This window comes from Arthrobacter sp. 10N418, assembly GCF_056394725.1.
This window is the reverse complement of sequence record NZ_JBFTIK010000014.1, coordinates 1-57,394: the sequence shown is the minus strand read 5'-3', so window position 1 is coordinate 57,394 and position 57,394 is coordinate 1. Positions and strand designations below refer to the sequence as shown.

General features: G+C 67.1%; 50 protein-coding genes and 1 pseudogene (1 of these 51 cut by a window edge). 14 read left to right on the top strand and 37 right to left on the bottom strand.

All coding sequences use genetic code 11. The annotated features are described in order from the left end of the window. A protein-coding gene (locus tag AC1DCZ_RS12860) for a TIGR01777 family oxidoreductase (protein WP_476974930.1) crosses the window boundary here: on the top strand, positions 1-895 show its 3' portion. It extends 8 nt beyond the left edge of the window; the window shows 895 of its 903 coding nt (coding positions 9-903); the start codon falls outside the window, past its left edge; the stop codon is at positions 893-895. Between the two features lie 86 nt (positions 896-981). On the opposite strand, the gene AC1DCZ_RS12855 is transcribed toward AC1DCZ_RS12860, so the two are convergent. Next, positions 982-2,580 carry a serine/threonine-protein kinase gene (locus tag AC1DCZ_RS12855; RefSeq protein WP_476974929.1) on the bottom strand — a complete coding sequence of 533 codons (1,599 nt, stop codon included), beginning with the start codon at positions 2,578-2,580 and terminating at the stop codon, positions 982-984. 114 nt (positions 2,581-2,694) lie between these two features. Here AC1DCZ_RS12855 and lipB point away from each other — a divergent pair. The 3 genes and pseudogenes from lipB to AC1DCZ_RS12840 form a co-directional block, all read left to right on the top strand. Then, a pseudogene (gene lipB, locus AC1DCZ_RS12850) lies at positions 2,695-3,384 on the top strand (lipoyl(octanoyl) transferase LipB); the annotation flags it as partial. Then, positions 3,381-4,388 (top strand): lipoyl synthase, encoded by a 1,008-nt coding sequence (gene lipA, locus AC1DCZ_RS12845; RefSeq protein ID WP_476896102.1) that lies wholly within the window; start codon positions 3,381-3,383, stop codon positions 4,386-4,388. The pseudogene lipB and the gene lipA, both read left to right, overlap by 4 nt. 91 nt (positions 4,389-4,479) lie before the next feature. Next, a complete protein-coding gene (locus AC1DCZ_RS12840) occupies positions 4,480-5,229 on the top strand; it encodes a DUF4191 domain-containing protein (RefSeq protein ID WP_476974928.1) in 750 nt (249 codons plus the stop codon). 181 nt (positions 5,230-5,410) lie between these two features. Here AC1DCZ_RS12840 and AC1DCZ_RS12835 read toward each other — a convergent pair whose 3' ends face one another. Further along, positions 5,411-5,848 carry an RDD family protein gene (locus tag AC1DCZ_RS12835; protein WP_476974927.1) on the bottom strand — a complete coding sequence of 146 codons (438 nt, stop codon included), beginning with the start codon at positions 5,846-5,848 and terminating at the stop codon, positions 5,411-5,413. 283 nt (positions 5,849-6,131) lie between these two features. On the opposite strand from AC1DCZ_RS12835, the gene glnA (AC1DCZ_RS12830) reads away from it, so the two are divergent. Further along, a complete protein-coding gene (glnA, locus tag AC1DCZ_RS12830; protein ID WP_476974926.1) occupies positions 6,132-7,556 on the top strand; it encodes a type I glutamate--ammonia ligase in 1,425 nt (474 codons plus the stop codon). A gap of 270 nt (positions 7,557-7,826) precedes the next feature. Then, positions 7,827-8,039 (top strand): hypothetical protein, encoded by a 213-nt coding sequence (locus AC1DCZ_RS12825; RefSeq protein ID WP_476974925.1) that lies wholly within the window; start codon positions 7,827-7,829, stop codon positions 8,037-8,039. Positions 8,040-8,782: 743 nt separating this feature from the next. On the opposite strand, the gene AC1DCZ_RS12820 is transcribed toward AC1DCZ_RS12825, so the two are convergent. The 5 genes from AC1DCZ_RS12820 to glnA (AC1DCZ_RS12800) all read right to left on the bottom strand — a co-directional run bounded on the left by AC1DCZ_RS12820 (position 8,783) and on the right by glnA (AC1DCZ_RS12800) (position 14,737). Further along, the gene (locus AC1DCZ_RS12820; protein ID WP_476974924.1) at positions 8,783-8,947 is read right to left on the bottom strand and encodes a DUF4236 domain-containing protein; all 165 of its coding nucleotides are present in this window, start codon (positions 8,945-8,947) and stop codon (positions 8,783-8,785) included. Between the two features lie 275 nt (positions 8,948-9,222). Beyond that, positions 9,223-9,738, bottom strand: coding sequence for a GNAT family N-acetyltransferase (locus AC1DCZ_RS12815; protein ID WP_476974923.1), 516 nt, complete (start codon positions 9,736-9,738; stop codon positions 9,223-9,225). Positions 9,739-9,846: 108 nt separating this feature from the next. Beyond that, complete coding sequence (locus tag AC1DCZ_RS12810; protein ID WP_476896095.1) at positions 9,847-10,263, bottom strand: VOC family protein; 417 nt, start codon at positions 10,261-10,263, stop codon at positions 9,847-9,849. 112 nt (positions 10,264-10,375) lie between these two features. Then, the gene (locus AC1DCZ_RS12805; protein WP_476974922.1) at positions 10,376-13,387 is read right to left on the bottom strand and encodes a bifunctional [glutamine synthetase] adenylyltransferase/[glutamine synthetase]-adenylyl-L-tyrosine phosphorylase; all 3,012 of its coding nucleotides are present in this window, start codon (positions 13,385-13,387) and stop codon (positions 10,376-10,378) included. A gap of 9 nt (positions 13,388-13,396) precedes the next feature. Next, positions 13,397-14,737, bottom strand: a complete 1,341-nt coding sequence (glnA, locus tag AC1DCZ_RS12800; protein WP_476974921.1) for a type I glutamate--ammonia ligase — start codon at positions 14,735-14,737, stop codon at positions 13,397-13,399. A 261-nt stretch (positions 14,738-14,998) separates the two neighbouring features. On the opposite strand from glnA (AC1DCZ_RS12800), the gene panB reads away from it, so the two are divergent. Then, the gene (gene panB, locus AC1DCZ_RS12795; protein WP_476974920.1) at positions 14,999-15,916 is read left to right on the top strand and encodes a 3-methyl-2-oxobutanoate hydroxymethyltransferase; all 918 of its coding nucleotides are present in this window, start codon (positions 14,999-15,001) and stop codon (positions 15,914-15,916) included. A gap of 84 nt (positions 15,917-16,000) precedes the next feature. On the opposite strand, the gene AC1DCZ_RS12790 is transcribed toward panB, so the two are convergent. Next, positions 16,001-16,165: an SPOR domain-containing protein gene (locus tag AC1DCZ_RS12790; RefSeq protein ID WP_476974919.1), complete on the bottom strand. Its 165-nt coding sequence runs from the start codon at positions 16,163-16,165 to the stop codon at positions 16,001-16,003. Positions 16,166-16,281: 116 nt separating this feature from the next. Between AC1DCZ_RS12790 and map the strand changes: the two genes are divergently transcribed. Next, positions 16,282-17,160, top strand: coding sequence for a type I methionyl aminopeptidase (gene map, locus AC1DCZ_RS12785; protein ID WP_476974918.1), 879 nt, complete (start codon positions 16,282-16,284; stop codon positions 17,158-17,160). Between the two features lie 63 nt (positions 17,161-17,223). Further along, on the top strand, positions 17,224-18,027 hold the full coding sequence (gene ppgK / locus AC1DCZ_RS12780; RefSeq protein ID WP_476974917.1) for a polyphosphate--glucose phosphotransferase: 804 nt from the start codon (positions 17,224-17,226) through the stop codon (positions 18,025-18,027). Positions 18,028-18,129: 102 nt separating this feature from the next. On the opposite strand, the gene nrdR is transcribed toward ppgK, so the two are convergent. The 3 genes from nrdR to AC1DCZ_RS12765 form a co-directional block, all read right to left on the bottom strand. Beyond that, positions 18,130-18,621, bottom strand: a complete 492-nt coding sequence (nrdR, locus tag AC1DCZ_RS12775; protein ID WP_476896088.1) for a transcriptional regulator NrdR — start codon at positions 18,619-18,621, stop codon at positions 18,130-18,132. Positions 18,622-18,724: 103 nt separating this feature from the next. Continuing rightward, on the bottom strand, positions 18,725-20,101 hold the full coding sequence (gene hisD / locus AC1DCZ_RS12770; RefSeq protein ID WP_476974916.1) for a histidinol dehydrogenase: 1,377 nt from the start codon (positions 20,099-20,101) through the stop codon (positions 18,725-18,727). A gap of 61 nt (positions 20,102-20,162) precedes the next feature. After that, complete coding sequence (locus AC1DCZ_RS12765) at positions 20,163-20,717, bottom strand: hypothetical protein (RefSeq protein WP_476974915.1); 555 nt, start codon at positions 20,715-20,717, stop codon at positions 20,163-20,165. Positions 20,718-20,915: 198 nt separating this feature from the next. On the opposite strand from AC1DCZ_RS12765, the gene AC1DCZ_RS12760 reads away from it, so the two are divergent. Then, positions 20,916-21,374, top strand: a complete 459-nt coding sequence (locus tag AC1DCZ_RS12760; protein WP_476974968.1) for a flavin reductase family protein — start codon at positions 20,916-20,918, stop codon at positions 21,372-21,374. A gap of 26 nt (positions 21,375-21,400) precedes the next feature. Here the strand turns inward: AC1DCZ_RS12760 and dnaE are convergent, their stop codons facing one another. The 23 genes from dnaE to dinB all read right to left on the bottom strand — a co-directional run bounded on the left by dnaE (position 21,401) and on the right by dinB (position 48,973). After that, on the bottom strand, positions 21,401-24,958 hold the full coding sequence (gene dnaE, locus AC1DCZ_RS12755) for a DNA polymerase III subunit alpha (protein WP_476974914.1): 3,558 nt from the start codon (positions 24,956-24,958) through the stop codon (positions 21,401-21,403). Positions 24,959-25,006: 48 nt separating this feature from the next. Continuing rightward, entirely contained in the window at positions 25,007-25,948 is a 942-nt protein-coding gene (locus tag AC1DCZ_RS12750; RefSeq protein WP_476974913.1) for an RluA family pseudouridine synthase, read from the bottom strand. Continuing rightward, complete coding sequence (gene lspA, locus AC1DCZ_RS12745) at positions 25,941-26,585, bottom strand: signal peptidase II (protein WP_476974912.1); 645 nt, start codon at positions 26,583-26,585, stop codon at positions 25,941-25,943. Before lspA ends, AC1DCZ_RS12750 begins: the two co-directional genes overlap by 8 nt. Positions 26,586-26,740: 155 nt before the next feature. After that, positions 26,741-27,421, bottom strand: a complete 681-nt coding sequence (locus tag AC1DCZ_RS12740; protein ID WP_476974911.1) for a DivIVA domain-containing protein — start codon at positions 27,419-27,421, stop codon at positions 26,741-26,743. Positions 27,422-27,581: 160 nt separating this feature from the next. Then, positions 27,582-27,869: a YggT family protein gene (locus AC1DCZ_RS12735; protein ID WP_476896080.1), complete on the bottom strand. Its 288-nt coding sequence runs from the start codon at positions 27,867-27,869 to the stop codon at positions 27,582-27,584. A 135-nt stretch (positions 27,870-28,004) separates the two neighbouring features. Continuing rightward, entirely contained in the window at positions 28,005-28,535 is a 531-nt protein-coding gene (locus AC1DCZ_RS12730; protein ID WP_476896079.1) for a cell division protein SepF, read from the bottom strand. An 88-nt stretch (positions 28,536-28,623) separates the two neighbouring features. After that, positions 28,624-29,367 (bottom strand): YggS family pyridoxal phosphate-dependent enzyme, encoded by a 744-nt coding sequence (locus AC1DCZ_RS12725; RefSeq protein WP_476974910.1) that lies wholly within the window; start codon positions 29,365-29,367, stop codon positions 28,624-28,626. Continuing rightward, a complete protein-coding gene (locus AC1DCZ_RS12720) occupies positions 29,360-30,118 on the bottom strand; it encodes a purine nucleoside phosphorylase YfiH/LACC1 family protein (RefSeq protein WP_476974909.1) in 759 nt (252 codons plus the stop codon). The genes AC1DCZ_RS12725 and AC1DCZ_RS12720 overlap by 8 nt, the downstream gene beginning before the upstream one ends. Positions 30,119-30,210: 92 nt before the next feature. Continuing rightward, positions 30,211-31,431, bottom strand: coding sequence for a cell division protein FtsZ (gene ftsZ, locus AC1DCZ_RS12715; protein WP_427132599.1), 1,221 nt, complete (start codon positions 31,429-31,431; stop codon positions 30,211-30,213). A gap of 264 nt (positions 31,432-31,695) precedes the next feature. Beyond that, a complete protein-coding gene (locus AC1DCZ_RS12710) occupies positions 31,696-32,568 on the bottom strand; it encodes a cell division protein FtsQ/DivIB (RefSeq protein WP_476974908.1) in 873 nt (290 codons plus the stop codon). Continuing rightward, positions 32,561-33,961, bottom strand: coding sequence for a UDP-N-acetylmuramate--L-alanine ligase (gene murC, locus AC1DCZ_RS12705; RefSeq protein WP_476974907.1), 1,401 nt, complete (start codon positions 33,959-33,961; stop codon positions 32,561-32,563). Before murC ends, AC1DCZ_RS12710 begins: the two co-directional genes overlap by 8 nt. Before the next feature lie 4 nt (positions 33,962-33,965). Further along, complete coding sequence (locus AC1DCZ_RS12700) at positions 33,966-35,093, bottom strand: UDP-N-acetylglucosamine--N-acetylmuramyl-(pentapeptide) pyrophosphoryl-undecaprenol N-acetylglucosamine transferase (protein WP_476974906.1); 1,128 nt, start codon at positions 35,091-35,093, stop codon at positions 33,966-33,968. After that, a complete protein-coding gene (gene ftsW / locus AC1DCZ_RS12695; protein WP_476974905.1) occupies positions 35,083-36,597 on the bottom strand; it encodes a putative lipid II flippase FtsW in 1,515 nt (504 codons plus the stop codon). The genes AC1DCZ_RS12700 and ftsW overlap by 11 nt, the downstream gene beginning before the upstream one ends. Positions 36,598-36,599: 2 nt before the next feature. Then, on the bottom strand, positions 36,600-38,201 hold the full coding sequence (gene murD, locus AC1DCZ_RS12690; protein ID WP_476974904.1) for a UDP-N-acetylmuramoyl-L-alanine--D-glutamate ligase: 1,602 nt from the start codon (positions 38,199-38,201) through the stop codon (positions 36,600-36,602). Further along, positions 38,183-39,292 (bottom strand): phospho-N-acetylmuramoyl-pentapeptide-transferase, encoded by a 1,110-nt coding sequence (gene mraY, locus AC1DCZ_RS12685; protein ID WP_476896071.1) that lies wholly within the window; start codon positions 39,290-39,292, stop codon positions 38,183-38,185. The genes murD and mraY overlap by 19 nt, the downstream gene beginning before the upstream one ends. Beyond that, entirely contained in the window at positions 39,289-40,776 is a 1,488-nt protein-coding gene (locus AC1DCZ_RS12680; RefSeq protein WP_476974903.1) for a UDP-N-acetylmuramoyl-tripeptide--D-alanyl-D-alanine ligase, read from the bottom strand. Before AC1DCZ_RS12680 ends, mraY begins: the two co-directional genes overlap by 4 nt. 6 nt (positions 40,777-40,782) lie before the next feature. Then, on the bottom strand, positions 40,783-42,441 hold the full coding sequence (locus AC1DCZ_RS12675) for a UDP-N-acetylmuramoyl-L-alanyl-D-glutamate--2,6-diaminopimelate ligase (RefSeq protein ID WP_476974902.1): 1,659 nt from the start codon (positions 42,439-42,441) through the stop codon (positions 40,783-40,785). 116 nt (positions 42,442-42,557) lie between these two features. Continuing rightward, positions 42,558-44,360, bottom strand: coding sequence for a peptidoglycan D,D-transpeptidase FtsI family protein (locus tag AC1DCZ_RS12670; RefSeq protein WP_476974901.1), 1,803 nt, complete (start codon positions 44,358-44,360; stop codon positions 42,558-42,560). Between the two features lie 42 nt (positions 44,361-44,402). Continuing rightward, entirely contained in the window at positions 44,403-45,056 is a 654-nt protein-coding gene (gene ftsL / locus AC1DCZ_RS12665) for a cell division protein FtsL (RefSeq protein ID WP_476896067.1), read from the bottom strand. Beyond that, complete coding sequence (gene rsmH, locus AC1DCZ_RS12660) at positions 45,053-46,051, bottom strand: 16S rRNA (cytosine(1402)-N(4))-methyltransferase RsmH (RefSeq protein ID WP_476974900.1); 999 nt, start codon at positions 46,049-46,051, stop codon at positions 45,053-45,055. Before rsmH ends, ftsL begins: the two co-directional genes overlap by 4 nt. Positions 46,052-46,250: 199 nt before the next feature. After that, entirely contained in the window at positions 46,251-46,679 is a 429-nt protein-coding gene (mraZ, locus tag AC1DCZ_RS12655; RefSeq protein ID WP_116767521.1) for a division/cell wall cluster transcriptional repressor MraZ, read from the bottom strand. 459 nt (positions 46,680-47,138) lie between these two features. After that, positions 47,139-47,513 (bottom strand): DUF3040 domain-containing protein, encoded by a 375-nt coding sequence (locus AC1DCZ_RS12650; protein ID WP_476974899.1) that lies wholly within the window; start codon positions 47,511-47,513, stop codon positions 47,139-47,141. 299 nt (positions 47,514-47,812) lie between these two features. Next, positions 47,813-48,973 (bottom strand): DNA polymerase IV, encoded by a 1,161-nt coding sequence (dinB, locus tag AC1DCZ_RS12645; RefSeq protein WP_476974967.1) that lies wholly within the window; start codon positions 48,971-48,973, stop codon positions 47,813-47,815. Between the two features lie 200 nt (positions 48,974-49,173). Between dinB and AC1DCZ_RS12640 the strand changes: the two genes are divergently transcribed. Together AC1DCZ_RS12640 and AC1DCZ_RS12635 are read left to right on the top strand one after the other, a co-directional pair. Then, positions 49,174-49,710, top strand: coding sequence for a hypothetical protein (locus tag AC1DCZ_RS12640; RefSeq protein ID WP_476974898.1), 537 nt, complete (start codon positions 49,174-49,176; stop codon positions 49,708-49,710). Further along, complete coding sequence (locus tag AC1DCZ_RS12635; protein WP_476896063.1) at positions 49,707-50,801, top strand: polyprenyl synthetase family protein; 1,095 nt, start codon at positions 49,707-49,709, stop codon at positions 50,799-50,801. Before AC1DCZ_RS12640 ends, AC1DCZ_RS12635 begins: the two co-directional genes overlap by 4 nt. Positions 50,802-50,892: 91 nt before the next feature. On the opposite strand, the gene AC1DCZ_RS12630 is transcribed toward AC1DCZ_RS12635, so the two are convergent. Continuing rightward, a complete protein-coding gene (locus tag AC1DCZ_RS12630) occupies positions 50,893-51,246 on the bottom strand; it encodes an Rv2175c family DNA-binding protein (RefSeq protein WP_476896062.1) in 354 nt (117 codons plus the stop codon). A 319-nt stretch (positions 51,247-51,565) separates the two neighbouring features. Between AC1DCZ_RS12630 and AC1DCZ_RS12625 the strand changes: the two genes are divergently transcribed. Beyond that, positions 51,566-52,984: a lytic transglycosylase gene (locus AC1DCZ_RS12625; RefSeq protein ID WP_476974897.1), complete on the top strand. Its 1,419-nt coding sequence runs from the start codon at positions 51,566-51,568 to the stop codon at positions 52,982-52,984. A 134-nt stretch (positions 52,985-53,118) separates the two neighbouring features. Beyond that, positions 53,119-55,206, top strand: coding sequence for a Stk1 family PASTA domain-containing Ser/Thr kinase (locus AC1DCZ_RS12620; RefSeq protein WP_476974896.1), 2,088 nt, complete (start codon positions 53,119-53,121; stop codon positions 55,204-55,206). Between the two features lie 89 nt (positions 55,207-55,295). Here AC1DCZ_RS12620 and AC1DCZ_RS12615 read toward each other — a convergent pair whose 3' ends face one another. Together AC1DCZ_RS12615 and AC1DCZ_RS12610 are read right to left on the bottom strand one after the other, a co-directional pair. Further along, the gene (locus AC1DCZ_RS12615; protein WP_476974895.1) at positions 55,296-56,687 is read right to left on the bottom strand and encodes a class II 3-deoxy-7-phosphoheptulonate synthase; all 1,392 of its coding nucleotides are present in this window, start codon (positions 56,685-56,687) and stop codon (positions 55,296-55,298) included. 95 nt (positions 56,688-56,782) lie between these two features. Beyond that, a partial coding sequence (locus tag AC1DCZ_RS12610; protein ID WP_476974894.1) for an integrase core domain-containing protein occupies positions 56,783-57,394 on the bottom strand: 612 nt, incomplete at its 5' end.

The following is a 57,394-nucleotide window of genomic DNA, read 5'->3' as shown; positions in this document are numbered from 1 at the left end:
CCTTGTTGCCGGCGCCTCCGGGCTGATCGGAACCGCCGTTTCCCGCACCCTGCGCAGTGGAGGCCACGACGTCGCCACGCTGGTCAGGCGGGCCCCTGCCTCCCCTGCCGAGTTCCGGTGGGACCCTGCCGAGGGCCGTATCGATGACTCCGCCCTCCAGGGAGCGGACGCCGTCATCAATCTCTCCGGCGCCGGGATCGGCGACCGGCCCTGGACACGTGGGCGGATTGCTGAACTGCGTGCCTCGCGGCTGGGGCCCACGCGGACCCTGGCGGCCGCCATGGGCCGCATGGACACCCCGCCGGCCGTGTTCCTCAGCCAGTCCGCCTCCGGCTACTACGGGAATGCCGGCCCGGTGGTCCTTCGCGAAAATGCGCCTGCCGGTGCCGGCACCCTGGCCCGGATCTGCGTCGACTGGGAAGCCGCGGCACATGAGGCGCCGGCCGGAGTCCGCGTTGTGACACCCCGCACGGGCGTCGTCCTGAGCCGTTCCGGCGGAGCCCTCGGCCGGCTGATGCCGCTGTTGCGCCTCGGGGTGGGCGGCCCGCTCGGCAACGGGCGGCAGTACTGGCCGTGGATCACGCTCCCGGACGTCGCCGGCGCCTTCTCGTTCCTGCTTACGGCCCCCGTCTCCGGACCGGTGAACGTCTGTGCCCCCGAAAGCGCCGATGTGAACTCGCTTATCGCCCAGCTGGCCGGGGCCTTGCACAGGCCCGCGCTGCTGCGCGTCCCGGCACCTGTGCTCCGCCTCGTGATGGGACAGCTCGCCGAGGAACTGCTGCTTGCGAGCCAGCGCCTGGAGCCGGCAGCCCTTAGCGACGCCGGCTTTCAGTGGCTGCACCCGTCCCTTGCGCAGGCCGCCGTGTGGGTGGCCCAGCGGGACGCGGACTCCTGACCGCGGATTCCTGACCGCCGGCCCGGGGAGGCCGCCCGAGGGCTGACTTTCCCGGGGCTGACGTTCCCGGAGCGGGCCTTCCCGCGCTAACCCGCAGCGGGATCCCAGGGGAGGATGTCCTGGATCCGCCACCGCCCGTCAACGGGGACCAGCACCAGCTGCAGCCGGACTTCGCTTCCGGCTGCGGCTTCGGCGACGACCGTCCCGGCCGCGTCCCGCTCCTGGTACGCGGAGGGCACGGCAGTGATCGCCACGACGGCCCGCGTCGGGCTGCCCTCCGGGGAGGCCTTCACCTGCGTCAGCGCCGTCGTGAAGTCTGCCAGGACGTGCCCGGACTCCGACAGCCGGGAGCTGATCGCGCCGTCGGCCTGGGCGGCGGGCGAGGACGGGACGTTGACCTCCTGGAGCAGCCCGAAATCCCCTGAGCTGAGCGCCAGCGCCCGGAGCCGCGCCAGGCCGCGGACGGCGTCCTCGGGGTCCTTTGAATCCAACAGGGCACGGAGGTCGGGATGGACGGCCGCCGCTTCCCGTTCCGGAGCCTCGCCCGACGGCGGAGCCGCCGGCACGGCCCCGGCGCCGTCCGCCACGGAGGTCTGGCCGAAGGCAGGAAAGGACACCGGGGCGCGCACGCCGCCAAGCAGCCATGCCGCGGCGAGCACGCCACCGGCCGCCAGGACAAGCGCCAGCCCGGCGGGCATCCCCATGGGCCGGCGGCGGCGTCCTGCGCGGCGGCGTCGCCTGATCCCGCTCAGCCCGCTCCGGAGCCGGCCGGCCCTGCGTTCCTTGGCGTTCCGGGGCAACGAGCGTCGGGTCAGCAGTTGCGGAATGACCGTGGGGTGGACGGAAACGGAGAGGTCCACCGGAACCGGCTCGGCGCTGCGGTAGACCGCGGCCGCCAGCTCGGCCGCCGGGGGCCGCAGCCGGCGGTCCTCGTTGAGTCCTGCCTCCAGCGCTGCCGCCAGCGCCGCCGGAACGCCGGGCACCAGCAGGGGCAGCGGCGGGCGCTCGGCGCTGGGGCCGGGGACGCGGCCGGTGAGGCAGTACCAGCCGACCGCCGCCAGGGAGTAGACATCGCTCTCCGGCTGCATTCCCGCCCGGACGGCGTCCACGGGAGCAGGATCGCGGAAGCCGTCCGTCCCGGCAGCCGATGCCTCCGCGGGGTCGGCCACCATCCGCGCGACTCCCAGATCCGACAGGAGCGGCTTGCCCTGGGCCGTCAACAGCACATTTCCGGGCGAGACATCGCCGTGGGTGAACCCGTGCGCGTGCAGGTACGCCAGGGCCCGGGCGATGGGGGTCAGGACTGTCACCGTCTCCCCCGGACCCAGCCTGCCGTGGCCGGCCACGAGGTCCGTGACGGATCCCCCGGCAGCGTAGTCGAGCAGGAGCCCGGGCCCGGCACCTACACCCTGCACGCGCACCACTCTGTGGACCCTCACGAGGTGGTCGTGGTCCAGGGCGGACAGGACCTGGACTTCACGCCGCAGTCCCGCTTCCGGAGGCCCTGCGGCTCCGCCGTCCCCGGACTGGAAGCACTTCAGGGCGAATTCGCGGCCCGTCGACTGCTCGGTGACGAGCCACACCACTGCGGTGCCCCCGCGGCCCAGCAAGCGGCCGACGTCGTAGCCCGGAACGACGGGGGCGGGGTGGCCTGCCCGACCGGAATCTTCCCTACCTACTTCCATACCCTAAGGAATAGCCGATCCCGCCGGATCCTGCAGAAGTTATCCACAGATCTCCCACGCAGGCGGGGACCGGGCATCCTGAGAGCTTAAGCACACAATCGGTTACGGCCCACGGCGGGGACTAAGCTTGATGCCATGACTCTTGAGTTCTCCCAGCTGGGTCTCGCCCCGGACTTCATCGATTACACGCACGGCTGGGATATCCAGCGCGAACTCCACGGAAAAGTCGTTGCCGGCGCGGCGCCCAGCAGCGTGCTGCTGCTCGAACATTCCGCCGTCTATACCGCCGGCAAACGTACCGAAGACCACGAACGTCCCTTCGACGGAACTCCCGTGGTCGCGGTGGACCGCGGCGGCAAGCTCACATGGCACGGTCCCGGGCAGCTGGTGGGCTACCCCATCATCAAACTGAAGAACCCGGCCGGCATCCGCGACTACGTGGAACGCCTCGAAGCGGTCATCATCGCCGTCCTGGCCGACTACGGCATCGACGCCGTGCGCATCAAGGGCCGGGCCGGGGTGTGGATCGACGAGGACAGCAGGGGCCCCGCCCGGAAGATTGCCGCCATCGGCATTCGCGTCCATGAGGGCGTCACCATGCACGGCTTCGCAATCAACTGCAACAACGACCTCGCCCCGTACGGCCAGATCATCGCCTGCGGCATCACCGACGCCGGCGTCACCACCATCGCCCAGGAGACCGGCCGGGACGTCACCCCGGCCGACCTCGTGTCGCGGATCACCGAAGAACTGCGCAACAATGAAGAAGCCCTAGTTGCGACCCACGAAGGAGCTCTACTGTGACACTGGCACCAGAAGGCCGGAAAATGCTGCGCATTGAACAGCGCAATGCGGCCACCCCGGTGGAACGTAAGCCGGAATGGATCAAAGCCAAGGTCCAGATGGGCCCCGAGTTCGTCCAGCTCAAGAACCTCGTGAAGAAGGAAGGCCTCCACACCGTGTGTGAGGAGGCCGGCTGCCCCAACATTTTCGAATGCTGGGAAGACAAGGAAGCGACCTTCCTGATCGGCGGCTCCGAATGCACCCGGCGCTGCGACTTCTGCCAGATCGACACCGGCAAGCCCTCCCCGGTGGACATGTTCGAGCCCACCAAGGTGGCCCGCTCCGTCCAGGCCATGCAGCTGCGCTACGCGACCGTCACGGGCGTGGCCCGCGACGACCTCGCCGACGAGGGTGTGTGGCTCTACGCCGAGACGGTCCGCAAGATCCACGAGCTGAACCCGGGCACCGGCGTCGAGCTCCTGATCCCCGACTTCTCCGGCAAGCCCGAGCACATCGAGGCCATCTGCGACTCCAAGCCCGAGGTGTTCGCCCACAACGTGGAGACCGTCCCGCGGATCTTCAAGCGCATCCGCCCCGCGTTCCGCTACGACCGTTCGCTGGATGTCATTACGCAGGGACGCAAGCTGGGCATGGTGACTAAGTCCAACCTGATCCTGGGCATGGGCGAGACCCGCGAGGAGATCTCCGAGGCGCTGCGCGACCTGCACGACGCCGGCTGCGACCTGATCACCATCACCCAGTACCTGCGCCCGTCCGAACGGCACCTGCCGGTGGACCGCTGGGTCAAGCCGCAGGAGTTCGTGGACCTGCAGCAGGAGGCCGACGAGATCGGTTTCCTCGGCGTGATGAGCGGTCCGCTGGTGCGTTCCTCCTACCGCGCCGGCCGGCTCTGGGCCACGGCAATGCGCAAGAAGGGCTGGGAAATCCCGGCCGAGCTCGCGCACATCGAATCCTCGGGCAGCACCCGGCAGGAAGCCAGTTCGCTGCTCGCCGCACACTCCTGAATCATTTTGTAAAAATCTGTGGCCAAGGGCCGGACTGCGGACATTTCCGCCGTCCGGCCCTTGGCCGTGAATCACGTAGAATTAAGGCACTATGGCGAATTCCTCTGATTCCAGCACGTCCGGCCCGGCTTCTGATGCTTCGAAGCGTGGCCTTTTTTCCCGCAAGCCCAAGGAAGCAAAGGCCAAGAAGCCGAGCCGGCTGAAGCAGATCGGCGAGGTCTTCCAGATGACCCGCCGCCACGATCCCATGGTCCAGTGGCTCATGCTGCTGGCATTCCTGGGCGTCGTGGCCGTCAGCCTCCTGGTTGGCTTCCTGCTGGACAACTGGATCACCGGACTGATCATCGGCATTGCACTGGGCACTCTCGCCGCAACCCTGATCCTGTCACGCCGGGCAGAGCGCGCCGCCTTCGCACAGATCGAAAACCAGCCCGGCGCATCCGGAGCTGCGCTCGGCACGCTCAAGCGCGGCTGGATCACCGAGGACCTGCCCGTCGCCGTGAATCCCCGGACTCAGGACGCCGTCTTCCGCGCTGTTGGCCGTCCCGGCGTCGTGCTCGTCAGCGAAGGTCCCAGCCACCGGGTCAAGCCGCTCGTCGACGCCGAGCGCAAGCGCCTGGCCCGCATCCTGCCCAACGTCACCATCCATGTGATTGAGAGCGGCCGCGGCGAGGGCCAGGTGCCCATTAGCCAGATCGCCAGGAAGATGAACAAGCTGAACAACGAACTGACCAAGATCGAGGTCAGCGCCGTGTCCAAGCGCATTTCATCGCTCGGCGGCCGCCTGCCCATCCCCAAGGGCATCGATCCCTACAAGGCGCGTCCGAGCCGCGGACGCTAGGCCCACAACGCTTGAGAGGAACGCCCCGGTTCACGGCCATATCAGGCCAGGAACCGGGGCGTTTTCGTATGACGTGCCCGGCTGTTCCGGACGAACGGCCGGTCCGGACGAACGGCGGGGCGTCCGCGGGCGTCACTCACGTTTGCCGCGTCCGGCGTGGCCTCTGACGTTACATTCGCCGCTACAGGCGGACGAGGAGCGTATTGACTGCCTTGTCGTGGAGGCCGCGGTGGTCCGGGTCGAAGACGACGGCGGGGATCACAAGGCACAGCAGCAGGCTGCGGACCAGGGCCGCCAGCGGCCCGGCGGGTCCGCCGCCCAGCCGCACCACATGGATGCCCACGACCCGGTGCCCGATGCTGTACCCGAGCGTGCCGATCAGCAGCGCCTGTTCGATCGCGAACACGGCCAGGGTGGCCCAGGGGTTACCGGCGAACGCGAAGTTGCTGATCAGCAGCGCAATGCCCCAGTCGATGCAGATCGCGATGATCCGGCGTCCTGCGCGGGCGATAGAGCCGGGCCCCGATTCGGGAAGTCCCAGCCGCTCCCCCGGGTACTTGGAGATGCCGGACGTGTCCGGTCCGCTGAGCCACGAGCCTATGTCTTTACGATCAACCACCCACCAAGACTAGCGGTTCAGGAGTGGTCACACTGTGGACTTTCCGGGCTCACACTGTGGAACCGAATAGGTCACGCCATGGACACGGACTACGGTTTACCTCCTAGGGCATTCTGTAACGTGCCCGAAACAATGCGGACACTACGGGGAAATCCCGTGTCCCTAGGGTGGTAACAGTTGCTAGCGACTGCGAAGCGGGGATGCTTTTTGCTTTCCCGCTGTCGGACGGCGCTGGACCATAGTGCCTGACGGCCAGTTATTCTCATATGCGTAAGGAGCATAGATGTTCAAGACTGCGGACGAAGTCCTCAAGTTCATCAAAGACGAAGACATCAAATTCGTCGATATCCGCTTCACCGACCTCCCTGGCGTTCAGCAGCACTTCAACGTGCCCGCCAAAAGCGTCGACGCGGACTTCTTCGTCAACGGCCAACTGTTCGACGGATCTTCGATCCGTGGCTTCCAGGGCATCGCCGAGTCTGACATGCAGCTCATCCCGGACGTCACGACGGCGTTCCTCGACACGTTCCGCATGGAGAAGACCCTCGCGCTGAACTTCTCCATCGTGAACCCCCGCACCGGTGACCCGTACCACCGCGACCCCCGCGGCGTGGCCGAGAAGGCAGAGGCCTACCTCGCATCCACCGGCATTGCCGACACCGCATTCTTCGCACCCGAGGCCGAGTTCTTCGTCTTCGACAACGTCCAGTACCAGTCCTCCCCGCAGGGCAGCTTCTACAAGATCGACTCCGAAGAAGCCCACTGGAACACCGGCCGTGAAGAAGAAGGCGGAAACCTCGGTTACAAGACCCCCGTCAAGGGCGGCTACTTCCCTGTTTCCCCGACCGACAAGCAGGCCGACCTGCGCGACGCCATGTGTGTCGCCTTGGACGAAGCCGGCCTTGAAGTCGAGCGCAGCCACCACGAAGTCGGCTCCGCCGGCCAGGCCGAGATCAACTACAAGTTCACCACCCTGACCCACGCGGCTGATGACCTGCAGAAATTCAAGTACGTCATCAAGAACACCGCCGACGCCTGGGGCAAGTCGGTCACCTTCATGCCGAAGCCGGTCTTCGGCGACAACGGCTCGGGCATGCACTGCCACCAGTCGCTGTGGACCGGCGGCCAGCCGCTGTTCTACGACGAGAAGGGCTACGCCGGCCTGTCCGACACCGCACGCTGGTACATCGGCGGCCTGCTGAAGCACTCCTCCGCCGTCCTGGCCTTCACCAACCCGACGGTCAACTCCTACCGCCGCCTGGTCAAGGGCTTCGAAGCCCCGGTCAACATGGTCTACTCGCAGGGCAACCGCTCCGCCGGTATCCGTATCCCGATCACGGGTTCCAACCCGAAGGCCAAGCGCATCGAGTTCCGCGCACCGGACCCCTCCTCCAACCCGTACCTGGCGTTCGCCGCCCAGCTGATGGCCGGCATCGACGGCATCCGCAACCGCATCGAACCGCCGGCTCCCATCGACAAGGACCTCTACGAGCTCCCCGCCGAGGAAGCCAAGGACATCCCCAAGGCTCCGGGCACCCTCGAAGAGGCCCTGGACGCCCTGGCTGAGGACAACGAGTTCCTGCAGGCCGGCGGCGTCTTCACCCAGGACCTGATCGACACCTGGATCGAATACAAGTACGAGAACGAGATCCGTCCGCTCTCACTGCGCCCGAACCCGTACGAGTTCGAGCTCTACTACGGGGTCTAGCCAGATCATAGGGCTAAACAGGGTTTAGTCCACGGGGAGTCCGCAGAACGTGGATTCCGAGGATCAACAAAGGGAGGTTGCCGCCGGCGTCGTGCCGGTGGCCGCCTCCCTTTTCTTCTGCCCGCACACGGCGCGTGGGCCGGCGGCAATCGTCCGTGATCCACGACGCGCATACCGGCCCGGAAACAACCCGCGGACGGTTTCCCGGCCTCCCCGATCGCGTCGGACACTACTATAATTTTGTTCACACCCCGCGGCGGGAGATGAGCGATGATACGCGGATTTGGCAGACGTCAAACGGGCAGACAGGGAATTGGCCTGATCGGGTTCGTGTACCTGGCCATCGGCCTGATCGTGGCCGCCACCCACGGCTACCTCGTGGCATGGAATATTCCCGGTAACATCCTCGAAGGCCTGGTCGCGATCGTGCTCTGGCCGCTCGTGGCCATCTTCGGAGTTGATCTGCACACACTGATCGCCTAGAGCCGGCAGACCCCCGCTGCAGCCGCGGCATCGCGTGCGGCACGCCGCGCGGTGCCGGAATGCTCGAGCCCTCGGGGCGTTTACCGGGCGGGGCGCTCCCCCTCCGGTGAGTCGCGGCGATACCATTCGCGGGCGCGCATCGCGAGCTTGGCGCTGTTACGGCAATTGAGATTGCTGCAGTGCGAGGGGGTTTCGGACTGCGGCCCATTGGTGTTTGGCCCGCCATAATTCAGCCGGGCAAAAGCAACGGCTGATCCGCACGCAGAACAAACGAGGACTGGCCGCATCGTCAGTCGCCCGCCCCGGGACGTGTCCGCGCCAGGGCGCCGGCCGGCTCGATGATGCCCCTGCTGCCGCCGGGTTCGCGAGTGCGACTATGACGTCCGGCTTCCATACATCCCCCTGTTTCGGCGTGCGATCAGCCTACAGCGCCAGGGCGAATCGCAGAAGGGGGCAGGGAGGCAAAATCCCACTTCAACCCCGATCCGGAAAACCGGTCTAGTCCAGGTTTGAATCGGCCGGCCCCGGAGTGCAGCGACACGGGGCGCGAGGCGAAAGGTGCCGCCCCTGCATCATTGGGGGACTTTGCAGGGACGACACACTACAAAGCTACCCCCGGCAAGGGCCCGCACCCGGTGTCCCTGGGAAAGTCTTAACGGGTTCATAACGCCGGCACCGCGAAAGGAACCCGCCAGCCGCGACGGCTGGCGGGTTCGTGGTTGCAGCGGCGGCCGCGAACGTGGCTAACGCCGCTTGCCGAACCTGAACGACAGGCCCGGAAAGATCCGGATGCTTCCACGGCCCCGGCTGTTCAGCGTGACCGGCCCCAACCGCCCGGAAAGGCTCGCCCCGGACCTGGAAAAATTGAGCGCGGATCCCTTGCCGAGCCTGATCCGTTTCCTGAACACAAAACCCACGAATATACCCCCATCATTTGTCGTACCCCGAGAGTACTGTCATCCGCGTGGTGAAGATAGATGTGGATGCGGTCGGCGCGATGCTGGATCAGCTGCTGGCGGACCCTGGCCGTTCCCTGTTCCAGGATCTGGAGCCTGACTACGAGTTTCTGGAACCTTTGGCCTGCTGCACCTGCCGGTGTCACCGTTGAGCACTGCCGCCCGAGCCGCCCTCCCCGGCAGCCGGGGCCTCGCCTGTCAGCCGGCAGGTGTCCCGTACGCCCGGCTCAGAACGCCGAAAACATGGTCCGCTGCGGCCCGGCGTCACCGGCCAGGTATTGGCCGCGGTCCTCGAATCCCGCCTTGCGGTAAGCGGCCAGCCCGGCCGGATTAAGTTCGTTGACGGAGAGCACGACGCCGGCCTGTCCCGAGCCCAGTCCCGCCGTCAGTTTCGCTGCCTCCCGCACGGCGGCCGCGACGGCGAGGGTGCCCAGCCCTTTCCCCTGTTGGCGTTTGTCGATCAGGAAGCCGCGGAGCAACCACACGGAGTCGTCGTCCGGCCAGCCCGCCAGGGTGGCAGCACCCCTCTGCAGGGTCAGCACACCGACGGCGGCCCCGTTGGAGTCGACCACGAACGGATACCGGGACTTCTCTTCCAGTGCCACGAGGACCATGCGCAGCGGATCCCCGACGAATGTCCGCTGTTCCTCCCCCACGTCGAGCTCGGCGATCTCGCCCAGTTTGATGGCCCGGGCGTCGGCGCCGAGATTCTTCAGGGCCAGAAGCCACACGTTGTCAGGCATGCAACGAGCCTACCCAAGGTCACCAGCCCCGGTGCTCCGCGCAGGCCGGCACTCCGGAGCGTCGGAAAGCCCGGGTGGGCTCCGCCGTCGTCGTGGTCAGGCCGGCTCCTACAGCGCGGCGTCTTTCGGGGGCCCTGCGGGATCCATCCACATGACCTCCCAGAGGTGCCCGTCGGGATCCTGGAAGCTGTGGGTGTACATGAAACCGTAGTCCTGGGCCTCCTGGGAGGGCGCACCCCCGGCGGTCAGGGCCTGGCGGACCATCTCGTCGACCGCCTCGCGGCTGTCCACCGAGCAGGTCATGATGGCCTCCGTGGCGCCGGTGGCGTCCGCGAGGTCTTTGGAGGTAAATGTCTTGAAATACGCTTCCACGAGCAGCATCACGCAGGCGCCATCGTTGACGATCAGGCACGTGGCATTCTCATCGGTGTAGTCCGGGTTGAACGTGAAGCCGAGAGCTGCAAAGAATTCAACGGATTTGTCGAGGTTCCTGACGGGGAGGTTCACAAACAGTTGCCTGGCCATGCGCCCAAGGTAGCACCGGGCGCGTGGCGTGTCAGCAGGTGCGCCCGCCTTGTGCCCTCCCCGCCGGCGTCCCCTCCGGAGTCCCGGCCGGAGGAAAATGCCCGTACCGACGCTACTGGCCGTAGAAGACCCGCTCGAACACCGCGCGGGCCCGCCGGCTGAGCCGCAGGTAATCCTCCTCCAGCGCCGTGGCATTGCCGTGCCCGTAGCCGCACCAGCGCGCCACGGCCTCAAGGTCCCGTCGGGAGGACGGCAACAGGTCCGAGGCCCGGCCCGTCCAGATCACGTTGGCGGAGCGGATCCGGCTGGCCAGCCGCCAGGCCCGCAGCAGGATGACGGCGTCCCCGGCTTCGATCAAGTCCAGCGCCGCAGCGGCCTCCAGCGCCTCCACAGTGGAGGTGCTGCGCAGCTCCGGGTGCTTGCCGGCATGCTCGAGCTGGAGCAGCTGCGCGAGCCATTCGACGTCGCTGAGTCCTCCCCGGCCAAGCTTCAGGTGACGGGCCGGATCAGCGCCTCGCGGTAGCCGCTCCGCCTCGACCCGTGCCTTCACCCGCCGGACTTCCCGCACGTCCTGGTCCGGGAGCGAGTCCGGATAACGGATCGGATCGATCAGTGCGACGAAATCGGCGGCCAGATCGTCATCGCCTGCCATGGGACGGGCCCGCAGCAGGGCCTGCGCCTCCCACACCAGGGACCAGCGGCGGTAGTACTCGGCGTACGAGTCCAGGGACCGGACCATTGGCCCGCTCTTGCCCTCGGGACGCAGGTCGGCGTCCACCACCAGTACGCGCTCGGCCAGGATGGCCGGCTTGAGCGGCTGGGTCAGCAGGCTCGAGACCCGGCCGACGATTTGTGCGGCCTGGTTCCGGGCTTCCTCCTCGGGCACCCCGGGCAGACCGCGATGGACGTACATGACGTCGGCATCCGAACCGTAACCGATCTCGCGCCCGCCCTGGCGGCCCATGGCCACGACCAGCACGCGTGTCTTGAGGGGTCCCTCGGCAGCAACCATGGTCTCGGCAACCCGGAGCGCCCCCAGGACGGCAGCGCGGTCCGCGTCGGCCAGCGCGGCGCTCACCTGGTCCTGGTCGATCAGTCCGGCACTGTCCGCGATCGCTATCCGGAGGATCTCCCGACGCCGGATCAGGCGGATGAGGCGCATCGCGCTCTCCGGATCCGGGTGCCGGGACATCTTCGAGGTGATCTCCAGCCATTGCGCCTCGTAGCTCAGCGGCGCCAGGTCCTTGTCAGAGCCCAGCCACGCCACGGACTCGGGTGAGACCTCCAGGAGGTCAGAGATCAGCCGGGAGTTGGCCAGCACGTGGCACAGGCGCTCCGCGGCCGCCGTCGAGTCCCGCAGCATCCCCAGGTACCAGTGCGTGGTGCCGAGGCCCTCGCTGACCCGGCGGAAGGCCAGCAGCCCGGCGTCGGGGTCCACGCCTTCCGCAAGCCAGCCCAGCAGAATCGGCAGGAGTTGCCGCTGAAGAGCGGCGCGCCGGCTGACGCCTGCGGTGAGCGCCTCGATGTGCCGCATGGCACCTTGCGGATCGAGGTAGCCCAGCGCCGCGAGGCGCCCCTGGGCGGCCTCGGGGGTCAGCCGGGCTTCCTCGCTGCTCAGGGTCGCGACCGTGTTGAGCAGGGGACGGTAGAAAATGCGTTCGTGCAGCTCGCGGACCGAGCGCTTGGTCGTTCGCCAGGCGGCGACCAGGGCGTCGGGCTTGGGCCGCTCGCTCGAGAAAGGACCCAGCACGGCCTTCGCGAGGGCGCGGAGCGAGGCTTCGTTCACCGGCATGAGGTGCGTGCGGCGCAGCTGGAAGAGCTGGATCCGGTGTTCGAGCAGCCGCAGATAGCGGTAGTTGCGGTCGAATTGCGCCGCGTCGGAGCGGCTGATGTAGCCGCCGGCGGAGAGCGCCGCGATGGCCGAGGTGGTGTCCCGGCAGCGCAGCGATTCATCGGCCTTGCCGTGGACGAGCTGCAGCAGCTGGACGGTGAATTCGACGTCGCGCAGCCCTCCCCGCCCCAGCTTGATCTGGCGCTGCTCTTCCTCGGCGGGGATGTGCTCGGTCACCCGGCGGCGCATGGCGCGGACGGATTCGACGAACCCCTCGCGGCCTGCCGAAGACCAGATCAGGGGCGCGACGGCGGCCTCGTAGCGGGCGCCCAGCCCGGAATCACCGGCTATGGTCCGGGCCTTGAGCAGGGCCTGGAACTCCCAGCTCTCGGCCCAGCGGGCGTAGTAGCTTTCATGCGAGGCCAGGGTCCGGACCAGCGGTCCGGATTTGCCCTCGGGGCGCAGGTTGGCGTCCACTTCCCACAGGCCGGGTTCGCGGCTCGTGGACATGATTGCCCGGGAGATGCCGGAGGCGAGGGCCGTGCCGATCGTGTTCGCATGGGAATCTTCCAGCGCCCCGGACTCGATCACGTAGATGACGTCGACGTCGGAAATGTAGTTCAGTTCCCGGGCACCGCACTTGCCCATCCCGATCACCGCCAGCCCGACGTCGGCCACCTCCGCGGCGTCGAACTTTTCCGCCGCCTCGGCCCGGGACACGGACAGCGCCGCCTCGACCGCAGCCCCTGCCAGGTCGGCCAGTTCCGCTCCGGCGGCAGGCATGAAATCCAGCGGATCGGCGGCGCAGAGGTCTTTAATGGCGAGCTCCACGAGTCCGCGCCGGTAGGCGGTCCGGAGCGCCGCGTAGGCTTCCTGGCCGGTCAGCGCCGCGACGGGCCGGGCGGACTTCGGATCGGCGCGCACGGACTGCAGCAGTCGGGCCCGCAGCGCCACGGGATCGGCGGCCCCGGGCTCCGGGCTGGCGGTGACCTCGAAGGCGTCCAGATGTTCGGGATGCCGGATGAGGAATTCGCCCAGCGCCTCGGAGGCACCGAGCACCCGGTACAGCGGCTCGCTTGTCTCCAGCTCCGCCACCGCCAGCTTCCGGAGGTCCGGATGTTTTTCGATCAGCCGGACCAGGGACTGCAGGGCCGTGTCCGGGTTCGCCGCCAGCTGGAGCCCGGCGAACAGCGCGTCCCGGTCGAGGCCCTCAAGCTCCGGCGCCGCGAGGAACCGCTCCCCCTTGTCCAGGTCGCTGAAACCGGCGGCAATGAGGCGTCGTGCCAGGCTCACCGGGGCCGCCTAAAGGATGCCGAGGTTGCGCTGCAGCTCGTAGGGCGTGACCTGGAGGCGGTAGTCCTGCCATTCGGCACGCTTGTTGCGCAGGAAGTGCTCGAACACCTGCTCGCCGAGGATCTGCGGCATGAGCTCGGAGTCTTCCATGGTCCGGATGGCGTCGTGGAGGCTGGCGGGGAGGGGATCGTGGCCCATGGCGCGGCGCTCGGCCGAGCTCAGCGACCAGATGTCGTCCTCCGCCGCGGCCGGAAGCTGGTAACCCTCCTCGATCCCCTTGAGGCCGGCGCCCAGCAGCACGGCGTAGGCGAGGTAGGGGTTGGCCGCGGAGTCGATGCCACGGTATTCGATCCGGGCGGACTGGCCCTTGCCGGGCTTGTACAGCGGAACGCGGACGAGGGCGGAGCGGTTGTTGTGGCCCCAGCTAAGGTAGCTCGGCGCCTCGCCCCCGCCCCAGAGCCGCTTGTACGAGTTCACGAACTGGTTGGTGACCGCCGTGAATTCGGGGGCGTGCTTGAGGATGCCGGCAATGAACTGGCGGGCCGTCTGGGAGAGCTGGAACTCGGCGCCGGCTTCGAAGAACGCGTTGGTGTCGCCTTCAAACAAGGAAAAGTGTGTGTGCATGCCGGATCCCGGGTGCGCCGTGAACGGCTTCGGCATGAACGTCGCGTACGTGCCCTGCTGCAGCGCGACTTCCTTGATGACCGTGCGGAAGGTCATGATGTTGTCCGCGGTCTGCAGGGCGTCCGCGTACCGCAGGTCGATCTCGTTCTGGCCCGGACCGGCCTCGTGGTGGCTGAACTCCACCGAGATGCCCACCGATTCGAGCATGGTCACCGCGGTACGGCGGAAGTCCTGCGCGACGCCGCCCGGCACGTGGTCGAAGTAGCCGCCCTCGTCCACCGGCACGGGCGAACCGTCCGGACCGGGTTCCTGGGACTTGAGCAAGTAGAACTCGATCTCCGGGTGGGTGTAGCAGGTGAAGCCCATGTCCGCGGCCTTGGCCAGGTTGCGCTTGAGCACGTTGCGGGGGTCCGCGGCGGAGGGTTCGCCGTCGGGGGTCAGGATGTCGCAGAACATCCGTGAGGTCGCCTCCGTCTCGCCGCGCCACGGCAGGATCTGGAAGGTGGCGGGGTCCGGCTGGGCCAGCATGTCGGATTCGAAGACGCGGGCGAGCCCCTCAATGGACGAGCCGTCAAAGCCCAGGCCTTCTTCAAAAGCGCCTTCAACCTCGGCCGGGGCAAGCGCCACGGACTTGAGCGATCCCACGACGTCGGTGAACCACAGGCGCACGAACCGCACGTCTCGCTCTTCGATCGTCCGCAGGACAAACTCTTGCTGGCGGTCCATAGTGGCCTCTTTCTGGTTCTTTCGTCCGTGCCCCAGGCCCTACATGCATGGATCCCGCAGCTGCTCAGGTTTCACTTTACTAAGCATTGCCACCGATTGCTGGAGCAGCCGTCGCGCGTAACACAGCGTTAACACAAGGGCCCGGAAATCGCGTGCCGCTGCCCACCCGGAGCCCCCATGACCGCCCGTGTGACATGATTCACCGGTTACGGCGCGGAACCCCGGTAGCTAGTACGCGCGGTATCGCACTACGGTGGTGCCATGGCCACTAGCAACAGCTCCGATTCCAGCACGCCCGCAGAAATGGCGGCCCCCTACGGCAACGGCCCGGCGGCAACTGCTGCGGACACCACCGCGGATCCGGCGGAGGCGCCCCGGAAGCGTGTGGCCAGGATCCGCACCCACCACCTGCGCGAGGCCAAGCTGAACGGCGGGCGCTTTGCCATGCTGACCGCCTACGACCAGTACACCGCGGAGATCTTCGACCAGGCAGGCATCGAAGTGCTCCTCGTGGGCGACTCGGCCTCCAACAACGTCTTTGGCAACGAGACCAGCCTTCCCGTAACGGTGGACGAACTGATTCCGCTGTGCCGCGCCGTCGCGCGCTCGGCGCGGCGTGCCCTCGTGGTGGCCGACCTTCCGTTCGGCAGTTACGAGGTCTCGGCCCAGCAGGCCGTGGCGACCGGTGTGCGGTTCCTCAAAGAGGGACTCGCGCACGCCGTCAAGATCGAGGGCGGCAAGTTCTACGCCGAGTCCGTCCGGGCGATGGTCCAGGCCGGAATCCCGGTCATGGCGCACATCGGCTTCACGCCGCAAAGCGAACATGCCCTCGGCGGGTACCGCGTCCAGGGCCGGGGCGACGACGCCCGGCGGCTGATCGAGGACGCCGTGGCGCTGGCCGACGCCGGCGCGTTCTGCGTGCTCATGGAAATGGTCCCGGCAGCCACAGCGGCCGCCGTGGACGCCGCCGTCGACGTCCCCACGATCGGGATCGGGGCCGGCAACGCGACCACCGGGCAGGTGCTGGTGTGGCAGGACATGGCCGGACTCCGCGGCGGCCGGATGGCGAAGTTCGTCAAGCAGTATGCTGATCTGCGCACCACCCTCAGTGACGCCGCGAAAGCCTACGGCGACGACGTCCGGTCCGGCGTCTTCCCCGGCCCGGAGCACTCCTTTTAAAGACCGTCTGAGGGGTCGTCGCCTTCCAAAGGTCGTCGTCCTGGCCGGCACGGTGCACCGGCCGCCGCCGCGGGCGGCAACAGGCTAGTCGTCGTCGCCCTTTTCCCAGGTCTCGTTGCGTGCCTTAACCTTCGCAAGGGCGTGTTCGGCTTCTTCCCGGGTCTTGTAGGGCCCGATGAGCTGGCTCCAGTCCGACATGGCATCTTCTTCGACCTCATGGGTGTTGACGTTGTACCAGTACTCCGGCATTGGTGCTCCTCACGTGTTGCGCTTCATGCTGTTCGGGCCGCAATTCTTTGCGCCTGCTTCGCGGCCGTTAATGCCCGTATTTCTTGGCCGTTGGCCCGGCCTTATATGATCAATCTATGCCTTCTCTAGCCTCGACTGCACCCATCGGCACCCTGGTCCCGGGAACTGTGAGTCCCCAGCTTCCCGTACCGTCGTCCATCCCGCGTCCCGAATACGTCGGCAAGCCGGGACCGGCGAAGTTCACCGGATCGGAAATCAAGCCGGCGGAAACGATCGAGAAAATCCGGATCGCTTCACGGATTGCCGCCCAGGCCATTGTGGAGGTCGGCAAGCACATAGAACCCGGCGTCACCACGGACCGGCTGGACCGTGTGGGGCACGAATTCCTCCTCGACCACAACGCATACCCCTCCACCCTTGGATACCGGGGCTTCCCCAAATCTTTGTGCTCCTCGCTCAACGAAGTGATCTGCCATGGGATTCCGGACAACACCGTCGTCCAGGACGGCGACATCCTCAACATCGACATCACTGCGTTCGTTGGTGGCGTGCACGGCGACACCAACTACACGTTCCTGGTGGGCGACGTCGACGAGGAGTCCCGGCTCCTCGTCGAGCGCACCGAGGAATCGTTGAACCGGGCCATCCGCGCCGTGGCACCGGGACGGGAAATCAACGTGATCGGCAGGACGATCGAGTCCTATGCCAAGCGCTTCGGCTACGGCGTGGTCCGCGACTTCACCGGCCACGGCGTCGGGGAAGCCTTCCACACCGGGCTCATCATCCCGCATTACGATGCGGCCCCGGCCTACAACACCGTCATTGAAGCCGGTATGGTCTTTACGATCGAACCCATGCTGACCCTGGGCACCGTCGACTGGGACATGTGGGCCGACGATTGGACCGTCGTGACACGCGACCGCAAACGCACTGCCCAGTTCGAGCACACCCTGCTCGTCACCGAATCCGGCGCCGAAGTCCTTACGCTGCCCTGAGGCTGCACCACCCCGCACCTGCAAATACCTGCCCCGCCCGCCCCTGCCACGAACGGAAACACATTGGCCAAGAAGGACGAGAAGTCGAAGAAGAACCCCCCGCTGATCGGCATCGACATCGGCGGCACCGGGATCAAGGGCGGGATTGTCGATCTCAAGAAGGGCAAGCTGATCGGTGATCGGCTGCGCGTCCCCACCCCGCAGCCCTCAACCCCGGAATCCGTCGCGGAAGTGGTGGCAAAGGTCGTGGCCGAGCTCTCGGCCCGCCCCGAGGCCCCGGCCGCGGATTCCCCCGTCGGGGTCACCTTCCCGGGCATCATCCAGCATGGCGTGGTCCACTCGGCCGCCAACGTGGACAAGTCGTGGCTGGAACTGGACATCGATGGCCTGCTTACCGCCCGCCTCGGGCGCCCCGTCGAGGTCATCAACGACGCCGACGCCGCCGGCCTGGCCGAAGCCCGTTACGGCGCAGGCGAGGGCGTCTCAGGCACCGTCCTCGTGGTCACCCTGGGCACCGGCATCGGCTCGGCCTTCATCTTCGACGGGAAGCTCGTTCCCAACGCCGAACTGGGCCACCTGGAGATTGACGGTTTCGACGCCGAAAGCAAGGCCTCCGCGGTTGCGCGCGAACGCGACGGCCTCAGCTGGGAACAGTACAGCGTGCTGCTGCAGCGGTACTTCTCCCACGTGGAGTTCCTGTTCTCCCCCGAACTGTTCATCGTCGGCGGCGGCATCTCCAAGCGGGCGGACGAATACCTGCCGCACATGAAGCTGCGCACTCCGATTGTTCCCGCCGAGCTGAAGAACGACGCCGGCATTGTCGGCGCGGCCATCGAGATAGCGCTGAAGCACAAACTGGCCAAGTAGCCGGATGAGCTGCCACTCCGCGTCGTTCCGGGCGCCGGGAACGACCCGGAGTGATAGCTCAACGTGTGGGGTGGCGTGTTCGGGTGGGACCGGGCCCGGGTCCTAGAGCGGGCTCTTCTGCGGGTTCTTCCCGTCCAGGCCCTTCGCCGTTGCCTCATGGCGAAGCAGCGAGATGGCTGACTCGAAGTCCTCCAGGGATTCAAACGCCTGGTAGACACTGGCGAAGCGCAGGTAGGCGACCTCATCAAGCTTCTGCAACGGGTTCAGGATGGCGAGCCCGACTTCGTGGGCGTCGATCTCGGCGGCACCGGAGGCACGGATCGACTCCTCCACCTCCTGGGCAAGCATCGCCAGGTCGTCTTCCGTGACGGGACGGCCCTGGCATGCTTTGCGCACCCCGTTGATGACCTTGCTGCGGCTGAACGGCTCACCTACGCCCGAGCGCTTGATGACGGTCAGGCTTGTGGTTTCCACCGTGGTGAAGCGGCGGCCGCATTCGGGGCACTGCCGGCGGCGGCGGATGGCAGAGCCGTCGTCCGCGATGCGGCTGTCGACCACACGCGAGTCAGGGTTTCGGCAGAACGGGCAATACACGTCTTTTCTCCCTGTCGCAGTCTTGTGTCCATACCCAGTTTACGGCCATATATAGCTGAATAACAATCTTGTCATTACTACATGTAGTGGTCAGCGGCACTAATTAGCGGGTGCCGGCGAACCGTGCCGTGACCGCTTCCCCGTGTGCCGGCAGGTCCTCCGCTCCGGACAGGCTCAGGATGTGTCCGCTGACCTGCTCCAGCGCAGCCTGGCTGTAGTTGATGACCTGGATGGCCCGCAGGAAGGTGGTCACGTTCAGGCCGGAGGAAAATGCCGCCGTGCCGCTGGTCGGCAGCACGTGGTTGGAGCCGGCACAGTAGTCCCCCAGGCTCACGGGGCTGTAGTCCCCGACAAAGATGGCCCCGGCGTTGCGGATCCGGGCAGCCACCCTGGCGGCATCCGCCGTCATGATTTCCAGGTGCTCCGCCGCGTAGGCGTCACAGGCGGCGATCCCCTGCTCCAGGTCCTCGACCAGGACGACGCCGGACTGCGGCCCCGAGAGCGCCTCCCGGACCCGGCCGCTGTGCTTGGTGGCGGACACCATGCGGTCCAGCTCCACGCGCACCGCCGCCGCGAGGGTCCCGGAGTCGGTGATCAGCACCGACGCCGCTTTGGGGTCATGCTCAGCCTGGCTGATGAGGTCCGCGGCGACGAGGTCCGGGCGGGCGGTGGCGTCGGCAAGGATCGCGATTTCCGTGGTGCCTGCCTCGGAGTCGATCCCCACGACGCCCTTGACGAGGCGCTTCGCGGTGGCGACAAAGATGTTGCCGGGACCGGTGACGACGTCCACCGGGTCCAGCCCGGCATCCCCGCCTGACCCCGGGACGCCGTAGGCAAAGGCGGCGATGGCCTGCGCGCCGCCGATGGCATAGACCTCATCGATGCCAAGCAGGCAGGCAGCCGCAAGGATGGTGGGGTGCGGGAGGCCACCGAAGTCCTTCTGCGGCGGCGACGCCAGGGCAATGGACTCGACGCCGGCAGCCAGGGCCGGAACGACGTTCATGATCACCGAAGACGGATAGACGGCCAGGCCGCCGGGGACGTACAGGCCCACGCGGGCCACCGGCACCCAGTTCTGGCTGACGACGGCGCCTTCGCCGAGTTCGACGTCGACGTTGGCCGGACGCTGGCTGTCGGCGAAGCGGCGTGCCCTGCGGATGGACTCTTCCAGTGCGGCCCGCACGGCCGGGTCCAGGCCGTCCAGGGCCGCCCGCAGCGCCTCGGACGGGACGCGCGGATGGGTCTGGGCTACACCGTCGAAGGTCAGGGCGAGTTCCCGGAGCGCGGCGAAGCCCCGCGTGCGGACGGCCGAAATGATGTCCATGACCTTTTCCTCGGCGTCGGCCCTGGTGCCCGACTGTGCCCGCGGGACGGCGGCGCGGAGTCCCGCGAGAGTCAGATGCTGGCCGCGCAGGTCCACGGTGCGGAAGTCGATGGCGGCTGGAACCGTGCGCACGGGGCTGTCAGGATTATGGGTCACCCGTTCATTTTACGTGCCCGGCGGCAGGGTCCCGACGCGGTTGCGGCCGGAAGTCGCTATGTCAGTCATCGGAGTCCCGCGTGCGGCCGGACGGCGCGAAGACGCTCTGCAGGAAGATGGCCAGGGCGATGGCGGCCGGCCAGATGGCCAGGACGGCGTAGGACCGCAGCGAGAACGCGATGCTCGCGTTTGCCGAGGCGTCCACCGGAGCACCCCACCAGCGGGAGCTGAGCACGCCGGTCGCGCACGCGATCACGGCTCCCAGTGCGCCGCCCAGCACCACCAGTACGACGGTCCCGGAGGTTGGGCTTTCGTGCTTCGAACCGGACACCAGCGCTCCGGCAACGCAGCCCGCCAGCAGGAACAAACCCGCCAGCACCAGATCCCGGGGCAGCCAGGTCGCGGTGTTGCTGCCCGCAGCCAGCGCGGGGTCCCCCGTCAGGAGGTTGAGCCCCGACGGCGCCAGGATCCACCAGAGAAGCCCCACCGGCACACCGGCCACCGTGATGGCCGCGGCCTGCCGCCAGGGCGCGACGCGCCGCCGGGGCGCCTGCCCGGGTTGCATGGGGTCCTCGGTGTCCTGCTGAACCCGGCCGTGTACTGCGGACTGTGTCATGCAACAAACGGTAACAAGGATTCGGCCGGACCGGCGCACGACGCAGCGCGTCATCATCTGGCGCGGCAGGTAAAAAAGGTGCAGCGCCCGGTCCTGGGCGCAATACGCTGGCAGCAGGAACAATCGCACGCAAATACAGCAGGGAGTTCGATGGCAGTGGCCACAAATGACGGAGTCTTCGAGGGAACGTTCAAGGAAATGTTCCGCCGGCACGCGGCCGGCGTGGCCATCATTACCGCCAATCACGACGGCGTCCCGTTCGGATTCACGGCGACCTCGGTGGCTTCCTTGTCCGCCAAGCCGCCTCGGTTCACGTTCAACATGGCGCGCACGTCACGCTCGTGGCCGGCCGTGGCGAATACCACGTACATCGGCGTGCACATGCTCGGGCTGGAAAACCAGGAGTTGGCCGATCGTTTCGCCCGGGCGGGCAACCGCTTCGACGGCGACCACTGGGAGCTGGGACCCCATGCGGTTCCCGTCCTCAAAGGCGTCGCCGGCTGGCTGATCGGGAAAGTCCAGATGCGGCTCTCCTTCGAGAACAACGCGGTGGTGGTGGTCGAGGTGGTCGAGGGCCAGGTCGGCGCGGACGGCGCTCCCCTCCTGTACCACTCCGGGGCCTACAGCCGGCCTGTCCCGCTCGACTACGAGATCTGAGCGGGACAGGCGGACGGCGGCAGGGCCTAGTTATCCAGGCACGTCGGGCCGAGTAGCACCTTCAGGTCGCCGAAAAGGGACGGGCTCGGGTTGACCCTTAGGTGCACCGGAAGGCCCATGACCTCCACGCGGGAGTCCCCCTGCAGGTGGAGGCGGACCTCGGACTTGCCGCGGTGCGTCCTGAGCACATCTCCGAGTTCGGTCACTACGGCCTCGGTTGCCTTGTGCGTGGCCATGGTGATCACCACGGGACCGTTGAGTCCCTCGCTGAGGTCCGGGACCGAGAGTTCCATGCAGTTCAATGCGACGGCACCGTCATCGCGGCGCTGCAGCCGGCCCTTCACCACCACGATCAGGTCCTCCGCCAGGACGGAGGCTATGGGCCCGTAGACCTGGCCGAAGAACATGACCTCCACGGAACCGCCGAGGTCCTCGATCTCGGCGCGGGCATAGGCGTTGCCGCTGGCTTTGGCGATCCGCCGGCTGAGCGAGGTGATCATGCCCGCGATGGTGACGATGGCGCCGTCGTGCGGTCCGTCCTCCGCGATGATCGAGGTGATCGACTGGTCGGCGTGCTGGCTCAGGAGCCCTTCCAGGCCCTGCAGCGGGTGGTCCGAGACGTAGAGTCCGAGCATGTCCCGCTCGAAGGAGAGCTTGTCCTTCTTCTCCCATTCCGGGAGGTCCGGGATCTCGATGCTCAGGGAGGACTCGGATTCGGCCTCGTCGAAGCCGGCGAAGAGGTCGAACTGGCCGATCGCCTCGTTGCGCTTGAGGGTGATGACCGAGTCGATGGCTTCTTCATGGATCATGGCCAGCGCGCGCCTGTGGTGGCCCAGGGAGTCGAAGGCACCGGCCTTGATGAGGGACTCGATCGTGCGCTTGTTGCACACCACCGCCGGAACCTTCATGAGGTAGTCCTTGAAGGACGTGTAGGCGCCTTCCTTCTCGCGGGCCGCCACCATGGCTTCTACGACGTTGACGCCGACGTTGCGGATGGCTCCCATGCCGAAGCGGATGTCGTTGCCCACCGGGGTGAAGTTCAGCGCTGACTCGTTGACGTCCGGCGGCAGCACCGTGATGCCCATGCGCCGGCACTCGTTGAGGTAGATCGCGGACTTGTCCTTGTCGTCGCCGACCGAGGTCAGCAGGGCCGCCATGTACTCCGGCGCGTAGTGCGCCTTCAGGTAAGCGGTCCAGTAGGAGATCACGCCGTAGGCGGCCGAGTGCGCCTTGTTGAAGGCGTAGTCGGAAAACGGCAGCAGGATGTCCCAGAGGGTCTTGACGGCGGCCATGGAGTAGCCGTTGTCCTGCATGCCCTGGGAGAAGCCGGCGAACTGCTTGTCCAGCTCGGATTTCTTCTTCTTGCCCATGGCGCGGCGCAGGATGTCGGCCTGGCCGAGGGTATAGCCGGCGAGCTTCTGCGCCACGGCCATAACCTGCTCCTGGTACACGATCAGCCCGTAGGTCCCGCCCAGGATTTCCGAGAGCGGCTCCTCAAGCTCCGGGTGGATGGGGATGACGTCCTGGATCTTGTTCTTGCGCAGCGCGTAGTCGGTGTGCGCGTTGGCGCCCATGGGTCCGGGCCGGTACAGCGCCAGCACGGCGGAGATGTCTTCGAAGTTGTCAGGCTTCATCAGCTTGAGCAGGGAGCGCATCGGCCCGCCGTCGAGCTGGAACACGCCCAGGGTGTCGCCGCGGGCGAGCAGTTCATAGGACGCCACGTCGTCCAGGGCCAGGGACTCCAGGTCGAGGTCGATCCCGCGGTTCATCGTGATGTTTTCCAGGGCGTCGGAAATGATCGTGAGGTTCCGCAGGCCCAGGAAGTCCATCTTGATCAGGCCGAGGCCCTCGGACGTCGGGTAGTCGAACTGCGTGATGACCTGGCCGTCCTGGAAGCGGCGCATGACCGGGATGACGTCGATGATCGGGTCCGAGGACATGATGACGCCGGCCGCGTGGACACCCCACTGGCGTTTCAGGCCCTCGATGCCGAGCGCCGTTTCGAACACTTTGGCGGCTTCCGGGTCCGTGGCGATCAGCTGCCGGAAGTCCCCGGCCTCGCTGTAGCGCTTCGATTCCGGGTTCTGGATGTCCGCGAGCGGAATGTCCTTCGCCATCACCGCCGGCGGCAGCGCCTTGGTCAGCTGTTCGCCCATGCTGAACGGGTAGCCCAGCACGCGCGAGGAGTCCTTCAGGGCCTGCTTGGTCTTGATAGTGCCGTAGGTGACGATCATCGCGACACGTTCGTCGCCGTATTTGCGCGTGACGTAGTCGATCACCTCGGACCGGCGCCGGTCATCGAAGTCGACGTCGAAGTCAGGCATGGAGACGCGGTCCGGGTTGAGGAAGCGCTCGAAGATCAGGCCGTGGTGCAGCGGATCGAGGTCGGTGATGCGCATGGCATAGGCCACCATGGACCCGGCGCCCGAGCCGCGTCCCGGACCCACCCGGATGCCGTTGTTCTTGGCCCAGTTGATGAAGTCGGCCACCACCAGGAAGTAGCCCGGGAAGCCCATGGACGTGATGACGCCCAGTTCGTAGTCGGCCTGGGTGCGCACCTTGTCCGGGATGCCCTGGGGATAGCGGTACTGGAGTCCTTTGTCGACTTCCTTGACCAGCCACGACGTTTCGTCCTCCCCCTCCGGGCAGGGGAACCGGGGCATGTAGTTGGCTCCGGTGTTGAAGGACACCCCGCAGCGCTCGGCGATCAGGAGCGTGTTGTCGCACGCCTCCGGGTGGTCGCGGAACAGCTCCCGCATTTCCTGCGGAGACTTCAGGTAGTATCCGCTGCCGGAGAAGGCGAAGCGCGAGCCGCCGTTGTCGTACGTCGGCTCCAGGAGGGTGGAACCCGACTGGATGGCCAGCAGGGCCTCGTGCGCCTTCGCGTCGTGCTCATGCGTGTAGTGGAGGTCGTTGGTGGCCACCAGGGGCAGGTTCAGTTCCCTGGCCAGGCGCAGCAGGTCACCCGTGACGCGCCGCTCGATGTCCAGTCCGTGGTCCATGAGTTCGCAGAAGTAGTTTTCGGCGCCGAAGATGTCGCGGAACTCGGCGGCCGCCTCGACGGCTTCCCGGTACTGCCCGAGCCGGAGCCTCGTCTGGACCTCACCGGAAGGGCAGCCGGTCGTGGCGATCAAGCCTTCGGAGTAGGTGTTGAGCACTTCGCGGTCCAGCCGCGGCCATTTGCCGAAGACCGAGTCCAAGGAGGCAATCGACGAGGCCCGGAACAGGTTCCGCATGCCCACATTGTTGTAGCTGAGGAGCGTCATGTGCGTATAGGAGCCGCCGCCGGAGATGTCATCCTTGCGCTGGTTCTCCTCGCCCCAGCGGACGCGGGTCTTGTCCGTGCGCGCGGTGCCGGGGGTGACGTAGGCCTCGACGCCGATGATCGGCTTGATGCCCTGGTCCGTGGCCCGCTTCCAGAAGTCGAAGGCGCCGAAGAGGTAGCCGTGGTCCGTCGTGGCGAGCGCGGGCATGCCGAGCCGCTCGGTTTCGTCGAACAGCTCTCCGAGCCGGGCGGCACCGTCCAGCATCGAGTACTCGGTGTGGTTGTGGAGATGGACAAACGAGTCGTTGCTGGAAGTCACCGGACCATTCTAGTGCCGTCCCGGGCGCTTTCCGCGCCCGGCACGGTGTCAGGCCTTTCCGGACTCCAGGACCTCGAGCGCGTAGCGCAGATCCTGCGGGTACTCGCTCGTCACGGTGACCCGCTCCCCCGTCCGGGGGTGGTCGAAGGACAGTTGCCGGGCGTGCAGCCATTGCCGGGTGAGCCCCAGGGTGGCGGCGAGCCGCGGATCCGCACCGTAGGTCAGGTCGCCGGCGCAGGGGTGGCGCAGGGCGGAAAAGTGCACGCGGATCTGGTGGGTGCGTCCTGTCTCCAGGTGGACCTCCACGAGGGAGGCCTTGCCGAAGGCTTCGAGGACTTCATAGTGCGTGACGGAGTCACGGCCGTCCTCGGTCACCGCGAAGCGCCAGTCGTGGCCCGGGTGCCGGCCGATCGGGGCGTCGATGGTGCCGGCCAGCGGATCCGGGAGGCCCTGGACGACTGCGTGGTACACCTTGTCCACGGTGCGTTCCTTGAAGGCGCGCTTAAGCACCGTGTAGGCGTGCTCGGTCTTGGCGACCACCATAACGCCGGAGGTCCCGACGTCGAGCCGGTGGACGATGCCGGCGCGCTCGGGGGCGCCGGACGTCGAGATGCGGTAGCCCAGCCCGGCGAGGGCGCCCACGACCGTGGGGCCCACCCAGCCGGGTGAGGGGTGGGCCGCTACGCCGACCGGTTTGTCGATGACGACGAACTCGTCATCATCAAGCAGGATCAACAGGTCGTCCACTACTTCCTCCACGATTTCCAGGGGGTCCCGGCGTTCCGGCACGACGACGTCGAGCACGGCGCCGGGGGCCAGCTTGAGGGACTTGCCGACCGCCTTGCCCCCGCAGCTGACGTTGCCCTCGGCGATCAGCGTGGCGGCCTGGGACCGGGAAATATCCATCAGCTTCGCCAGCCCGGCATCCACCCGGGTTCCGGAAAGATCCTCCGGGACAACGACGCGCAGCGGTCCCGCCGGCTCAGACATCGTGCCCGGCCTCAGGTTTTGTGTGGCGGCTACCGTCCAGGGAGATGCCCCGGAGGGTGAGCAGGCAAATGATCACGACAGAGGACACCACAGCGGAGTCCGCGATGTTGAAGATTGCGAAGTTGGGCAGCTGGATGAAGTCGACCACGTGCCCCATGGCGAAAGAAGGCTCGCGGAACAGCCGGTCGGTGAGGTTGCCCAGGGCGCCCCCGAGCAGCAGCCCGAGCGCCAGCGCCCACCAGGCCGAGCCGAGCTTGCGCAGCTGCAGCAGGATGGCGATGGAGACGGCCGCCATGATGATGGTGAACACCCAAGTGACGTTCTCGCCGATCGAGAAGGCCGCCCCGGAATTGCGGATGTAGTACCAGTGCAGCAACGGGGGCAGCACGGGGGTCCGCTCGCCCTCGACCATCGTGTTGGTGACCCACAGCTTCGTGAGCTGGTCGAAGAGGTAGACGAACACCGCGAAGGCAGCGAAAACGGAGAACAGGACGGCCCGGCGGGGCCGCGCAAACGGCGCCTGCGCCGGAACCTGGGACCCGGATACGGGCCGGCCGGCATCGGCGGGCTGTGCGGCGTCAACGGGCTGCGTGGCGTCAACGGGCTGCGTGGCGTCGGGTGATGGTGCGTCAGTCATAGGGCTTTCGTTCGGGAGCCAGTGCGGGACTGGGAGATTGCTGCCTGGCACAGGCCGGCTCCGGGACCGGAAGGCGGCACTATGCGGCATAAATGTGAATAGCCGGCGGCCGAGGAATCCCCGGCCACCGGCTTTCAGAATACGTGCTTAATACCTTAGCTGGCTTCGCTGACCTCGGGGGCCGCGACGGAGCCGCGGGCATCCAGGTCGCGGAGCTGGCCTTCGATGTAGGCCTTCAGGCGTGAGCGGTAATCGCGTTCGAAGCCGCGCAGCTGCTCGACCTTGCGTTCCAGGACGGAGCGCTGCTGCTCGAGGGCGCCGAGGATTTTGCGTGACTTTTCCTGTGCGTCGTTGACGAGGCTGCTGGCTTCGATCTGGGCTTCGGCAATGATCTTGTCCCGCTGCTGCTCGCCGTCAGCGACGTGCTTGTCGTGCATCTGCTGCGCCATGGCGAGCAGGCCCGCTGCGGACTCGGCTGCGGGGGTTGCGGCGGCACGTGCCGGGGCGGCTGCCTGGACGGGAGCCTGTTCGGCTTCCTTCTTCTTGGCAACTTCAGCGGCCTTTGCCTCGGCTTCTGCCTTGGCGCGCTCGTCCTTCTCGTCCTTGACGGGCGCGGGGACTTTCTCCACGACCGGAGCCGCGGCAGCGGAGCTGGCAGGCGTGCCCGCGCCGAGTTCGGCAAGCTTCTTCCGGAGCTCGTCGTTCTCCTGGTTCAGGCGCCGCAGTTCGACGACGATTTCATCCAGGAAGTCATCAACTTCATCCTGGTCGTAGCCTTCGCGGAACTTGGTCGGCTGAAAGCGCTTGTTGACAACGTCTTCTGGCGTCAAAGCCATCTGGTCACCTCGTTGGTCTAGTTAGTCAGTAGGCCTTCCGGCCGTCAAAACTACGGTACCTAAATATGGTCTGGTTCCTCTAATTCAACACCTGAGTGTCAAACCGGAGTTTCTATCAGTTCGGGCCGCGGAGCAGGTCCGCCGTCCGTACAACATCTGCTTATGCCAGGCTCCTGGCGACCGCCATCGCCACGCTCACCGCCACAAAGAGCAGCAGGAAGCCCAGGTCCAGCGAAATCCCGCCCAGCCGCAGCGGCGGAAGGACCCGCCGGAGCAGCTTGAGCGGCTTGTCCGTGACGGAATACACAGCGTGCGCCGTCACAAGCGCCGCACCGCGCGGCCGCCAGCTTCGGGCGAACATCTGGACCCAGTCAAAGACCAGGCGGATGATCAGGGCAACGAAAAACAGCAACAGCGCGATATAGACAAGTCCGAAAACAATTCCCATGAGCTAACTCATATCTCCATGTTCATTCCGGATACCGCAGTGTCCTATAGAAAGTATCGCTTCTATTTCAGCATGGATATTTCAGCACGGATGCCAGGCAGGTGTCCCTGCCTGGCATCCGTGCTGAAAACCTGACTAGCTCTGGTTGAAGAAGCTGGCCTGCGTTTCGCTGACCTTCTTGTCATCGCCGATGACTTCAACGTACGACGGCGAGAGCAGGAACACTTTGTTCGTGACCCGCTCGATGCTGCCGCGCAGGCCGAACACGAGGCCTGCCGAGAAGTCGACGAGGCGCTTGGCGTCGGCCTCGCCCATGTCGGTGACGTTCATGATGACGGGGATTCCGTCACGGAAGCTTTCACCGATGAGCTTGGCGTCGTTGTAGGACCGCGGGTGGATCGTGGTGATCTGCCGCAGTCCGGTGGTCTCTTCGCGGCTCGAGGCCGCACGCTTGATGGGTGTCACAGGTGCGCGATATTCCTCTTCAGCGGCGTAGGACTCTTCCTTGGGGACCTCGCGGACAGGGGCCGGCGCGCGGCGTTCCTCGCGGTCGTGTTCCATGGATTCGTCCTCATCCTTGTGCGATGTTGGGTGCTCAGACTCGTAGTGTTCGTCGCCATCAGCGAGCCCAAGATAGATCATTGTCTTGCGCAGAGCGCCGGCCATGGTCGACTCCTAATCGTGTCCGTAAGCGGGCCGCTCGTATGACTAGACAGCCTTGGAATCCCCGCCATTACCTTCCAATACGTTGAACCTACCCCAACGCCGGACGCGGACCCAGAATATCGGAGCCAATTCGCAGGTGTGTCGCCCCGAACCTGATGGCCGCCTCGAGGTCCTGGCTCATGCCGGCGGAGATTCCCGCGGCCTCCGGATGAAGGGCTGCCAGCCGGGCCGAGATGCCGGCGAGCCTGGCAAAGGCCGCCGCCGGATCCGCCCGGAGCGGGGCCACCGCCATGACGCCCGCCAGCCGGAGGCCTTCCGCCCCGGCGATCCGGTCCGCCAGTGCCGGCACGTCGGCCGGCCGGGCTCCCCCGCGGCGGCCGTCGGCATCCTCGTCAAGGCTGACCTGGATGAAGCACTCCAGCGGGGCACGCCCGGTGCGTTCCTGCTCGGCGGCCATGGCCTTTTCCAGTGCGGCGGCCACCTGGGGCCGGTCCACGGAGTGCACGGCGTAGGCGTATTTCACCACGGACTTGGCTTTGTTGCTCTGCAGCTGCCCGATGAAGTGCCAGCGCAGGTGCAGGTCAGCCAGCTCCGCCGCCTTGCCGGCGGCTTCCTGGTCCCGGTTCTCGCCGACGTCCGTGACGCCCAGGGATACCAGCCGCCGGACGTCCTGCGCGGGGTGGAACTTCGTGACGACGATCAGCTGGGGCGGGGTGTCCTGCCGCCCTGAGGCCGCCACGGCCGCGCCGATCCGCTGCCTGACGGCGGCCAGTTTGTGTCCGAGCTGCGCGAGTCGGGCGTCCCCGGGGGCGCCGTCCCCTGTCTCAGCCATGGTCCTGCGCCGGGTCATCCGCGGCCGGGAGGGTCCACACGAGCCCTGCAAAGCGGCCCGTGTGGCTGCTGCGGCGGAAGGAGAACAGGGTTTCATCCTCAAGGGTGCAGCCGCCGGAGTACTCGACGGCGACACCCTCGGCCTCGAGCTGGCTCCGGACGCCGGCCGGGAGATCCAATCCGGCCGTGCCCCGCGAGGTGGTGCACCAGGTGGCGGGAACGGCGGCCGCGACCTCGGCGCGCATCCCTTCGGGGACCTCGTAGCAGAGACCGCAGATGGACGGCCCGATCCAGGCGCTGATCCGGACCGCTCCGAGCTCCCGGAGCCGGGCGAGGGCCGCGGGAACCACTCCGGAGGCCACACCGGGCCGTCCCGCGTGCACAGCGCCGAAGACGTGCGCTTCCGCTCCCAGCGCCCCGGCCCGGTCCCCCACGAGCACCACGGGGACGCAGTCAGCTACCATGACGGCCAGCGGCGCGCCGGACGAGACCAGGGCGTCTGCCGTCGGGACATCCCCTGGCGCGTCCACGGCGGCGGCGGGCGGGCCGGCGATCGTGGCGACGTCATTGCCGTGGACCTGGTTCATGAACTGGAAGTGGCGCCCGTCGAGTCCCGCGGCTTGTTCGAGCTCCCCGCGCCTTCTCCTGACCTCAGCGGGGTCGTCGCCGACATGGAGCGCAAGATTGCCGGCGCCGGCGTCGGTGAAAGCCACCCAGACGCCGGGCCGGACTTCGGCTCGCCACGAAAACACTCAGTACACCGCCATCATTCGTTTGCAGGACTTCGATCCTACGAGAAAGCACCATGGCACTGCCATCCGGCAGTGCCATGGTGCTTCAGGATCTACTTGAGGAAGTCGGGGACATCCAGGTCGTCGGAGTGGCGGCCGGACAGGTCCGGCTCCACGACGGAGGGCAGGTCGACGTCGAAGCCCGAGTCGGCCGGCACTGCGGACGGGCGCTGCTGGCCCCAGCCGCCGTAACCGGATGCCCCCACGGTGGCGTGCAGCGGCTGGACGTGGGCGGAGGCCGGAGCCTGCGCCGGGGCCGGAGCCGCCGGGGTTGCCGGACGCTGCGGCGCAGCCGGCAGGGACTGGTCCATGGACGGCGAGGTGGCCTTGACGTCGTCGAAGCCGGCGGCAATGACGGTGACGCGTGCTTCGTCGCCGAGGGCGTCGTCAATGACCGCGCCGAAGATGATGTTGGCCTCCGGGTGCGCGACTTCCTGCACGAGCCGGGCGGCCTCGTTGATCTCGAAGAGGCCCAGGTCCGAGCCGCCCTGGATGGACAGCAGGACCCCGTGGGCGCCGTCGATGGAAGCTTCGAGCAACGGCGAGGCGATGGCCAGCTCCGCGGCCTTGACGGCGCGGTCTTCACCGCGGGCCGAGCCGATACCCATGAGGGCCGAGCCGGCGCCCTGCATGACGGACTTGACGTCGGCGAAGTCGAGGTTGATCAGGCCCGGCGTCGTGATCAGGTCAGTGATGCCCTGGACACCGGACAGCAGGACCTGGTCGGCGGAGCGGAACGCGTCCAGGACCGAGACGTTGCGGTCGCTGATGGACAGCAGACGGTCGTTCGGGATGACGATCAGGGTGTCGACTTCGTCGCGCAGGGCGTCGATGCCGGCTTCGGCGGAGCCGGCGCGCCGGCGGCCTTCGAAGGTGAAGGGGCGGGTGACGACGCCGATGGTCAGGGCGCCGAGCGAGCGGGCGATCCGGGCCACGACGGGCGCGCCGCCGGTGCCGGTGCCGCCGCCTTCGCCGGCGGTGACGAAGACCATGTCCGCGCCGCGGATGACTTCTTCGATTTCGTCGGCGTGGTCCTCCGCAGCCTGCTTGCCGACCTCAGGGTTTGCACCGGCACCCAGGCCGCGCGTCAGCTCACGTCCGACGTCGAGTTTGACGTCGGCGTCGCTCATCAGCAATGCCTGGGCATCGGTGTTGATGGCGATGAATTCGACGCCGCGAAGACCGACTTCGATCATGCGGTTGACTGCGTTCACGCCACCGCCGCCGATGCCGACGACCTTGATGACGGCCAAGTAATTCTGCGGAGCTGCCACGTTACGTGTCCCTTGTTCGTGTTCTATTGCGAAAACTGATGGAGTCGAGCTTGAGGCTTTGAACCTTAACCTTCGACTTGAAGGTTATAGTTATGTCAAGTAACTCATGTCTGTGACGGTATTTCCTATGCAGGGGACATTCAATGACCGGGGCCGCGTGTCGCGGGAATACCGGGCAAATACCCTCTGCGGGTGGCGCCTTCGACCCTCCGGGCAGCTGCCCTGGCGGTTGCCGGCGCGAATCCCTGGATAAGTGATTGCCTGCTACCGGGTGACAGGGTGCCGGGGCACGCTGACATCGTAGACCCGGACAGGGTTTTTCGGGTCCGCCGGGGCCTTGAGAAGGGCCGCGAGCACCCGGGCCTTGAGCTCCTTCTCCCCGGCGTTGCCCCAGACGATCGTCTGCCCGTCAACGAGCTTGAGTTCGACGGCGTCCGCGGACGTGGCCGAGGCCTTGGACAGCTTCGCGAGGACATCCGCCGGAAGTGCGCCCAGGACAGCGGTGATGGCGTGGAACAGATCTTTCGCCAGCGTCCCGCTGCCTCCATCGATGACCGGCAGCGGCACGGAGGCCGGGTCTGCTGTAGTGCTGAGCTGGACGCCGTCGACGTCCACGAGCTGAAAGCTCTCCCCCTGCTTGACCAGGGCCACCGGAACACGTTCCGTGATACGTACCTCCAGCGTGGAGGGCGGGCGCGCCTGGGTGCTGATGTCCTTGACCTGGACCAGCGGCTTGAGGAGGGCGGCGACGTCCGCCTCGCTGACCTGCGGCAGGGGTTTGCCTTGAAGCGGCGCGAGGGCCGACTGGATCTGGTCCGGGCTCAGCAACTTGGTGCCTTCCACGGTGACAGTCCGCAGGGCCAGCACCGGGGAGTAGACGGCGGCCGCCACGATTCCCGCCATCAGGACCGCCAGAATGCCGATCGTACTCAGGAGGATGCGCTTGCGGCGCCTGGCCTTGGGTTCGGGAAAGGACAGCACATTGTCCGGGGCGTGGTCCGGAACCGTGTCCGTGTCCCCGGCGTGCCTGGATGCCGATATGACCTCCGGGCCGGGGCCGCCGGACGGCGCTGAGGGGCGGGGGGACGCGGGACCGCGGGTTCCGGCCTTATAGGTGGGGCGGCGGGTGCTAGGCACCGGCGTCCCCCGCCGTGAGGGCTTCGACGATGAGCGGACCGTACGCTGTGACGTCGCCGGCGCCGGCGGTCAGCACGATGTCTCCGGGCGCTGCCGCGGCCAGCACGGCTTTGACGGCCTCCCCGCCCGCGCCGACGAGTCTGCCGCCGGGTCCCAGATGGTCGGCAATCAGCTGGCTGCTGACTCCGGGGATGGGATCTTCGCGGGCCGGATAGATGTCCAGGAGCAGCGCCGTGTCGGCGGCGTTCAGGGCCTCGGCGAAGTCGCGGGCAAACTCCCGGGTCCGGGAGAACAGGTGCGGCTGGAAGAGCACGTGCACCTTGTGCTCGCCGGCAACGGCCCGCGCTGCGGACAGGGCGGCACGGACTTCGGTGGGATGGTGGGCGTAGTCGTCGTAGACGCGGACGCCACGGCCGCTGCCCTTGAATTCGAATCGGCGCGAGGCGCCGGAGAAATGCGCCAGGGCCTTGGCCGCGCCCTCGGGCTTGACGCCGAGTTCGAGGGCGACGGCGAACGCTGCGGCGGCGTTGAGCGCGTTGTGCCGCCCGGGGACCTGAAGTTCGACGTCGAACCGGCCCGCCGGCGTCGTGATCCATACACGGCCCGGGCCCTCGTCGTGCAGTCGGACCTGGGTGCCGTCCGCGGTGCCGTAGAGGACCACCCTCGTGTTGCCGCGCGCCAGGGTGCGCTGAGCCAGCGCCGCCGCCCCCTCGTCGTCCGCGCAGGCCACGAGGACGCCGTCTCGCGGCAGCAGGGCCGTGAAGCGGTCGAAGGATGCGTAGACCGCTTCGGCGGTGCCGTAGAAGTCCAGGTGGTCTGGTTCGACGTTGGTTACCACGGCGATCTGTGGCCGGTAGTTCAGGAAGGAGCCGTCCGACTCGTCTGCTTCGGCGACGAAGATCCCGGAGCTGCCGTGCGCGGCGTTCACGCCCAGCGCCGGGACATTCGCGCCGATGGCGAAGGAAGGATCCAGGCCGGCGCCCTGCAGCAGGACGGTGATCATCGACGTCGTCGTGGACTTCCCGTGCGTTCCGGCGACTGTCACGACCGTGTCGTCCGCCATGGTCGCGGCCAGCGCGACGGAGCGGTGAAGCACGGGGAGGCCTGCGGCATGGGCTGCCGCGAGTTCGGGATTGTCCGGGCGGATCGCCGAGCCGGCGACGACAGTCTCGGCGTCGCCAAGGTTCGCTGCGGCGTAGCCGACCGCGATCCTGGCGCCGGCGGCGGCCAGATCCGCCAGGACAGGCAGGTCCTTGGCGTCCGTGCCGCTCACCGGTATGCCGCGCGCCACCATGATCCGGGCGACGGCTGACATGCCTACTCCCCCGATGCCGATGAAGTGCACGCGGCCCAGGGACTCGAGGCTACGGGCGCCGTGTAGGGGCTGGGTCATTGCTTTACCGCTTCCTGCCGTGCTGTTCGAATGGCACTGCCACTTCAAGGACGAGATCGGCCATGCGCCGGTCCGCGTTTCGGATGCCGAGCCGTTCGGAGCTGGCGGCCATCGTCTCCAGCCTGCCGCGCTCCAGCAGCAGGGGGATGATGTTCTCCCGGAGCCAGTCCGCCGTGAACGCGCTGTCCTCCACGGTCAGGGCGCCTCCGGCGTCGACCAGGCCACGGGCATTGAGGGCCTGTTCGCCGTTGCCGATGGGAAGGGGGACGAAGACGGCCGGCACGCCTACGGCGGCAACTTCGCAGACCGTGGCGGCGCCGGCGCGGGCCAGCAGCAGGTCGGCGGCGGCATAGACCGTTTCCATGCCGTCCACGTATTCGACCTGCCGGTAGCCCGGCGCGGCCAGGGGTTTGCCGTCGGCGTCGTGCACGGACTTGCCGCGTCCGGTGATGTGCAGGGTCTGGACGCCCGCATCGGCGAGGGCGCCGACGGACGCCGCGAGGGTCCGGTTGATGCTCTGGGCGCCAGAGGAGCCGCCGGTGACGATCAGGGTCGGCTTGTGCGGATCCAGTCCAAGTGCCGCCCGGGCGGAGGCCCTGGCCGCCGGGCGGTCGAGGCCGGAAATCTCGGGGCGCATCGGCATGCCGACATGCCGTGCGCCGCGGAGGCGGGTGGCGCTGAAGGCCACGGCCACATGCCCGCCCAGCAGGGCGCCCACACGGTTTGCCAGCCCCGCCCGGGTATTGGCTTCGTGGACCACGATCGGAATTTTCCGCCGCCACGCGGCGAGGTACAGCGGCGTGCACACATATCCACCGACCCCCACCAGGACGTCAGCCCGGGCCTCGTCAAGGATCACGCCGGCCTGCTTCACCGCACCGGCCAGCCGGCCCGGAAGCCGGAGCAGGTCGGGCGTGGGCCTGCGCGGGAACGGCACCCGGCTGATGGTGGCCAGGTCCAGCCCGGCGGCCGGGACCAGCCGGGCTTCCATCCCGCCGGGCGTGCCGACAGCCAGGAGTTGCGCCCCGGGACGGAGTTCCCGGACCGCGCGGGCAATGGCCAGCAGCGGGCTGATGTGCCCGGCGGTTCCGCCGCCGGCGAGGACCACGGACAAAGACGACTCAGTGTTCATGAAGGGGCTGTTTACGCTTTCGTGCGGGATTGCCGGGTGCGGGGCTTGTCAGTGCAGGGCTCTTGGGGGACGCGTTCTTTGGTGCGGGGTTCGTTGGGGCCGGTTTCTTTGGTGCGGGGCCCTTTGGTGCGGGGCCGGACCGCTTGGTCCTGGTGCGCCGGGGCAGGTTCATGCCGAAGAGCCGCTTGGGCTGGACACCTGGCGCCATCTGCGCCCTGGCCAGGGACAAGACTACGCCGATCGCGCACAGTGACATGAGCAGTGCGGAGCCGCCGTAGGAAATAAACGGCAGTGGTACGCCGATGACGGGCAGGAGTCCGGTCACGACCGCCATGTTCACGACCGCCTGGCCCAGCAGCCACACCATGATGGAGCCGCCCAGAACGCGGTGGAAGAGCCCGTCCTGGGCCGCGACCACGCGGTAGATGGCCGCGCCCAGGATGGCGAACAGGACGAGGACGACGACCGTGCCGACGAGTCCGAGCTCCTCGCCGATGATCGCAAAGATGAAGTCGTTGTGGGCTTCCGGAATCCAGCTGTACTTCTGCCGGCTTTGGCCAAGGCCAACGCCCAGCCATCCGCCGGAGGCGAGCCCGTAGAGGCCGTTCGTTGACTGGTAGTTCAGGTCAGACCCGTCGGCGCAGGTCTGGCCGGTCCACGAAAGGATCCGGCACATGCGGTTCGGGCTGGTGATCGCCAGGACCGCGGTGCCAAGGGCCAGTCCTGCCCCGGCAATGCCGAACAAGCGCAGCCGAACACCGGCGAAGAAGAGTGCCGAGGCCATGATCACCATGACGATCATGGCCGTGCCGAGGTCGTTTCCGGCCAGGATGAGTCCGATGATGATCACAGCGCCCGGGAGAACCACGGGAACCAGTGCGTGCCGCCACTGTGTCAGCAGCTTGGCCTTGCGGTGCAATACCGTGGCCATCCACAGGGCGAGGGCGAGCTTGGCGGCCTCGGAAGGCTGGAAGGTGAAGGGGCCGACGTCGATCCAGTTCTGGTTGCCGAGCGTACTTCGTCCCACCAGCAGAACCAGCAGGAGGAGCACGGTTGCCACGGCCATCGCGGGCCACGCGAAGCGCTTGAGCCAAACGACGTTGACGCGCGAGAGCACGAGCATGGCAGACACGCCGATGGCAGCGAAGAGGCTCTGTTTGAGGGCGGCCGAGTACGGCGACTCCCCTGCCGCAATGGCTTCGACGCTGGAGGCGGAGAGCACCATCATGATGCCGATCGCGGTCAACGCAAGGGTGGAGCCAAGGATCAGGTAGTACGTGGAGCCGTTCCGGGACTTGCCCGGGCCCTCCAGCGCTGCCCAGAAGCCCCGGTACCAGCGGCGCAGCGTCCCCGGAGGGAGCCCCCGGCCCAGGACCCCGCGGGGTGCCGAGGGTTTGCCGGCACCGGGTCTGGTGCCACCGGGTCTGATGGCACTGGGTCTACCGGCGGGTTTGCCTGCGACGGCGGGCTTGACCGCCGTCGTGCGTGTGGGCGTGCTGACCATTGTTACTCCTCGCTGGTCTGGGCCTGCCCTTCCACGAGCTCGCGGACAGCTTCGATGAAGGCATCGCCACGGTGAGCGTAGGAAGAGAACTGATCCATGGAAGCAGCTGCCGGGGCCAGGAGCACAGTGTCCCCGGAGGCGGCCAGCTGCGCCGCCGATGCAACGGCCTGTGCCATCACAGTTTCGCCGAAAATCGGCGAAGGGCCTGCGGCGGCTTTGGCCGTTCCGGCAGTCTGCACCATTTCAGTGTCTCCCTTCCCCTGGCCGATCACGGGGACATCGGGTGCGTGTCGCTGAAGGGCCCCCTGGAGTTCGCTGGAGTCCGCGCCGATCAGGACGACTGCCTTGAGCCGGTGGGCATGCTCCCGGACCAGGGCATCGTAGTTCACGCCCTTGGAGAGGCCGCCGGCGATCCAGACGACGTCCTGGAACGCGGATAGCGACGCCGACGCGGCGTGGGGGTTGGTGGCCTTTGAGTCGTTGACCCAGAGGACGCCGTTGTGCCGGGCGACGGGCTGGATGCGGTGGTCGCCCGGAAGGTAGTTCTGCAGGCCCTGGCGGACGGCGGACGGTTCGACGCCGTAGGCCCGGACCAGGGCCGCGGCGGCCAGCGCGTTGGCCACCATGTGGCGCGGTGCCACCGCGCCCAGATCCGAGACGGCGGCCAGTTCCGCGGCACTGTCCTTGCGCCCGGGAATGAACGCCCGGTCCACAAGCAGGCCTTCCACGACGCCGAGCATGCTCACGGCAGGCGTCACAGTGGTGAAGGCCACCGCCCGGCAGCCTTCGACGACGTCGGCGTCTTCGACCATGCGTTCGGTTTCGATCTGCTCGGCGTTGTAGATGCACGCCTTCCGGGTATTCGCGTAAACCTTGGCCTTGTCGGCCAGGTACGAAGCGTAGGAGCCGTGCCAGTCGACGTGATCCTCCGCGACGTTGAGGCACACGCTCGCGACGGGCGAGATGGAGTGGCTCCAGTGCAGCTGGAAACTGGAAAGCTCGACGGCGAAGACGTCGTAGTCGACCGGGTCGCGGAGGGCGTCCAGGATGGGCGTCCCGACGTTGCCGACGGCGATCGCCTTCAGCCCGGCTGCCTGCAGCATGGACTCGGTCAGGCCCACGGTCGTGGTCTTGCCGTTGGTCCCGGTGATGGTGAGCCAGTCGGCGGTCTTGCGGCCCTTGCGTTCGCGGACCCGCCAGGCGAGTTCGACGTCGCCCCAGACGGGAATGTGCGCCCGCGCGGCGCCGGCCAGCAGCGACTGGTCCGGACGCCACCCCGGCGACGTGACGATCAGGTCCGGCTTCTGGCCGTCGACCTTCGGGACGGACTCCACGGCCTCCTCGCCGAGCAGGACATCTGCCGCGCCGACGATCCGGAGAGTGTCGGCCTGGGCCAGGGCTTTGGGGGTAGTGGTGGCGTCAACGACAACCACCCGGGCGCCGAGTTCGATCAGGGTGTCAGCGGCCGCGAAGCCGGAGACTCCGATGCCGGTGACTACTACCCGCAGCCCGGCCCAGTCCGAATCCCAGCTGACGAGGCCGTTGAGCCGTGCCGAGGTCGTGAGGGGGGCGGGAATCGGGCCGGTCACAGGAGCACGACCCATTCGGCGTAGAAGACACCGAGGCCCGCGGCGACGAACAGCCCGCAGAGGATCCAGAAACGGACCACGACGGTGACTTCGGCCCAGCCTTTGAGTTCAAAGTGGTGCTGCAGCGGGGCCATCTTGAAGAACCGCTTTCCCTTGGTGATCTTGAAATAGCCCACCTGGATGATGACCGAAAGGGTGATGAGGACGAAGAGGCCGCCGATGAAAGCCAGCAGCAGTTCGGTCCGTGACAGGATGGCGAAGCCGGCGACGGCGCCGCCGATGGCCAGCGAGCCGGTGTCCCCCATGAAGATCTTTGCCGGGGACGTGTTCCACCACAGGAATCCGACGAGGGCCGCGCTGAGGATCGCCGCGAGCAGTGCAAGGTCCAGCGGATCGCGGACCGAGTAGCAGCCGCTGCCGGCCTGGCGCGGGGAACCGCAGGCCTGGTTGCTCTGCCAGATGCCCATGAGGGTGTACGCGCCGAACACCATCACCGAGGCACCGGCGGCGAGGCCGTCCAGTCCGTCGGTGAGGTTCACCCCGTTGGTGGCCGCCGTGACAATCAGGTTGGACCACAGGACGAACAGGATCGCGCCGATCACCGTGCCGCCGAAGGCCAGGTTGAGCCACGGGATGTCACGCACCAGGGAGATCTGCGTGGACGCCGGGGTGACCCCGGCCGAGTTTGGAAAGTTCAAGGCCAGGACAGCGAAAATAATGCCGACCGCGGCCTGCAGGATCAGTTTCGCCTTGGCGTTCAGGCCAAGGCTGCGCTGCTTGGAGATCTTGATGAAATCATCCAGGAAACCGACGAGCCCCATGCCCACCATGAGGAACAGCAGCAGGATCGCCGAGGCTGTCGGGCCCGGGGATCCCGGGTTCATGAGCCACATGATCAGGTGCGTCAGTCCGTAGCTGACAAGCACCGCCAGGACAACGACGGTACCGCCCATCGTGGGCGTGCCGCGCTTGGTGTGGTGCGACGTGGGACCGTCGTCCCGGATGAACTGTCCGTAGCTTTTCCGGACCAGGAGCCGGATGAACAGCGGGGTGCCCGCGAAGGCAAAGAGCAAGGCCATTCCAGCGCCCATCAGCAGTGCAATCACAGCAGTGCACTCCCTTCTGTGGCGGTTCCGTGGGCTTGTGGGGGTAATGCTATCCGATCGCCCAGATGGCGCAGTCCGATGCTGTTCGAGGACTTGAACAACACCAGATCACCGGGCCTGAGTTCGGCCTGCAGGAGTTCGTAGGCCTCGTCGGCGGTCTCGGCGAAGACACATTCATCGCCCCACGAGCCCTCCTGGACGGCAGAGACGTAGAGGGAGCGCGCCTCGCGGCCGACGACAACCAGCCGGGAGATGTTGAGCCGCACCACCTGGGTGCCCACGGCCGTGTGCTCGCGGATGGAGTCCGGGCCCAGTTCGAGCATGGCGCCCAGCACGGCCCAGGTCCGGCGGCCGCGGCCGAGGTCGGCCAGTGTCCGCAGGGCGGCCCGCATGGATTCCGGGTTGGCGTTGTAGGCATCGTTGATGATGGTCACGCCGTCGGCGCGTTCCGTGCGTTCCATCCGCCAGCGGCTGGCGGCCGTCTGTGCATTGAGCGACGCGGCGATCCGGGGGCCGGGGATACCGGCTGCGTGGGAAGCTCCCGCCGCGGCGAGGAGGTTGGCGACGTGATGGGCCCCGATGAGGCCGCTGGACACGTGGTGCCCTGCGGTGTCGTCCGGCACGAAGAGCTCGAACTCGGGGTGTCCCGCGGCGTTCAGTTCAACGTCTTCCGCCCGGACCGGGGCCGGCTGGCCGTCGCGGGCAGGCTGGGAGCTGTAGCCGAGGACGCGTGCCTGCGTCCGGGCGGCCATGGCCGCGACGCGGGCATCGTCCAGGTTCAGCACCGCGGTGCCGGCGGCGGGGAGTGCCTCGACGAGCTCGCCCTTGGCGACGGCGATGTTCTCGATGCCGCCGAACTCGCCGGCGTGGGCGGAGCCGACGCCGAGCACGACGCCGATGTCCGGGCGGACCATGTCCGCGAGATAGCGGATATGGCCGATCCCAGTGGCGCCCATTTCGATCACGAGGTAGCGGGTGTCAAACCCGGCCTTGAACACGGTCAGCGGGACGCCGATCTCGCCGTTGTACGAGCCCTGCGGGGCGACGGTGTTGCCGTCGGAGCCGGCGTCGGCGGCAAGGATCCCGGCCAGCAGGTCCTTGGTGGTGGTCTTGCCGGCGGAACCGGTGATGCCGATGACGGTGAGAACAGAGCCGTCGGCTTCGCGGCGGGCCCGGATCCGGCGGACTGATTCAGCCGCCAGGGCGCCCATCGCGAGGACGGAGTCCTTCACGACGACGGCCGGGAAGTTCCGCCCGGCGGCGTCGGCGACGTCATGCTCCACGAGCGCCAGGACGGCACCCCGGTCGAAGGCGGCGCCCACGAAATCGTGGCCGTCGGCCACCTCCCCCGGTTTCGCCACATAGAGGGAACCCGCTGTGGCCTCGCGGGAGTCGGTCACTACGGAGGCGGGCGTGATCCCCGGTTCCGCAGCCAGCCGGCCGTCGGTTATTTCGGCGATTTCCGCCGCTGTAAATGCAATCATCTCGGTTTAGGACTCTATCCGCTGGTCTTCGAGAACGGTGAATCCCCGTGCTGTCAAGGCATTCCGGAGCTCCACCCTGTCATCCAGTGCAAGGTTGACCCCCTTGACCTCCTGCCATATTTCGTGGCCCCGCCCGGCCACGAGGACGGTGTCCCCGGGCGCTGCGAGCTCCACGGCCTTCCGGATGGCGGCGGCCCGCGGGAAGACCTCCAGGACCGTACAGTCGAGCCCCTCGGCGTTCTTCGCCTCGAGCGCCCCTGCCATCACGTCCTGACGGATCGCGGCTGCGTCCTCGTCGTGCGGGTCATCGTCACTGACGATCACGGTGTCCGCCAGGCGTGCCGCGATGGCTCCCATGGCGGGCCGCTTCCCTTGGTCGCGCTGGCCGGTGGCGCCGAAGACAATGATCACCCTGGAGCCGGGCTGCGGGGAACGGACGGCCTCGAGCGCCCGGGCCAGGGCGTCCGGGTTGTGCGCGAAGTCGACCACTGCTGCGGGAGCGGTGGAGACGAGCTGCATGCGGCCAGGGACCGCGACGGTGAACGGATCCCCGGCGTCGAGGGCGGCCTGCACGGCGGCAGCATCGGCCCCGCCGGCGAGCACCATGACGGTGGCCAGCGCGGCGTTGGCGACGTTGAAGCTGCCGGGGAGGCCCGTGTGGACGCGCAGTTCGGCGCCCCCGCGGTGCCGCAGCACGAAACCGGTGCCCAGCCCGCGCGGGACAGGGTTGAGGACCGTCCAGTCGGCGTCTGCAGCCGGGCTGCCTTCCGCGCCCGCGGAACGGGCGGTCGCCAGGGTCGTCACCGGGATTTCCGCCGCGGCGGCAAGCTTTCGCCCCCAGTCGTCGTCGACCGTCACGACCGCCGCGTGTGCGCGCCCGGGGGTGAACAGCCGGGCCTTGGTCTGGAAGTACTCCTCCATGGTTCCGTGCAGGTCCAGGTGGTCCTGTGTCAGGTTGGTGAAGCCTGCGACGTCGAACTCCACTCCGTCGACGCGGTGGAAGGACACGGCGTGTGAGGAGACCTCCATGGAGGCCGCGTCGAGCCCGCGTTCGCGCATCAGTGCGAGCAGGGCGTGGACGTCCGTGGATTCGGGAGTTGTCAGGAGGCTGGGGATCGGTTCTCCGCCCGCCAGGATCTCGATGGTCCCGATCAGTCCGGTCCGCTTCCCGAGCGCCTGCAGCAGTGAATTGATGAAGTAGGTGGTGGTGGTCTTGCCGTTGGTGCCAGTAACTCCGAAGAGCGCCGGAGTGCCGGCTCCCTCCGGCCGGCTCTGGTAGATCAGGGCGGCGAGCCGGCCGACCAGGCTGCGCGGTTCATCGGCGAGCAGCACCGGGACCGCAACGTCGTTGGAGAGTGCCAGCAGGCGTGCACCGCCGTCGTCCGTCAGGACCGCCGCGGCACCGGCGTCAACCGCCTGGGCCACGAAATCAGCCCCGTGGCGCGTGGCGCCCGGCAGGGCAACGTACAAGTCCCCCGGCCGGACCGCACGGGAATTCAGTGAGATCCCCGTCACAGGGACGGAGCTGGACGCCCCTGGAACGACGACGCCGATCGACTCACCGATGGTTGCCAGCGGCACTGCGGCAACCGCAGCGGGCCGGAAGCCCTGGGTGGAGTCCTGGCCGGACGGCGCGGAAGCGTCGGGGGCGTTGAGCTCTGACAAGTGGATCTCCGTTGTGGTGCTAGTGGATCTTGCGCTGCGCACGGAGGCGTGCTCCGGCCCGCAGGCACTGTGGTTTGGCACTCGTTCGTGACGCCGGGTGCTGTGTGGAACTGGTGCTACTTGACGTACTGCGGCAGATGTACGGGGGTGCCGGTGGAAGGCTGGACGTTGAACGTGCGCAGCGTCTGGCTCATCACCGAACGGAACACCGGTCCGTTGGTAATTCCGTAGATGCTGCCCTTGGGCCGTTGCAGGACCACTTCAACAATAAACCGCGGATCGTCCATCGGCGCCATTCCCACCATGGAAGCGGTGTAGCCGCAGAAGCCGGACTTTCCGTCGTCGCAGGGTGATTCCGACGTTCCGGTCTTTGCCCCGACCCGGTAGCCGTCAATCGCGGCGTCCTTGATTTCGCCCTCGGTCACGGCGCTCTCCAGGATGTCGCGGACCTGCTGGGCGGTGTCTTTGGTGACAATCTGCCGGGGCGCCTTGGCCGGGACCTTCTCCTCGGTCCCGTCCGGGTTGATGTAGCTGTCAATGAGCCTCGGCTGGAGCATGACGCCGCCGTTGGCGATGCTCTGGTAGGCACGGACGGTCTGGAGCGTCGACTGGGCCACGCCCTGGCCGAAGAGGACCGTGTACTGCTGCCGCCCGTCCCATTGATCGGCGGGGGTGAGGATGCCCGTGGATTCAGCGGGCAGCCCGATGTCCGGCGCTTCGCCGATGCCGAACTTCTGCAGCCAGTCGTGGCGCTTTTCCTTGCTCATCCGCTGGCCCACCATCACGGTGCCGGTGTTCATGGAATAGCCCACGATGCCAGCCAGGGTCCGCTCTTCCGTGCCGTGCACAAAGGCATCGCTGAAGGTCTGGCCGTCGACGGTGTAAGTCGGCGGAACGGTGAAGTGGTCCAGCGGGTGGGCGGTGCCTTCTTCAATCGCGGCCGCGGCGGTGATCATCTTCTCCACCGAACCCGGCTCATAGGCGGCCGTGACGGCGCGGACGCCGCGGTCCTTGGCTGCGACCTTGCCCGGGTCATTGGGGTCGGGCGCATCGGTGTCCGCCATCGCAATGATGTTTCCGGTTTTGACATCGGAGATCACTATGACGCCCCATTCGGCGCTGAGCTTGTCCTTCTGGCTCTGGATTGCCTGCTGGGCGAAGTACTGCAGGTCCGAGTTGAGCGTGAGCTTGATGTCCTTGCCGTTGACGGCGGGAGTCAGCTGGTCCACGCCCACCGGGATGCGGAGCCCGTCGGCGCCGATTTCGAAGAGGCGCTTGCCGGGAGTGCCCTTGAGGATGTCATCCTGGGTCTGTTCGAGTCCGGCCTGGCCGGTGGTGCCGTCCTTCAGGAAACCGACAATCCCGCCCGCCACGGAGCCGTTCGGGTAGACCCTCTTGCTGGTGCCTTCTGTGACGAGACCGGGAATCTGCAGCTTCGAGACGCGGTCCTCGACGTCCGGCATCACGTCCTTCGCGACGATGTAATAGCGCTGGTTACCGGTCAGGGCCGCCCGCACGGCATTCGTATCCATGCCGAGCACTGACGCCAGGTCGGAGATGCCTTGGTCGCGGGTGACCTTGACGAGCTGGTCCTTGCCGTCGACTGGTTCCAGGCGGTGAAAGGAGTCGGTCTTGGTGTTGACCGTCTGGTCGACCACGACGTTGTACCGGATGACGCTGCTGGCGAGGACGGTGCCGGAGGAGTCCAGGATGCTGCCGCGTTCGGCCGGCAGTTCGATCGGGGTGAGGCGGTTCTTGAGCGCGGCCTCGGCCATCCCGCCGACGTCCAGTCCCTGGACCAGGAACAGCTTGCCGCCGACGACGAGCAGGAGCGTCAGCATGAGGCCCAATCCCACGCGCAGCCGTCGCGTCGCGCTCGGCGCTTTCGCCTTGCGTGCCTTGCCGGTGTTTTGCGCCACGATGATTCCTTGCTGCTTGCCGTGCTGGTCGTCAGTGGTCTGTTACTGTCCCGGAACCTTCTGGGCCGGTGCCGGAACGGAGCCGCCGTGGAGTTCAACCACGGGCACCGGTGGCGCTGCAGGCGCGGCCGGAGTTGCTGCAGGGGTTGGGGCGCTGTCAACCGGCTTGCGGTTCTCGAGCGGCTCCTTGGCCGTTGCGGGCGGGACAACAGTGAGCTGCCCTGCGACGGCCGGCGCTGCGATAACGGCTCCCGGGGCGTCCCCCTTGACGGCAGGTTTGGCCTTGCCCGTGACGCTCAGGGTGGAGAGGTCGATCTGGCCCTTGGCAACGGAAGCCACCATGCCCAGTTCCGTGGCCTTGGCGGCAAGGTTCTGCGGTGCGTCAAAGTTCTGCACCTGCTGGGTGAGGTCCTGGTTTTGCTTCGTCAGGGTGGTCTGCTCGCTCCGGAGCTGCACCAGCTGGTACTGGGCCGAGGACACGGAGATGTTCAGGACCAGCACGGCCAGGAGCGCAACCGCCAGGAGCCCGAAGCAAAGCACAACGAACGGGGCTCGGCGCTTGCGGGGAGCAGAGCGGACCACCGACAGCGGAGTGCGTGACTTCCGCGCCGGGCCCGTGCCGGGGTTGATTCCCGGCAGGGCACGGGCAGTGGCGCCTGTGGCAACGGGATAGCGGTTGACAGCGGCAGTGCTCATGCGGCTCTCCTGGCCTTGATGCGTTCTACGGCGCGGAGCCTGGCGGAGGCTGCGCGTGGGTTCTCAGCGATTTCAGCGGGTGTGGGCACCTCGGTGCCTTTCGTCAAAGTCTTCAATTCCGCTTTGTGCTCTTCGAGCTCCACCGGGAAGCCGAGCGGGGCGGATGACTTCGATCCGCGCTGGAAGAAGCCCTTGACGATCTTGTCTTCCAGCGAGTGGTAGGACATGACGACGACCCGGCCTCCGAGGGCAAGGGCCTCGATGGCTGCGGGGACGGCGCGTTCCAGGACATCCAGTTCCTCGTTGACCTCGATCCGGAGCGCCTGGAACGTGCGCTTGGCGGGGTGTCCCCCGGCCTTGGCGGCCCCGGCAGGAACCACGGCACGGATCTGTTCGACCAGTTCCCCGGTGGTGGTGAAGGGCTTCCCGGCGCGTGCGGCGACAATCCTGTTCGCGATGCGGCCGGCGAACTTTTCTTCGCCCCATTTACGGATGATGCGGACGAGGTCTTCTTCGCTGTAGTTGTTGACGACGTCGGCGGCCGTCTGGCCGCGGCTCGTGTCCATCCGCATGTCCAGGGGCGCGTCGAAGGAGTAGGCGAAGCCGCGTTCCCGCTCGTCGAGCTGGAGGGAGGAGACGCCGAGGTCCATCAGGACGCCGTGGACTTCAGTGAAGCCCAGGTCAGCGAGAACCTCCGGAATTTCGTCGTAGACGGCGTGCACAAGGTCGATCCGGTCCGCGAAAGGATTGAGCCGCTCCCCTGCCAGGGCCAACGCTTCCTCGTCGCGGTCGATCCCGATCAGGTGAAGATCGGGAAAACGCTGAAGAAGGGCTTCGGAGTGGCCGCCCATGCCCAGGGTGGCATCAATGACCACGGGTGTCTCGCCGCGGCTCCGGGCCGCGTCGAAACCTGGTGCCAACAAATTGATGCACCGGTCCTTGAGGACCGGTACATGGCGTTCGGACGTAGGTTTCGCCTGGTCGGGATCCGTCATACCTTCGTCCTTTCGTGGTCCGGAGTCTTGCTGGCCGTCATACTTTTGCTCTTTGCCGTGGCTGCTCCTTGATCCAGATCCCCATCCGCGCCTATCCGGCGTCGGCCTGGCTCCGGGGAAGTGAGCCAGGACAACAGCCGGATGGGCGGCTGGAGATCTCGATCAAGGAACGTCTCTTGCGGGTGGGTCTTTCGGGTCTTCAGAGAATCCCCGGGATGGCGTCGTCGGTCTCCGAGAAGGCAGTTTCCTTTTCGGCCAGGTACTCGCTCCAGGCTTGGGCGTCCCAGATCTCTGCACGGGATCCGGCGCCGATAACCGCCAGTTCCCGGCCGAGGCCGGCGTATTCCCGGAGCGCCGGCGGAATCGTCACGCGCCCCTGCTTGTCAGGTACCTCGTCCGAGGCTCCAGAGAGGAATACCCGGATGTAGTCACGCGCCTGCTTGGAGGAGATTGGAGCCTCCCGCATCTGCTCGTGAACCCGGCCGAACTCCGCCTCACTGAAGACGTAGATGCAACGCTCCTGGCCCCTTGTGAGAACCAGCCCGCCAGCGAGTTCCTCACGGAACTTCGCCGGGAGGATAATTCGACCTTTTTCGTCCAGACGCGGCGAATGTGTGCCGAGAAACACGGCCCACCGCCTGTCTGGTCTTGGAAGTCCAACGTCCCCCGTGCTGCCACTACCCTCTTACCGCCTCCACATTACTCCACATCCCTCCACAGTCAACGACACGCGCGATTTATTTGCGTAAATCCGGATGAGTCTTCCCGGGCTCAACCCTGCAGTGGCGCGGAGACGGGTAAGGTGGCGCGCAGTGGAGGGATTGCGGGCCGCCGGCGTCCTGGTCACCGGCGCGCGGTCCCGGCCCCTGGCGCTCCCGCCGCCAGCCGCCAGCCGCGGGATCCCGGCGTTAAACGGCAGAAGACCCGCCGAAGCGGGTCTTCTGCCGTCGTCCGCGGAGGACGGGTGGCGGGAAATGGAGGTCGGGGTGGTGGGGAGTGGAGGTCGGGGTGGTGGGAAGTGGAGGTCGGGGTGGTGGGGAGTGGAGGTCGGGGTGGTGGGAAGTGGAGGAGCTCCCGCGGTAAACGGTCAGGATTCCCCGCGGTGCCTTTCGTCCCAGCGTTGCTCGAGGTTGCTCATGAACGAGCTCCGGGGCTTACCTGGCTTCCGGGCGGCACCGGAGGCTTTCGCCTTGCCGACTGCCGAACTGCGCATCGTGGCGAAGTACACGCCGGCACCCATGACGACAAAGCCCAGGACACCGACCAGGATGTTCTGCATCGACACTCCGACCAGCAGGAGCAGGACGCCCGCCAGTGTTGCGAGGACGCCGATAACAAGATGGCGGGTGGACCATGAACGTCCCGGATCCGAGCCCATGGAGCTGGCGAACTTGGGATCGTCCTCATGCAGCTGCTTCTCAAGTTGCTCCAGCAACTTCTGTTCGTGCTCCGAGAGCGGCATCACGACCTCCTTAAGTCGGCCAACGCCCAGACTTGACGCGGCCAGTGCCTAATCCCATAACGCCCGGGAATCTCAAGTGGTTCCCATTCGCCGTCATTGGCCGAATAGGGGTTCCACCATGGGGGTTTCCACGGCCCAGGGGGTTGTTCAGCTGGTCAGGTCGTAGCCCGAACGTTCGATCCAGTCGTTCTAAACCTACGTATAAATAAGGATAGTTTGTTGCGCCCTGTTCTGAAAGACGCTCTTGCTGCCCGGCCACCCTCCCCCGGCACTTCACGGCAGGAACGGCCTCTTCCGGGTCAGCCCGTGTTGCGGCCGGGGTCCAGGAGCCGCGCAGGGAGGACCGACTTAGTGCCGAATTTCCGGGTGACTTCATCCAGCGCCTGCTCCGCTGCGCGCCAGTTGTCGTCCCGGCGGTCCAGGCTGAGCTGGAGGGCGGCCTGGGCCGCCTCTTCCAGCTGTTCTGCCCGAATGCCCACCAGCCGCACGGTCATGGGGCGGTCGCCAACCGATTCCAGGAGCTGCACAGCGACGGCGTACAGCAATTGGGCGCTGTCAATCGGGGTGCCCACGGTGCGGCTGCGCGTGATGGTCGAAAAATCCGCATAGCGGAGCTTGAGGGCGACCGTTCGGGCGTGCATGCCCGCGCTGCGGAGGCGCTCGGCCGTCCGGTGCGAGAGGCGCAGGAGCTCCCGGCGCAGCAGTGCGTCGTCGGCGGTGTCGACAGCAAAGGTCTCCTCGGCACCGATGCTCTTCTCCAGCCGGACGGGCGTCACGGGCCGGGGGTCGATCCCCCACGCGAGCCGGTAGACGTGTTCCCCGGACGCACCGAGCACTTTGCGGAGCGAGGGCAGGGGCGACGCCGCGACATCCGCGACCGTCCGGATGCCCATCCGGGCCAGCACTTCCACGGTCTTGGCGCCGACCCCCCAAAGGGCGCTGACGGGAAGGCTGTGCAGGTACGGCACCATCTCGTCCGGACCGATGAGCAGCAGACCGTCGGGCTTGCAGCGGGTTGAGGCGATCTTGGCGACGAATTTGCTCGCCGCAATTCCCACCGATGCCGTGATGCCCAGTTCCCGCTGGACCCGTGTGCGGATCAGCTCGCCGATCTCGCGCGGGGGGCCCAGCCGGCGGATCGCTCCCCCGACGTCGAGGAAGGCCTCATCGACGCTGAGCGGCTCGACGAGTTCGGTGATGGAACCGAAGATGGCCATGATCTGGCCGGACACTTCGTAGTACAGCTGGTGGCGGGGCTCGATGATTACTGCAGAGGGGCACATGCGGGCGGCAACCACCATGGGCATCGCCGACTTGACGCCGAAGGCCCTGGCTTCGTAGGAGGCCGATAGCACCACGGAACGGTCCGCCGGGTAGCCGACAATCACGGGCTTTCCCTTTAGCTGCGGGCGGCTGCGCAGCTCCACCGAGACGAAAAAAGCGTCCATGTCCACGTGCATGATGCTGCTGCGCCGCAGCTCACGGAGCTCTGCCTCACTGAGCCGCCTGTCCGGCCGCGTGCCGGGCTGGTTATCGGGCTGGTTCAAAGGCTGCCCTGTCTGCTGTTTATCTACGTCCGGCCCCACGACTTCAATCCTATGCCCGGGGACTGACTAAACTGGAGGCTGAATCCGGCGTCGATACCAGGAGGAAAGTCCCTGTGAAGGTTTTTGGAGAGCACCCACGTGCCGCGGTTGCCCTGATGGCAGCCGGCACGGTACTGGCTTTGGCCGCATGCACGCCGGCCAGCACCGGGACTGGCACGCAGACGCCGTCGCCGTCGTCCGCAGGTGAATCCGCAACCGCGCAGTCCTCCACGACGGCACCGCCGAGCCCCTCCGCGGCGCCCGGCACCTCTGCCACCGTAGGCGCCTTGGTTCCCGGATTCCCCGAGAAACTCCTGCCGCTGATGCCGGGCGCCAAGGTTGTCTCCAGCAGCTTTGACAAGACCACCGTGCCCGCAACGGCAGCGATCGTCGGAAGCATCGCGTCGCCGGCCGCCGGGGTCCTGGCCTATTACGCCAAGGAGCTTGAGGCGCAGGGCTTCAAGGCGGTGCCCGGGGAAACCGTGGGCACAGTGCCATCCAAGGACTACCTTCGCGGTGACAACGAGACCGTGAACATTTCCGTCGTGGAGACCGCCGGCGTGTCCACTTTCACCATCGGCGCGAACGTCGCTGCCGAGTCCGTCAAGTGACGCTCGCCGAACAGTTGCGCCTCGAGCAGACGGCTTACGTCGCTGCGGTCGCCGGCAAGCTCACCGATTTCCTGACCAGCCGCCAGGCGGTCATGTCGTCGATCTCCCAGGACATCGATCCGCTCATGGGATCGATCTCGAACCTGGTCACGGGCGGCAAACGCCTCCGTGCCCTCATGTGCTACTGGGGATGGCGCGGCGCAGGCGGGGAAGCCGGCGCCCGCGAGGTGGTCACCGCCGGCTCGGCCCTGGAGCTGTTCCAGGCCGCTGCCCTCATCCATGACGACATCATCGACCGCTCCGACACCCGCAGGGGCGGCCCGAGCGTCCACCGCCGCTTCAGCGAACTGCACGAGACCCAGGGATGGGCGCTTGATCCGGAGCGGTTCGGCCACGCCGCCGCGATCCTGACCGGCGATCTCTGCCTGTCCTTTAGCGAGGAATCCTTCACGGAAATCGGTGACAGGGCCGCCTCCGGAAGCCAGGCGAGGCTCATCTTCAACCTTATGCGCGCCGAAGTCATGGCCGGGCAGTACCTGGACATCCTGGAAGAGGTTGCCGGACCGCGGCGGGACCGCGCCGGTGCGGTCGGCCGGGCCCAGTCCATCATCCGGTTCAAATCGGCAAAGTACTCCACCGAGCACCCCCTGGCGCTGGGGGGCGCCCTGGCCGGTGCGGGCGACGAGCTGCTGCGGGGCTACTCCGCCTTCGCCCTGCCCCTGGGCGAGGCGTTCCAGCTGCGCGACGACGTTCTCGGCGTCTTCGGCGACCCCGTCACTACCGGCAAGCCCGCCGGGGACGACCTGCGCGAAGGCAAGCGGACGGTCCTGGTGGCCTTCGCCCTGGACCAGGCCTCGCTTGCCGAATCCGAATTCATCGACGCCAAGCTGGGCAGCCCCGAGCTCAGCGACGCCGATGTGGCGGAGATCCGCCGCATCATTGTTGACTGCGGGGCGCTGCAGGCCACGGAAGTCCTGATCGAAGAGTTCGGGCGTGCCGCCTTCGCCGCTTTGGACCTCCTGCCGCTGGAGGAGCTGCCCAAGACCGCGCTCCGGAAACTGGCCGAGGCGTCAGTGAGCCGGGCCGCCTGAGACGTTCGCTGCCCGACCTCCTGGACAGGGCTTAAAAGAGTCGAAGGCCGTGCGCACCAGCGCACGGCCTTCGGTCATTTCCTCAGAAGTACTACCAGGCCAGGGACTGCGCCCGGCGGCGGATCTCCGTTTTGCGCCCCTCGCGGAGGGCATCGATCGGGCGCCCGCGCAGGGACTCATCGGGCGTGAACAGCCAGGTGATCAGTTCTTCGTCCGAGTAACCGGCGTCCGAAAGGACCACGACGGTCCCCTTCAGGCTCTCCACGGCGTGGCCGTCCTGGATGAAAGCCGCCGGTACGGACCGAATGCGCCGGTCGCCAATTCTCACAGCAGCCAGCGCGCGTTCGTCCAGAAGCGCGTGGACCTTGGTAATTGAAACGTTCAGAAGCTGTGCGACATCGGGCAGGGGCAGCCATTCGCCCACAAGGCTTTCTACATTACTCACGGATAAAGATTGCCACGGCTGATGCCCCGGCGCCTAGTCGGCGCCAGGCTTGGACCGTCACTTCTGCCGCAGTCTCCCCGCACCGCGGCCGGGCCGGGCCCGGGCGCGGGCCGACACCAGAGTCGGCACACGGGCCCACACCGGAGCCGACACTCCGTGAGGGTGTGTTTGCCGATCGTCAAACAGTTCTTGTGCTAATTCCCAATTCATGAGAGATTCACATAGATCACATTTGTAACACTAATAACTTTTGTCACACTGGTATCACCAGTAACACGGCCTGACATGCAGCGTTGCCGCTGAGAAGAGGATCTTTCCCATGACGACGTCACGTTCGCCAAAGCCCCACCCGAGGCCTAGCCTGCCGATGATTGCCGCAACAACCGCGGCCCTCCCGGCTGTCATGCTGTCCTCCATGGCGCTGGCCCAGCCGGCTGCGGCAGAAGCCCGCCCGCGCGCCATCCCGGCAACTCTGGCGGCCGCCATGCGCGCGCAAGCGCAGGCCGCCACGGCAATGTCGTTGCAACCGGCAGTCATCCCTGCCGGGGCCGTATCCGCGGCAATCCCCACGACCTTCATGCCTGCCCAGGCACCGGCACCGGCCGAATACACGATCGCCCGGGGCGACACCATCAGCGCCATCGCCGGGCACTACGGCCTGGACGTCTACGAGGTGCTGAAGCTGAACAACCTGCAGGCCAGCACCATTATTTACCCCGGGCAGAAGATCAAACTCACCGGCTCAGCTGCTGCCCCGGCACCGGCATCCCAGCCGTCGGCTCCCGCCTCTTCGCCTTCCGCCGGCGGCAGCGACTACACCGTGAAGTCGGGCGACACGCTCAGCGCCATCGCATCGCGCAACGGCGTCAAACTCTCAGATGTGTTCGGCTGGAATGGACTCAACGCCCGCTCGATCATCTACCCCGGCCAGAAGATCAAGCTCGGTGGAGGTGCGGCCGCACCGGCCCCCTCCGCTCCCGCTGCGCCCGCACCTGCACCCGCAGCTCCTGCTCCCGCCGCACCTGCACCCGCAGCTCCTGCTCCCGCCGCACCGGCCAGCTCCGGTTCCTACACCATCAAGTCCGGTGACACCCTCTCGGGGATTTCCGCCCGGAACGGTGTCAAACTCTCCGACGTGCTTTCCGCCAACCGGCTGACGATGAGCAGCATCATCTACCCCGGTCAGAAGCTCGTGATCCCGGGTGCGTCCATCGCACCGGCTTCGAGCCAGCCTGCGGCCACAGTAACGCCGCTGGTGCCGAGCACGTTCCTCGGTTTCAGCTACCCGGCCGCCGTGGTCGACTCGGCGAACCAGAACAAGGCGCTGCTCAACGCCGCACCTGTGCCGAGCCGCGAACAGATGAAGTCGATCGTTGCGGACACGGCACGCCGCATGGGCGTGGATCCGTCCCTCGCGCTGGCGTTCGCCCTCCAGGAGTCCGGCTTCAACCAGCGCGCCGTTTCGCCGGCCAACGCGATCGGCACCATGCAGGTCATTCCGTCTTCGGGCCAGTGGGCCTCGGACCTCGTGGGCCGCAAGCTGAATCTCCTTGACCCGTATGACAACGCCACGGCCGGCGTCGCCATCATCCGCCAGCTGGTCCGCGCCAGCCCCGACCTGGACAACGCCATCGCGGGGTACTACCAGGGGCAGTACTCGGTCAGCGTCCACGGCATGTACGACGACACCAAGGACTACGTGGCGGCCATCAAGGCCAACCAAAAGCAGTTCAGCTAGGTCCACGACTCAGGCGGGGGTGCGCGCCGGCGCAGCCGCTGAATCCGCTTCCGTTCTGCCCTACGGATTTGCCCTACGGGCCCGGATCGCATGTCGATCCGGGCCCGTTTCCGTGCAACGACTAGGATTGTAAAGTGCAGGAATATGCGTCGGACCCTCTCGTTGGAACCCTCGTCGACAACCGCTACCTGATTCAATCCAGGCTGGCCCGCGGCGGGATGTCCACCGTCTACCTCGCCACGGACAAGCGCCTGGAGCGCGACGTGGCGCTGAAGGTGATGCACCCGCACATGGCGGACGACCCGCAATTCCTGGATCGGCTGGGGCGCGAGGCCAAGGCGGCGGCGAGGCTTTCCCACCCGCACGTCGTGGGCGTGCTGGACCAGGGCGAGGACGGCCGGATCGCCTATCTGGTGATGGAGTACATCAAGGGCCACACGCTGCGGGACGTCATCGATGACAAGGGCGCGCTCTCCCCCCGCCTCGCTCTCGCGCTGATCGATCCCGTCGTCGAAGGGCTTGGGGCTGCGCACGCGGCAGGCCTCATCCACCGGGACATCAAGCCGGAGAACGTGCTCATTGCCGACGACGGCCGGATCAAGCTCGGCGACTTCGGCCTGGCGCGGGCAATCTCGACGTCCACCAGCACGGGAGCCCTGATCGGAACCGTCGCCTATCTCTCCCCGGAACTGGTGCTGGGCAGGCAGGCCGATGCCCGCAGCGACATCTACTCCGTCGGCATCATGCTCTATGAGATGATCACGGGACGGCAGCCGTTTGACGGCGAAGTGCCCATCCAGGTCGCCTACCAGCACGTAAACTCGGCCGTGGCTGCCCCGTCGGTGGCCGTGCCGGGGCTGGCCGCCGAGGTGGACGAGCTGGTGCAGTGGTGTACCGCCAACGACCCCGACAAGCGGCCCGTCGATGGGGACGCGCTGCTGTCGGAGCTACGGCATATCCGGACCAACCTGAGCGACGCCGAGCTCGACCTCCAGCCCCCCGCTGCCGTCCGGAGCCCTCTGCCGGCCGTGGCCGCCCCGCCGGGCCGGCCCCCGGCACAGGCCGACACCGAGATGCTCCTTGGCCTCCCGCAACCGACCGAAGTGATTTCCCGCGGCGGCAACCCCACCACGATCATGTCCGCTCCGCAGCCGCGCCCCGCCTACGGGCCGTTGTCCGCCCCCGGGGAGCAGCCGTTCCGCGACGCTCCGGAGGAGGACGGCGATCCGGGCCTCCCGGCCAGCAAGAGGGCACAGCGCAAGCAGGACCGTGACGAGGAGAAGGCCCGCCAGCGTGCCGCTGCCACGCCCCTCAGGACGCTGCGTGAGGGCAACGGACGACGCCGCGGGCTGCTGTGGGTCCTCGTGCTGGTCATTGTGGCGCTGCTGGCTGCCGGTGCCGGCTGGTTCTTCGGCATGGGACCCGGTTCGCCCGGAACCATCCCCCAGCTGGCCAACAGGACTGTGGCGGAGGCGCAGCAACTGCTCCGGACTGCCGGCTTCCAGTCCACTGTCAAAGACGTCTTCGACGATAACGTCTCGCCGGGACTCGTCGTCGCTTCCGAACCCGTTGCCGGCCAGGTCATCCGGAAGTTCCAGCCGGTGTCCCTCGCCGTCTCCAAGGGTCCCGAGCTGTTTCCGCTGCCGGATTTGGGCGGCAAGACCCTGGACCAGGCCAAGACGGCCCTGAACGCCGCAGGGATGGCGCTGGGGCCGGTTACCGAGACATACGACGAGTCGGCTGCCGCCGGGGCCGTCCTGGCGCAGGCTCCACGCAGCGGCAATCCGGTGAAACACGGCACGCCCGTGAACCTGACGGTGTCAAAGGGTCCCCAGCCCATCCCGGTCCCGGATGTGCGGGGACAGGAGCAGGACGCCGCAGTCAAGGCCCTGGAAGCTGCCGGGCTGAAGGCCGTAATCTCTCCCGAGACCGTCAATGACCGGAAGGTCCCCAAGGGATCCGTCGTCGCGCAGGACCCGTCGTCGGGCAACCTGACAAAGGGCGGGACCGTCACCCTGACGGTCTCCAAAGGCCCGAAGCTCGTGGACGTCCCGAGCTTCATCGGCAAGCAGGCCAACGAGGCCCGCCGCGCCCTTGAACAGCTGGGTTTCGAAGTCCGGGTGAACAACATCCTGGGCGGCTTCTTTGGCACCGTCCGTGACCAGGAGCCGGTGAACACGAAGGTGCCCGAGGGCTCCGTCGTCACGCTCACCGTGGTCTGACCAGAGCCGGCACCCGTTTAGGGCAGGCACACCCCAAAAAGGATCCGCCCGGCTGAACCAGCCGGGCGGATCCTTCTTTGGACAGAATCTCAGCGTTTGGAGAGCGCACCCGCCACGAGGAACGCCATCTCCAGCGACTGCATGTGGTTCAGTCGCGGGTCGCAGACCGATTCATAGCGGTCCAGGAAGGCTTCCTGATCGACGGGGTCGGCCCCGCCCAGGCACTCGGCGACATCGTCGCCGGTCATCTCCACGTGCAGGCCGCCAGGAACGGTCCCGAGCGCATGGTGGACCTCGAAGAAGCCGCGCACCTCATCAATGACGTCGTCGAAGTTGCGGGTCTTGTAGCCGTTCGGCGATGTGACCGTGTTGCCGTGCATGGGGTCGGTGACCCAGAGGACCTTCGCCCCGGAGGCGGTGACCCGCTCGACGATGGGCGGCAGCTTCTCGCGGATGTTCGTGGCACCCATCCGGGTGATGAAGGTCAGGCGGCCCGGCTCGCGGTCCGGATCCAGCTTGTCGATCAGGCGCAACGCGTCATCGCCGGTCGTGGACGGCCCGAGCTTGATGCCGATGGGGTTGCGGACGCGGGAAAGGAAGTCAACGTGCGCGTGGTCCAGTTCGCGGGTGCGCTCCCCGATCCACAAGAAGTGCGCGGAGGTGTCATACGGCAAGCCGGTGCGCGAATCGATGCGGGTCAGGGCGCGTTCGTAGTCCAGGAGCAGGGCCTCGTGGCTGGCGTAGAACTCCACGCGTTTGAGCGCCTCGAAGTCGGCCCCGCAGGAGGCCATGAACTTGATGGCGCGGTCGATGTCGCGGGCCAGCGACTCGTAGCGGGCGTGGGCGGGGTTTTCCGTGAAGCCCTTGTTCCACTGGTGCACGAGGCGCAGGTCCGCGAAGCCGCCCTGGGTAAATGCCCGGATCAGGTTCAGCGTCGAGGCCGAGGTGTGATAGGCCTTCAGCATCCTGCCGGCGTCATGCGCGCGGGATTCGGGGGTGAAGTCGTAGCCGTTGACGATGTCGCCGCGGTAGGCCGGCAGCGTGACGCCCTCGCGGGTTTCGTCGTTGGAGGAACGCGGCTTGGCGAACTGGCCCGCCATGCGTCCCATCTTGATGACCGGCATGGCTGCGCCATAGGTCAGGACAACAGCCATCTGGAGGATGGTCCGGACGCGGGCGCTGATCTTGTCCGCGGTGGCGGCCTCGAATGTCTCGGCGCAGTCACCGCCCTGGAGCAGGAACGCCTTGCCCTGCGCAGCCGCCGCAAGCCGCTCGCGAAGGATGTCCACCTCACCGGCGAACACGAGGGGCGGAAGGACGGAAAGTTCCTTCACGGATGCTTCGAAGACCGCCTGGTCCGACCACGTGGGCTGCTGCGAGGCCGGGAGTTCCCGCCAGTTGTCCAGTCCTGGATAGTTGGCGGCGCCGCTCTGGGCGGTACTGGTCAGCGGGGAAACGGATTTCTCAGATAGCTCGGTCACCCTCTAAGGATAGTTGGGCCGGCAGCCATCGGCGGTCCGGCCGCGTCATTGACAGTTCCGTCGCCGTCACACGCACCGTGCGTCACTAGCTGTACTCAGCCAGCAGGTTGGTTACATCTGCTGATGGGTGGTCGTCCTCCGAGGGCGCTGTGGTTGCGGCGGTGGTTGTAGAAGTCTAGCCAGCCGGTGAGGGTCTGGGTGCGGTGGTCGCTGGAGTCGTAGGCGTTTTTGTAGGCCCAGCCTTCCTGCAGGGTGCGGTTGAACCGTTCGGCCTTGCCGTTTTGCCAAGGGCTCCGCGGCTTCGTGCGCCGGTGCTTGGCCCCCAGATCTGTCATGGCCTGGGTGAAGGCAGCCGAGCGGATGTAGGCCAGGGCGTTGTCGGTCATGACTTCGCGCACGGGTGCCCCGCTCGCGGCCATGAACGCCGCGGCGTTGGCCAGGAACCGGGCGCAGGTGGGGCCTTTCTCGTCCGGCAGGACCTCGACGTAGGCCAGGCGGGAGTGGTCATCGACGGCGACATGGACGTAGTCGTAACCGATGCCGCGGCCCTTGACGGCTTCGCTGCGGCCGTGGACCCGCCAGCCGCCGCCCTTAGGGATTTTCCCGAGCTTCTTCACGTCAATGTGCAGCAGCTCCCCGGCGGTGTCGCGTTCGTAGCGGTGGTCGGTGGCACGGCCGGCCCGGATGCGTTCGCCGCTGATGGGGTC

Bases quoted from the DNA above. Each gene is read 5' to 3' on its own strand.
- AC1DCZ_RS12855 (WP_476974929.1), bottom strand. From the start codon at position 2,580: ATGGAAGTAGGTAGGGAAGATTCCGGTCGGGCAGGCCACCCCGCCCCC.
- AC1DCZ_RS12840 (WP_476974928.1), top strand. From the start codon at position 4,480: ATGGCGAATTCCTCTGATTCCAGCACGTCCGGCCCGGCTTCTGATGCT.
- glnA (WP_476974926.1), top strand. From the start codon at position 6,132: ATGTTCAAGACTGCGGACGAAGTCCTCAAGTTCATCAAAGACGAAGAC.
- AC1DCZ_RS12825 (WP_476974925.1), top strand. From the start codon at position 7,827: ATGATACGCGGATTTGGCAGACGTCAAACGGGCAGACAGGGAATTGGC.
- AC1DCZ_RS12815 (WP_476974923.1), bottom strand. From the start codon at position 9,738: ATGCCTGACAACGTGTGGCTTCTGGCCCTGAAGAATCTCGGCGCCGAC.
- AC1DCZ_RS12810 (WP_476896095.1), bottom strand. From the start codon at position 10,263: ATGGCCAGGCAACTGTTTGTGAACCTCCCCGTCAGGAACCTCGACAAA.
- glnA (WP_476974921.1), bottom strand. From the start codon at position 14,737: ATGGACCGCCAGCAAGAGTTTGTCCTGCGGACGATCGAAGAGCGAGAC.
- panB (WP_476974920.1), top strand. From the start codon at position 14,999: ATGGCCACTAGCAACAGCTCCGATTCCAGCACGCCCGCAGAAATGGCG.
- AC1DCZ_RS12790 (WP_476974919.1), bottom strand. From the start codon at position 16,165: ATGCCGGAGTACTGGTACAACGTCAACACCCATGAGGTCGAAGAAGAT.
- map (WP_476974918.1), top strand. From the start codon at position 16,282: ATGCCTTCTCTAGCCTCGACTGCACCCATCGGCACCCTGGTCCCGGGA.
- AC1DCZ_RS12765 (WP_476974915.1), bottom strand. From the start codon at position 20,717: ATGACACAGTCCGCAGTACACGGCCGGGTTCAGCAGGACACCGAGGAC.
- AC1DCZ_RS12760 (WP_476974968.1), top strand. From the start codon at position 20,916: ATGTTCCGCCGGCACGCGGCCGGCGTGGCCATCATTACCGCCAATCAC.
- AC1DCZ_RS12750 (WP_476974913.1), bottom strand. From the start codon at position 25,948: ATGTCTGAGCCGGCGGGACCGCTGCGCGTCGTTGTCCCGGAGGATCTT.
- lspA (WP_476974912.1), bottom strand. From the start codon at position 26,585: ATGACTGACGCACCATCACCCGACGCCACGCAGCCCGTTGACGCCACG.
- AC1DCZ_RS12740 (WP_476974911.1), bottom strand. From the start codon at position 27,421: ATGGCTTTGACGCCAGAAGACGTTGTCAACAAGCGCTTTCAGCCGACC.
- AC1DCZ_RS12735 (WP_476896080.1), bottom strand. From the start codon at position 27,869: ATGGGAATTGTTTTCGGACTTGTCTATATCGCGCTGTTGCTGTTTTTC.
- AC1DCZ_RS12730 (WP_476896079.1), bottom strand. From the start codon at position 28,535: ATGGCCGGCGCTCTGCGCAAGACAATGATCTATCTTGGGCTCGCTGAT.
- AC1DCZ_RS12725 (WP_476974910.1), bottom strand. From the start codon at position 29,367: ATGGCTGAGACAGGGGACGGCGCCCCCGGGGACGCCCGACTCGCGCAG.
- murC (WP_476974907.1), bottom strand. From the start codon at position 33,961: ATGACCCAGCCCCTACACGGCGCCCGTAGCCTCGAGTCCCTGGGCCGC.
- AC1DCZ_RS12700 (WP_476974906.1), bottom strand. From the start codon at position 35,093: ATGAACACTGAGTCGTCTTTGTCCGTGGTCCTCGCCGGCGGCGGAACC.
- ftsW (WP_476974905.1), bottom strand. From the start codon at position 36,597: ATGGTCAGCACGCCCACACGCACGACGGCGGTCAAGCCCGCCGTCGCA.
- murD (WP_476974904.1), bottom strand. From the start codon at position 38,201: ATGGGTCGTGCTCCTGTGACCGGCCCGATTCCCGCCCCCCTCACGACC.
- AC1DCZ_RS12680 (WP_476974903.1), bottom strand. From the start codon at position 40,776: ATGATTGCATTTACAGCGGCGGAAATCGCCGAAATAACCGACGGCCGG.
- ftsL (WP_476896067.1), bottom strand. From the start codon at position 45,056: ATGAGCACTGCCGCTGTCAACCGCTATCCCGTTGCCACAGGCGCCACT.
- rsmH (WP_476974900.1), bottom strand. From the start codon at position 46,051: ATGACGGATCCCGACCAGGCGAAACCTACGTCCGAACGCCATGTACCG.
- AC1DCZ_RS12650 (WP_476974899.1), bottom strand. From the start codon at position 47,513: ATGCCGCTCTCGGAGCACGAACAGAAGTTGCTGGAGCAACTTGAGAAG.
- dinB (WP_476974967.1), bottom strand. From the start codon at position 48,973: ATGCACGTGGACATGGACGCTTTTTTCGTCTCGGTGGAGCTGCGCAGC.
- AC1DCZ_RS12625 (WP_476974897.1), top strand. From the start codon at position 51,566: ATGACGACGTCACGTTCGCCAAAGCCCCACCCGAGGCCTAGCCTGCCG.